Source organism: Catenuloplanes sp. NPDC051500 (genome assembly GCF_044454585.1).
In the GTDB taxonomy this organism is placed as follows: domain Bacteria; phylum Actinomycetota; class Actinomycetes; order Mycobacteriales; family Micromonosporaceae; genus Catenuloplanes.
Genome location: NZ_JBITDX010000005.1, coordinates 57,672 through 115,342, shown reverse-complemented (window position 1 = coordinate 115,342; position 57,671 = coordinate 57,672). Strand labels below are relative to the sequence as shown.

Annotated in this window: 48 protein-coding genes and 2 riboswitches (2 of these 50 cut by a window edge); of the genes, 16 read left to right on the top strand and 32 right to left on the bottom strand. The window is 71.4% G+C overall.

What is annotated here, in order from left to right; all coding sequences use genetic code 11:
• Positions 1–41: the 3' end of an RNA polymerase sigma factor SigJ gene (sigJ, locus tag ACIA8K_RS12180; protein ID WP_396057840.1), read on the top strand. It extends 853 nt beyond the left edge of the window; only the last 41 of its 894 coding nucleotides appear in the window; its start codon lies off the left edge, out of view; its stop codon occupies positions 39–41.
• A gap of 21 nt (positions 42–62) precedes the next feature.
• On the opposite strand, the gene ACIA8K_RS12175 is transcribed toward sigJ, so the two are convergent.
• The 5 genes from ACIA8K_RS12175 to ACIA8K_RS12155 all read right to left on the bottom strand — a co-directional run bounded on the left by ACIA8K_RS12175 (position 63) and on the right by ACIA8K_RS12155 (position 4,653).
• On the bottom strand, positions 63–1,142 hold the full coding sequence (locus ACIA8K_RS12175; RefSeq protein WP_396058515.1) for an ABC transporter permease: 1,080 nt from the start codon (positions 1,140–1,142) through the stop codon (positions 63–65).
• Between the two features lie 85 nt (positions 1,143–1,227).
• Positions 1,228–2,121, bottom strand: coding sequence for an ABC transporter ATP-binding protein (locus ACIA8K_RS12170; RefSeq protein WP_396057838.1), 894 nt, complete (start codon positions 2,119–2,121; stop codon positions 1,228–1,230).
• A gap of 60 nt (positions 2,122–2,181) precedes the next feature.
• The gene (locus tag ACIA8K_RS12165) at positions 2,182–2,847 is read right to left on the bottom strand and encodes a response regulator (protein ID WP_396057836.1); all 666 of its coding nucleotides are present in this window, start codon (positions 2,845–2,847) and stop codon (positions 2,182–2,184) included.
• Positions 2,844–4,046: a sensor histidine kinase gene (locus ACIA8K_RS12160; protein ID WP_396058513.1), complete on the bottom strand. Its 1,203-nt coding sequence runs from the start codon at positions 4,044–4,046 to the stop codon at positions 2,844–2,846. The genes ACIA8K_RS12165 and ACIA8K_RS12160 overlap by 4 nt, the downstream gene beginning before the upstream one ends.
• 106 nt (positions 4,047–4,152) lie before the next feature.
• A complete protein-coding gene (locus ACIA8K_RS12155) occupies positions 4,153–4,653 on the bottom strand; it encodes a DUF402 domain-containing protein (RefSeq protein WP_396057834.1) in 501 nt (166 codons plus the stop codon).
• A 169-nt stretch (positions 4,654–4,822) separates the two neighbouring features.
• Between ACIA8K_RS12155 and ACIA8K_RS12150 the strand changes: the two genes are divergently transcribed.
• Positions 4,823–6,928 (top strand): ATP-dependent DNA helicase, encoded by a 2,106-nt coding sequence (locus ACIA8K_RS12150; RefSeq protein ID WP_396058511.1) that lies wholly within the window; start codon positions 4,823–4,825, stop codon positions 6,926–6,928.
• Between the two features lie 906 nt (positions 6,929–7,834).
• On the opposite strand, the gene ACIA8K_RS12145 is transcribed toward ACIA8K_RS12150, so the two are convergent.
• Entirely contained in the window at positions 7,835–9,070 is a 1,236-nt protein-coding gene (locus tag ACIA8K_RS12145; protein WP_396057832.1) for an AI-2E family transporter, read from the bottom strand.
• A gap of 74 nt (positions 9,071–9,144) precedes the next feature.
• Between ACIA8K_RS12145 and ACIA8K_RS12140 the strand changes: the two genes are divergently transcribed.
• Positions 9,145–9,471, top strand: a complete 327-nt coding sequence (locus tag ACIA8K_RS12140) for a GroES family chaperonin (RefSeq protein WP_396057830.1) — start codon at positions 9,145–9,147, stop codon at positions 9,469–9,471.
• On the opposite strand, the gene ACIA8K_RS12135 is transcribed toward ACIA8K_RS12140, so the two are convergent.
• Positions 9,462–10,814 (bottom strand): PrsW family intramembrane metalloprotease, encoded by a 1,353-nt coding sequence (locus ACIA8K_RS12135; RefSeq protein WP_396057828.1) that lies wholly within the window; start codon positions 10,812–10,814, stop codon positions 9,462–9,464. The two genes, ACIA8K_RS12140 and ACIA8K_RS12135, sit on opposite strands and share 10 nt — an antisense overlap.
• Before the next feature lie 63 nt (positions 10,815–10,877).
• Positions 10,878–10,994, top strand: a riboswitch (SAM riboswitch).
• 49 nt (positions 10,995–11,043) lie between these two features.
• On the opposite strand from ACIA8K_RS12135, the gene ACIA8K_RS12130 reads away from it, so the two are divergent.
• On the top strand, positions 11,044–12,288 hold the full coding sequence (locus ACIA8K_RS12130) for an aminotransferase class V-fold PLP-dependent enzyme (RefSeq protein WP_396057826.1): 1,245 nt from the start codon (positions 11,044–11,046) through the stop codon (positions 12,286–12,288).
• Positions 12,289–12,640: 352 nt separating this feature from the next.
• Here ACIA8K_RS12130 and ACIA8K_RS12125 read toward each other — a convergent pair whose 3' ends face one another.
• Entirely contained in the window at positions 12,641–13,786 is a 1,146-nt protein-coding gene (locus ACIA8K_RS12125; protein WP_396057824.1) for an aromatic acid exporter family protein, read from the bottom strand.
• Between the two features lie 50 nt (positions 13,787–13,836).
• Between ACIA8K_RS12125 and ACIA8K_RS12120 the strand changes: the two genes are divergently transcribed.
• Positions 13,837–14,463, top strand: a complete 627-nt coding sequence (locus ACIA8K_RS12120) for a metal-dependent phosphohydrolase (RefSeq protein WP_396057822.1) — start codon at positions 13,837–13,839, stop codon at positions 14,461–14,463.
• A gap of 51 nt (positions 14,464–14,514) precedes the next feature.
• Here the strand turns inward: ACIA8K_RS12120 and ACIA8K_RS12115 are convergent, their stop codons facing one another.
• A complete protein-coding gene (locus ACIA8K_RS12115) occupies positions 14,515–14,865 on the bottom strand; it encodes a DUF4031 domain-containing protein (RefSeq protein WP_396057820.1) in 351 nt (116 codons plus the stop codon).
• A gap of 24 nt (positions 14,866–14,889) precedes the next feature.
• Here ACIA8K_RS12115 and ACIA8K_RS12110 point away from each other — a divergent pair, with 24 nt between their 5' ends.
• Positions 14,890–16,305, top strand: a complete 1,416-nt coding sequence (locus ACIA8K_RS12110) for an FAD-binding oxidoreductase (RefSeq protein ID WP_396057817.1) — start codon at positions 14,890–14,892, stop codon at positions 16,303–16,305.
• Between the two features lie 254 nt (positions 16,306–16,559).
• On the opposite strand, the gene ACIA8K_RS12105 is transcribed toward ACIA8K_RS12110, so the two are convergent.
• Both ACIA8K_RS12105 and ACIA8K_RS12100 read right to left on the bottom strand, forming a co-directional pair.
• Positions 16,560–16,991, bottom strand: coding sequence for a hypothetical protein (locus tag ACIA8K_RS12105; protein ID WP_396057815.1), 432 nt, complete (start codon positions 16,989–16,991; stop codon positions 16,560–16,562).
• A gap of 98 nt (positions 16,992–17,089) precedes the next feature.
• The gene (locus ACIA8K_RS12100) at positions 17,090–18,898 is read right to left on the bottom strand and encodes a glycerol-3-phosphate dehydrogenase/oxidase (protein ID WP_396058509.1); all 1,809 of its coding nucleotides are present in this window, start codon (positions 18,896–18,898) and stop codon (positions 17,090–17,092) included.
• Positions 18,899–18,965: 67 nt separating this feature from the next.
• Here ACIA8K_RS12100 and ACIA8K_RS12095 point away from each other — a divergent pair, with 67 nt between their 5' ends.
• The 3 genes from ACIA8K_RS12095 (at position 18,966) to ACIA8K_RS12085 (ending at position 23,151) form a co-directional block, all read left to right on the top strand.
• Positions 18,966–21,461, top strand: coding sequence for a S8 family serine peptidase (locus tag ACIA8K_RS12095; RefSeq protein WP_396057813.1), 2,496 nt, complete (start codon positions 18,966–18,968; stop codon positions 21,459–21,461).
• A gap of 19 nt (positions 21,462–21,480) precedes the next feature.
• Entirely contained in the window at positions 21,481–22,419 is a 939-nt protein-coding gene (locus tag ACIA8K_RS12090; protein WP_396057811.1) for a GNAT family N-acetyltransferase, read from the top strand.
• 63 nt (positions 22,420–22,482) lie between these two features.
• Positions 22,483–23,151: a hypothetical protein gene (locus tag ACIA8K_RS12085; protein WP_396057808.1), complete on the top strand. Its 669-nt coding sequence runs from the start codon at positions 22,483–22,485 to the stop codon at positions 23,149–23,151.
• On the opposite strand, the gene ACIA8K_RS12080 is transcribed toward ACIA8K_RS12085, so the two are convergent.
• Positions 23,141–23,815: a pentapeptide repeat-containing protein gene (locus tag ACIA8K_RS12080; RefSeq protein WP_396057806.1), complete on the bottom strand. Its 675-nt coding sequence runs from the start codon at positions 23,813–23,815 to the stop codon at positions 23,141–23,143. The two genes, ACIA8K_RS12085 and ACIA8K_RS12080, sit on opposite strands and share 11 nt — an antisense overlap.
• A 254-nt stretch (positions 23,816–24,069) precedes the next feature.
• On the opposite strand from ACIA8K_RS12080, the gene ACIA8K_RS12075 reads away from it, so the two are divergent.
• Positions 24,070–26,178 (top strand): IPT/TIG domain-containing protein, encoded by a 2,109-nt coding sequence (locus ACIA8K_RS12075; protein ID WP_396057804.1) that lies wholly within the window; start codon positions 24,070–24,072, stop codon positions 26,176–26,178.
• Positions 26,179–26,251: 73 nt separating this feature from the next.
• On the opposite strand, the gene ACIA8K_RS12070 is transcribed toward ACIA8K_RS12075, so the two are convergent.
• The 4 genes from ACIA8K_RS12070 to ACIA8K_RS12055 all read right to left on the bottom strand — a co-directional run bounded on the left by ACIA8K_RS12070 (position 26,252) and on the right by ACIA8K_RS12055 (position 30,461).
• Positions 26,252–27,019 (bottom strand): hypothetical protein, encoded by a 768-nt coding sequence (locus ACIA8K_RS12070; RefSeq protein ID WP_396057802.1) that lies wholly within the window; start codon positions 27,017–27,019, stop codon positions 26,252–26,254.
• A 188-nt stretch (positions 27,020–27,207) separates the two neighbouring features.
• On the bottom strand, positions 27,208–28,830 hold the full coding sequence (gene groL / locus ACIA8K_RS12065) for a chaperonin GroEL (protein ID WP_396057800.1): 1,623 nt from the start codon (positions 28,828–28,830) through the stop codon (positions 27,208–27,210).
• Between the two features lie 291 nt (positions 28,831–29,121).
• Positions 29,122–30,042: a hypothetical protein gene (locus ACIA8K_RS12060; RefSeq protein ID WP_396057797.1), complete on the bottom strand. Its 921-nt coding sequence runs from the start codon at positions 30,040–30,042 to the stop codon at positions 29,122–29,124.
• Positions 30,043–30,257: 215 nt separating this feature from the next.
• Entirely contained in the window at positions 30,258–30,461 is a 204-nt protein-coding gene (locus ACIA8K_RS12055; RefSeq protein WP_033342363.1) for a cold-shock protein, read from the bottom strand.
• A gap of 285 nt (positions 30,462–30,746) precedes the next feature.
• Between ACIA8K_RS12055 and ACIA8K_RS12050 the strand changes: the two genes are divergently transcribed.
• Positions 30,747–31,280 (top strand): GNAT family N-acetyltransferase, encoded by a 534-nt coding sequence (locus ACIA8K_RS12050; protein WP_396057794.1) that lies wholly within the window; start codon positions 30,747–30,749, stop codon positions 31,278–31,280.
• A gap of 75 nt (positions 31,281–31,355) precedes the next feature.
• Positions 31,356–31,832: a hypothetical protein gene (locus ACIA8K_RS12045; protein WP_396057792.1), complete on the top strand. Its 477-nt coding sequence runs from the start codon at positions 31,356–31,358 to the stop codon at positions 31,830–31,832.
• Here the strand turns inward: ACIA8K_RS12045 and ACIA8K_RS12040 are convergent.
• From ACIA8K_RS12040 to ACIA8K_RS12000, 9 genes are all read right to left on the bottom strand, one after another.
• On the bottom strand, positions 31,790–32,581 hold the full coding sequence (locus ACIA8K_RS12040) for a hypothetical protein (protein WP_396057790.1): 792 nt from the start codon (positions 32,579–32,581) through the stop codon (positions 31,790–31,792). The two genes, ACIA8K_RS12045 and ACIA8K_RS12040, sit on opposite strands and share 43 nt — an antisense overlap.
• Positions 32,582–33,815: 1,234 nt before the next feature.
• On the bottom strand, positions 33,816–35,060 hold the full coding sequence (locus tag ACIA8K_RS12035) for a GNAT family N-acetyltransferase (protein WP_396057788.1): 1,245 nt from the start codon (positions 35,058–35,060) through the stop codon (positions 33,816–33,818).
• Positions 35,061–35,402: 342 nt separating this feature from the next.
• Positions 35,403–36,662, bottom strand: coding sequence for a threonine synthase (thrC, locus tag ACIA8K_RS12030; RefSeq protein WP_396057786.1), 1,260 nt, complete (start codon positions 36,660–36,662; stop codon positions 35,403–35,405).
• A gap of 11 nt (positions 36,663–36,673) precedes the next feature.
• Positions 36,674–36,813: riboswitch (SAM riboswitch) on the bottom strand.
• A gap of 88 nt (positions 36,814–36,901) precedes the next feature.
• Positions 36,902–37,453, bottom strand: a complete 552-nt coding sequence (locus ACIA8K_RS12025; RefSeq protein ID WP_396058507.1) for a GTP-binding protein — start codon at positions 37,451–37,453, stop codon at positions 36,902–36,904.
• Positions 37,454–37,484: 31 nt separating this feature from the next.
• A complete protein-coding gene (locus ACIA8K_RS12020) occupies positions 37,485–37,934 on the bottom strand; it encodes a DUF742 domain-containing protein (RefSeq protein WP_396057784.1) in 450 nt (149 codons plus the stop codon).
• On the bottom strand, positions 37,931–38,362 hold the full coding sequence (locus ACIA8K_RS12015) for a roadblock/LC7 domain-containing protein (protein WP_396057782.1): 432 nt from the start codon (positions 38,360–38,362) through the stop codon (positions 37,931–37,933). Before ACIA8K_RS12015 ends, ACIA8K_RS12020 begins: the two co-directional genes overlap by 4 nt.
• Positions 38,359–40,617, bottom strand: coding sequence for a nitrate- and nitrite sensing domain-containing protein (locus tag ACIA8K_RS12010; protein WP_396057780.1), 2,259 nt, complete (start codon positions 40,615–40,617; stop codon positions 38,359–38,361). Before ACIA8K_RS12010 ends, ACIA8K_RS12015 begins: the two co-directional genes overlap by 4 nt.
• Before the next feature lie 111 nt (positions 40,618–40,728).
• Positions 40,729–41,586 (bottom strand): ABC transporter permease, encoded by an 858-nt coding sequence (locus ACIA8K_RS12005; RefSeq protein ID WP_396057778.1) that lies wholly within the window; start codon positions 41,584–41,586, stop codon positions 40,729–40,731.
• Positions 41,583–44,384: an alpha/beta fold hydrolase gene (locus ACIA8K_RS12000; RefSeq protein ID WP_396057776.1), complete on the bottom strand. Its 2,802-nt coding sequence runs from the start codon at positions 44,382–44,384 to the stop codon at positions 41,583–41,585. The genes ACIA8K_RS12005 and ACIA8K_RS12000 overlap by 4 nt, the downstream gene beginning before the upstream one ends.
• A gap of 187 nt (positions 44,385–44,571) precedes the next feature.
• On the opposite strand from ACIA8K_RS12000, the gene ACIA8K_RS11995 reads away from it, so the two are divergent.
• Positions 44,572–46,971: an AAA family ATPase gene (locus ACIA8K_RS11995; RefSeq protein WP_396058505.1), complete on the top strand. Its 2,400-nt coding sequence runs from the start codon at positions 44,572–44,574 to the stop codon at positions 46,969–46,971.
• A 163-nt stretch (positions 46,972–47,134) separates the two neighbouring features.
• Here ACIA8K_RS11995 and ACIA8K_RS11990 read toward each other — a convergent pair whose 3' ends face one another.
• From ACIA8K_RS11990 to ACIA8K_RS11975, 4 genes are all read right to left on the bottom strand, one after another.
• The gene (locus ACIA8K_RS11990) at positions 47,135–47,842 is read right to left on the bottom strand and encodes a LysE family translocator (protein ID WP_396057774.1); all 708 of its coding nucleotides are present in this window, start codon (positions 47,840–47,842) and stop codon (positions 47,135–47,137) included.
• Between the two features lie 128 nt (positions 47,843–47,970).
• Entirely contained in the window at positions 47,971–49,080 is a 1,110-nt protein-coding gene (gene nagA, locus ACIA8K_RS11985; protein WP_396057772.1) for an N-acetylglucosamine-6-phosphate deacetylase, read from the bottom strand.
• Positions 49,077–49,991, bottom strand: a complete 915-nt coding sequence (locus ACIA8K_RS11980; RefSeq protein WP_396058503.1) for an ROK family protein — start codon at positions 49,989–49,991, stop codon at positions 49,077–49,079. Before ACIA8K_RS11980 ends, nagA begins: the two co-directional genes overlap by 4 nt.
• A gap of 236 nt (positions 49,992–50,227) precedes the next feature.
• Positions 50,228–51,151 carry an SIS domain-containing protein gene (locus tag ACIA8K_RS11975; RefSeq protein ID WP_396057770.1) on the bottom strand — a complete coding sequence of 308 codons (924 nt, stop codon included), beginning with the start codon at positions 51,149–51,151 and terminating at the stop codon, positions 50,228–50,230.
• 211 nt (positions 51,152–51,362) lie between these two features.
• On the opposite strand from ACIA8K_RS11975, the gene ACIA8K_RS11970 reads away from it, so the two are divergent.
• Positions 51,363–52,148: a DeoR/GlpR family DNA-binding transcription regulator gene (locus ACIA8K_RS11970; RefSeq protein ID WP_396057768.1), complete on the top strand. Its 786-nt coding sequence runs from the start codon at positions 51,363–51,365 to the stop codon at positions 52,146–52,148.
• 40 nt (positions 52,149–52,188) lie between these two features.
• A complete protein-coding gene (locus tag ACIA8K_RS11965) occupies positions 52,189–52,470 on the top strand; it encodes a DUF3263 domain-containing protein (protein WP_396057766.1) in 282 nt (93 codons plus the stop codon).
• Here the strand turns inward: ACIA8K_RS11965 and ACIA8K_RS11960 are convergent.
• Both ACIA8K_RS11960 and ACIA8K_RS11955 read right to left on the bottom strand, forming a co-directional pair.
• Positions 52,408–53,142: a phosphatase PAP2 family protein gene (locus ACIA8K_RS11960; protein ID WP_396057764.1), complete on the bottom strand. Its 735-nt coding sequence runs from the start codon at positions 53,140–53,142 to the stop codon at positions 52,408–52,410. The two genes, ACIA8K_RS11965 and ACIA8K_RS11960, sit on opposite strands and share 63 nt — an antisense overlap.
• Positions 53,143–53,161: 19 nt before the next feature.
• Complete coding sequence (locus ACIA8K_RS11955) at positions 53,162–54,601, bottom strand: trypsin-like serine peptidase (RefSeq protein WP_396057762.1); 1,440 nt, start codon at positions 54,599–54,601, stop codon at positions 53,162–53,164.
• Positions 54,602–54,757: 156 nt separating this feature from the next.
• Here ACIA8K_RS11955 and ACIA8K_RS11950 point away from each other — a divergent pair, with 156 nt between their 5' ends.
• Positions 54,758–55,975 carry a DUF4032 domain-containing protein gene (locus ACIA8K_RS11950; RefSeq protein ID WP_396057760.1) on the top strand — a complete coding sequence of 406 codons (1,218 nt, stop codon included), beginning with the start codon at positions 54,758–54,760 and terminating at the stop codon, positions 55,973–55,975.
• A gap of 11 nt (positions 55,976–55,986) precedes the next feature.
• Here the strand turns inward: ACIA8K_RS11950 and ACIA8K_RS11945 are convergent, their stop codons facing one another.
• Positions 55,987–57,671, bottom strand: the 3' portion of a protein-coding gene (locus ACIA8K_RS11945; protein WP_396057758.1) for a potassium channel family protein. Its footprint extends 97 nt past the window's final position; only the last 1,685 of its 1,782 coding nucleotides appear in the window; the start codon falls outside the window, past its right edge; its stop codon occupies positions 55,987–55,989.

Sequence of the window (57,671 nt, the reverse complement as noted above, 5' to 3'; positions counted from 1 at the left end):
TGTTCAGCCAGCTCAACCCGGAGAAGCTGGCCCGCCTCTGACGAACAGAGGCGGGCCTGCCCTCAGACCGGCAGCTTCTCGCTTGAGCGCCACGCGGCGCCGAGCGAGGTCTTGCCGTTCGTCCGCAGCAGCGAACCCTCGTAGAGCCGCGCGGCGACGACGAGCATCGCGGCCGCGGCCAGCACCAGCACGGCAAGCGAGACGAACGGCTCCCACCCGGCGGCGTCCCCGGTGAATAACCGCACCGGCATCGCGATCGGCGCGGAGAACGGGACGTACGACATGATCGTCATCGCCAGCGGGTTGTCGCTCAGGAAGATCGTGCCGAAGAACGGCAGCATGATGACCACCTGCACCGGCGAGGAGGCGCTGTTGATGTCCTCCTGGCGGCTGACCAGCGCGCCGGTCACCGCCCACATCGCGGCCAGCAGCACGAACCCGACCACGAAGAACGGCAGGAACCAGGCGATCGCGGGGGCCAGCAGGTTCAGCAGGCTCACGCCGTTCTCGCCCTCGCTTCCGGAGAACCGCATGCCCGCGATGGCCACCAGCGCGAGCAGCCCGATCTGGCCGAACGCGAGCAGCGCCCCGGCAAGCACCTTGCCGGCAAGCAGCACCCGTGGCGGCACGCTCGACACCAGGATCTCCACGATCCGGGTCTGCTTCTCCTCGGTGACGCTCTGCGCGATCTGCAGGCCGAACATCAACGACGTGAAGAAGAAGACCATCGCGAAGAGGTACGGCACCAGGAACGCCAGTCCCGGGTTGACCTTGCCCGGGTCGAGCAGGCGGACCTCAGGCGCGTCGCTGAGCGCGGACACCACGTCGCTCGGCTCGTCGTCGAGCGCCAGGACCACGCCGCCGACCACTGCCGAGTCGACGTCACCGTCGCGGACCAGGCGCTCCGCCTCGGCCGCGTCGGCGACCTCACGCACCTCCAGGCCGGCGGCGGTGAGCTGCTCGGTGGGTGTGCCGGCGACGACCGCCACGCTTGCCGACCCGCCGCCGATCAGCGACGGCACGACCGTGCCGAGGATCGCGAAGACGAGCAGGAAACCCGTACTGATGAGGAACGTCTTGTCCCTGATCTTGACCTTGAGTTCGCGGCCGGTGACGAGCTTGGTCGCCTCCCAGTTGGACAGCTGACGGGCACTCATGCCGGGCTCCCTGCGATGTCGCGGTTTCGTCGTGGTCGGCGCTGAGCCGATGATTCGCTCGCACGCTCACTCATTGCGTCACCTCTCGGAAGATCTCGGCAAGCGTCGGCACGACCGGGCGGAAGGTACGGACCGGGCCGCGGGCGAGCGCGTCGCGCAACAGCTCCTGGTCGTCGGCGTCGGGGGCCAGCTCGACGACCGCGCGGCGGCCGTCCAGGTCGGTGAGCGTGGTGCCGGGACGGTCGCGCAGCCAGCCCAGGTCGGAGTCGACGGCCAGCTCGAACCGGCGGCGGGCGTACTGGCCACGCAGCGCCTCACGCTCGCCTGTCGCCCGGATCACGCCGTCCGCGATGATCACCACGTCGTCGCAGAGACGCTCGACCACGTCCAGCTGGTGGCTTGAGAAGAGCACCGACACGCCGGACCGGGCCCGCTCGCGCAGCACCGTGACCACGTTGTCCACCGCCATCGGGTCCAGGCCGGAGAACGGCTCGTCCAGGACCAGCACCTCCGGGTCGTGCACAAGCGCGGCGGCCACCTGGGCGCGCTGCTGGTTGCCGAGCGACAGCGTCTCCAGCTTGTCGTCCGCGCGTTCGCCAAGGCCGACCCGCTCGAGCATGTCGTCCGCGCCGCGCTTCGCCTCCGCCGCGCTCAGCCCGTGCAGCCGGCCCAGGTAGACGACCTGCTCGCGGGCGGACATCTTCGGGTAGAGGCCGCGCTCCTCCGGCATGTAGCCAAACGCCTGGCGGTCCGCCCGGGTCAGCGGGCGGCCGTCCCAGGTCACCTCGCCGGCGTCCGCGGCGAGCACGCCGAGGATGATCCGCATCGTGGTGGTCTTACCGGCGCCGTTGGCCCCGACGAAACCGGTCATCCGTCCCGCGGTCACGTCGAACGAGACGTCCTTCAGCACCTGCCGACCGGCGAACCCCCGGTCGACGGCGCTCACGCTGAGCACCTTCGTCATGCTCACCACGCTATTCGCCGAAGATCCGCTCCGCGTCCGGCGCGCGGCGGACCGTACGGGTCACCCGCGGGACGGACCCACCACGCCGTGCTCGTAGGCGAAGACCACTGCCTGCACCCGGTCGCGCAGCCCGAGCTTGGCAAGCACCCGGCTCACGTGCGTCTTCACGGTGGCCTCGCCGAGGAACAGCTGCTCCGCTATCTCCGCGTTCGTAGCGCCGCCGGCCAGCAGCACAAGCACCTCGTTCTCCCGCGGCGTCAGCTCCCCCAGGTCCGCCTTCTTCGGCGGCGCGACCTCCCCCGGCCTGGCGAACGTGGAGATCACCTTGCGGGTGAGCTGCGGGTCGAGCAGCGCGTCGCCACGGGACAGCACGTGCACGGCGTCGATCAGCGCCTCCGGCGTGCCGGTCTTCAGCAGGAACCCGCTGGCGCCCGCACGCAACGCCTCGAACAGGTAGTCGTCCCGGTCGAACGTGGTCAGGATCAGCACCGCCGGGCCGTCCTTCCCGGACGCGGCCACGATCCGCCGCGTCGCCTCCAACCCGTCCACACCCGGCATCTCGACGTCCATCAGGATCACGTCCGGGCGGAGCTGCGCGGCCCGGTCGACAGCGGTCAGACCGTCCGCGGCCTCGCCGACCACCTCGATGTCGTCCTCCGTCTCCAGGATGACCCGGAAACCGCTGCGGACCAGGTGCTGGTCGTCGGCCAGTAGAACGCGGATCATGCCGCGACCTCCTTGCTCAGGGGGAAACGTGCCCGGACGCGGAAGCCGCCTGCCTCGCGCGGGCCGGTCTCCAGCACGCCCTCGTGCGCGGCCAGCCGCTCCCGCATGCCGATCAGGCCCATGCCGCGTGTGTTAGGCGTGCTCGCGGTCCGGCCCTCGTCCGTCACGTCGATCTCCAACTCCCGGCTCAGATAGCGGATCCGCACGTCCACCGCGACCGGGCCGGCGTGCTTGAGCGTGTTGGTAAGCGCCTCCTGCACGATCCGGTACGCCGCGACCGAGACCGACTCCGGCACGTCCACCGGGTCGCCGTACACGCCGTGCTCGATCCGCAGACCGGCCTGGCGCGAACTCTCCAGCAGCGCCGGCAGGTCGCCAATGCCGTGCACCGGCCGCGTGGTCGCCTCCGCGTCAGTGGCCCGCAACACGCCGAGCATGCGGCGCAGCTCGTCGACGGCGGTCCGGGCCTCCTGCTCCACCGCGGACAGCGCGGTGCGCGCCTTGCCCACGTCCTTCTCAAGCACCCGGCGCGCGGCCGCGGCCTGCACGCCCATCACCGCCACGTGGTGAGCGACCACGTCGTGCAGCTCGCGGGCGATCCTGACGCGCTCGCTCAGCACCGCGCGTTCCGCCTCCTTCTCCTGCGAGCGGCGCAGCTCCTCCGCGCGCATCACCAGCAGGTGCCGGTCATGCGCGGCGATCCAGGCCTGGTCACCGAGGTAGTAGGCGAATCCGAAGTAGAGCGCGTTGAGGAGCAGCTGGCTGAGGATCGCGGCGATCAGCGGCGGCATCGGGCCGGCCGCGGTGGAGAACGCGTCCGGCGGCAGTTTCGGAATCTCGATCGCCAGCGAGATGCCGAGCCAGGCGAACATCGAGGCGATGACCACGATCCGGAGGATCCTCGACAGACGCCGGTCCCGCGCCCACGCGCCGGACGTGTAGATCGCGCCGAACAGCGCGATCTGCGAGAACTGGGCCTCCTGCGCGTGCCGGTACTGACTGAGGATGAACGCGGTCGCGACGGCAAGCATCACCGTCTGCGGGAAGCGGCGACGCCACATCAGCGGCAGCGTGCCGGCCACCGCCCAGGCGACCTGCTCAAGCGCGGACGGTGGATCGTCGAACATCCGGTACCCGCTGCTCGTGGACAGCACGAAGCTGAACGAGCAGCCCACCACCGCGGCCAGTCCGAAGAGCATGTCGTTACGTCGCTGATCGGCGGTCGGCCCCGGCCGCCGCCACCCGTCGTCGTCCCCCGCCGTCGTCACGCGCCCAGTCTGGCGGACTTTCCCGGCAGGGCCAAGATCAGGTAACCAGCGCCAGCCACTTCCGGTACGCGGCGGCGAACGGCTCGGTGCCGTCCCCGAGCGCGCCCATCAGCCAGTCCGCGGCCAGATGCGACTCCCGGACCAGGTCCTCCGGGTACCCGAAGCGCTCCCGGTGCTCCTCGAACTCGTCCTCGTCGCGCAGCTCCACCAGGCCTGTCGCACGCCGGCGCACCACGTCCAGGTCGAGGTCTATGAGGTGGACGGTGTCGCCCTCCCACCGGGCCTGCGTGGTGATGTCGCAGTAGACCTCACTCGTACGCGGCGGCGGGTTGAACATGCCGGTCCAGTACGCGCTGTGCGGGACGAGCAGCACGAACGGGATCCGCTCCACCGACGCCCGGCCGTGGTAGATGCTCGGCGTGCCGGCCGTCACACCCAGCCAGACCCCGAGGTCGTCCTCGGTGAGCCGACGCGCGGGGTAGTCCCGGTGTGCGGTGCCGTCATACTTCTGATAGACCACCCGGACCACGTCTGACATGAGCGCACCTTAACCGATTCGATGCACCGGTCCGCGCGATCATGGCAGCGGCTGTCAGGACGTTGCGGAAAGTTGCGCAAATTGACGGCAAGTCGTATCCGAGGCGCGTTTTACGGACACCGGCATCGGGGAACCGTCGGTGGGTCCCGGTACCGTTCCCCGGGTGACGATCGCTTCCTCCGAGACCGCCAAGACACCGTCCCCGCGTCAGCGCAAGAGTCGCGAACGCGCCGGTGAACTGCTGGCCGCCGCCGTCGGCGCGGTCCCCGGCGGCTCCACACGCCCGGGTCAGCAGCAGATGGTCGAGGCGATCGCCGACGCCATCGCCGACAAGGAGCACCTGCTGGTCCAGGCCGGCACCGGCACCGGCAAGTCGCTCGGCTACCTCACACCCGCGCTGATGGTCGACGGCCCGGTCGTCGTGTCCACCGCCACGCTCGCGCTCCAGTCGCAGCTCGTCGACCACGACCTGCCCCGGCTCGCCAAGGCCGTCAAGCCGGTCCTCGGCCGGGAGCCGTCGTTCGCCGTGCTCAAGGGCCGCCACCACTACCTCTGCCTGGCCCGCCTGGAAAACTCGCAGGAGGACGAGCCGGAGGAGGAGGGCCTGTTCGAGGTCGACTCCCCCGCCAGGCCGGCGGGCGGGTCATCCGGTTGGCTCGGCGAGTCCGGCAAGCTCGGCAAGCAGGTCGAGCGGGTCCACGAGTGGGCGATGGAGACCGAGACCGGTGACCGTGACGAGCTCGACCCCGGCGTCGACGACCGGGTCTGGCGGCAGGTGTCCATGCCGGCCCGCGAGTGCGTCGGCGCCGCCCGCTGCCCCTACGGGGACGAGTGCTTCGCCGAGGCGTCCCGCGCCCGCGCCCGCGAGGCCGACCTGGTCGTCACGAACCACAGCCTGCTCGCGGTCGACATGCTCGCGGACCGGCACATCGTGCCCCCGCACAAGCTGCTGATCATCGACGAGGCGCACGAGCTGGCCGACCGCGTCTCCTCCGCGTCCCAGGCCGAGCTGACTCCGGAGGCGATCACCGGCGCGGCCCGCCGTGCCCGCCCGGTCATCCCGGTCGACGTGCTGCAGTCGTTCCTGGAGGCCGGCGACGCACTCACCCTCGGCCTCGCCGAGGCGCCCAGCGGCCTGATCACCGGCGAGCTGCCGCAGGCACTCGCGGAGGCGTGCACGCTGCTCGGCGCCGCCACCCGCCGCGCGCTCGACTCGCTCGGCGACGTCAAGTCCGACGACCCCGACCCGGTCCGCAAGCAGCAGGCGAAGGCCGTGCTCGACGAGATCGGCAACACCGCGCAGCGCCTGCTCGAAGGCAGCGACCACGACGTCGCCTGGGTCGAGAAGCACGAGACCGGCACCCGGCGCGCGCTCGTCGTCGCACCGCTCTCCGTCGCCGGCCTGCTCTCCGAGACGCTCTACGCGGAGCGCACGGTCGTCGCCACCAGCGCCACGCTCGCGCTCGGCGGCCGGTTCGACCTGGTCGCCCGCTCGCTCGGCCTGCCGCTCGGCCCGGTCAAGCCCACCCCGATCGCGGCCGCCGCCGCAGAGGCCGCCCGCCCGGCGAACGCCGCACCCAAGCCGCCCGCCCCGGTCGAGGGCCCCGGCTGGCGCTCACTCGACGTCGGCTCCCCGTTCGACTACACCAAGCAGGGCATCCTCTACGTCGCCGCGCACCTGCCGCGCCCCGCCGCCTCCGGCCTCCCGGAAGCCGCCGGCGAGGAACTACTCAAGCTGATCACCGCGATCGGCGGCCGTACCCTCGGCCTCTTCTCGTCCCGCAAGGCCGCCCAGCAGGCCGCCGAACTGGTCCGCGCCAAGACCTCGATCCCGGTCCTGCTCCAGGGCGAGGAGGCGCTCCCGGTCCTGGTCCGCCGCTTCCGCGCCGAACGCGACAGCTGCCTCTTCGGCGTCATGTCCCTCTGGCAGGGCGTCGACGTCCCCGGCGACGCGTGCCAACTGGTGATCATCGACCGGCTCCCGTTCCCTCGCCCCGACGAGCCCCTCTCCGCCGCCCGTTCCGCAGCCGTCGACTCCACCGGCGGCTCCGGCTTCTCCTCGGTAAGCGTCCCCATCGCCGCCATCCGCCTCGCCCAGGGCGCCGGCCGCCTGATCCGCGCCTCCGGCGACAAGGGCATGGTCGCCGTCCTCGACTCCCGCCTCGAAACCGCCCGCGGCTACGGCGCCTTCCTCCGCAAGACGCTCCCCCCGTTCTGGTACACCACCAAACCCGACATCGCACTCGCCGCCCTCCAGCGCCTGGCGAAGTCCTAGATCACATTCACAAAGCCGCTTTTCCCACTCCGCGGGTGGTCCGGCCCGCACGCTCCCGCGGGCTCCCGCCCCGCGGTAGCCGGGCCACCCCCACGCCGACTCCCGCACCTGGCACGTCCCCGACGCGCCGCAGTCCCGTCGTGCCACACCAGCCCGCCGCCACCTGGCTTCCGCACCAGGGACGTCACCCGGCCTCCGCACCGGCACCTCACACGGCTCGGCGCCAGGGACGTCGCCGGGCCTCCGCGCCGGCACCTCACGGCTTGCGCACCACGGACGTCACCCGGCCTCCGTGCCGGGCACGTCACCCGGCTTGTGCCAGAGACGTCACACGGCCTCCGCGCCCGCACCTCACACGGCTTGCGCGCCAGGAACGTCACCCCGGCCTCCGCGCCGGGCACGTCACCCGGCTTGCGCCAGAGACGTCACACGACCTCTGCGCCCGCTTTCCGCACCATGCCCCCGTCCGCCGCACCGCGACTCCGCCCACGCCGCGCCAGCACGCGCAACGACGGCGGGCACCCCCGCCCCGGACGAACAATCGGTGAGTGCCGCAAAAGATAGGTCAACTTCGCTATTTGACCTATCTTTTGCGGCACTCAATGATCGTTCAGCGATGAGAGCGGCGCGCGGGCGGTGGGATCCGCCGAAGAAGAACGGCCGCCGATCCGCCGGGACGGACCAGCCGCGGTTTCACGGCGACCGGGGACGGAACGGGCTCCGAGCGGCAGAATTGTCCGCTTCGTCGGCACCACGCCCAGAGTGGAACCGGAAGCCCGGCTTGGTGCCGCGACCACCGCGAAAGCAGAAGACTCTCTTGGTGCCGCGACCACCGCCGAAGCAGAAAGACCCGCTTGATGCCGCGACCACCGCCAAAGCGGAAAGGCCCGCTCGCATCGTTGCCGGTCAGGGAGTCTCGGAGCGCACTACGACCGCCTCAGGCGGAGGCTCGGGACGATGGTGATCCGCGGTGAGGCGCCGGACGGCCGTGTTGAGGACGGCGATGAGCGGGACCGCCACCAGCGCACCGGTGATGCCGGCCAGCACCACTCCGCCGGCGATACCGATGATCACCGCAAGCGGATGGATCGCCACCGCCCTGCCCATGATCAGCGGCTGGAGGATATGTCCCTCGACCTGCTGCACCGCGATCACCACGCCCAGGATGATCAGGGCGGTCACCCAGCCGCTGTCGACAAGCGCGACCAGGATCGCGACCGCGCCGGACACCGTCGCGCCGACGATCGGGATGAACGCACCGAGGAAGACCAGCGCGGCAAGCGGAAACGGGAACGGCACGTGGAAGATGACGAGGAACAGGCCGATCCCGACCGCGTCGATGAACGCGACGAGCACTGTCGCACGGACATAGGCGACGAGCGTCTGCCAGGAGGCCTCGCCGGCGTCGGCCATCCGCCAGCGCGCGTTGACCGGGAACAGCCGTACCGTGAAACGCCAGATGTTGCGGCCGTCGCGGAGGAAGAAGAATGTGGAGAAGAGCACCAGCAGCGCGCCGGTGAACAGCTCGAACACGGTGGCGGCGGTGGAGACCGCGCCTGTGGTGAGCGCCTGGGTGTTCTGGTCGAGCCACTGCTGACCGGTGATCAGCGCGGTGTTGAACTGCTCGTCGTCCAGGTGCAGCGGGCCTTCGCGCAACCAGGTCTGGATCTGGCGGATGCCGACGGTGGCGTTCTGGCTGAGTTCGGGCAGGCCGTCGACGAACTGGGTGACGACCATGGTGAGCGTGCCGACGACCGCGCCCAGGCCGGCGACAAGCACCAGGCCCGTGGCGAGCGAGCGCGGGAACCGGAACCGGAGCAGCCAGCCCACCGCGGGTGTGAGCAGCGCGGAGAGCAGCAGCGCGATGGAGAGCGGGATGACCACGATCCGGATCGTGCCGAAGAAGCGGAGCAGCACGTAGCCGATCACGCCGACCACGATCAGGCGCCAGGACCAGGCGGCGGCGAGGCGCAGCACGTGCGGGACCTCGGCGTCGTCGCGGCTCATCGTGGACGAGTGCGACTCCGGCGAAGGTTCCTCGACCGGCGGTTCGACAACGACGGGCTCGGGCGGCTCCTGGGTCGACGACTCGTACGCGCGTCGGAGGTTGCGCCGAATTCTGCTCAGTCGTCCCACAGCCACCTCCTGACCGTATCCCTTGATCACTGTCGCACCCGCGCGCCAGGCCCGGACGGTCACCGGTAGCGTCTGGAGGCGTGAACGACGACGCCAAGCTGCCGATCCGGCTGCTGCACGACCGCGTCCTGGTCCGCATGGACGGCGCCGAGGGCGAGCGCCGCTCCTCCGCCGGGATCGTGATCCCGGCCACCGCCTCGATGGGCCGCCGTCTCTCCTGGGCGACAGCGGTCGGCGTCGGGCCGAACGTGCGGTCCGTCTCCACCGGCGACCGGGTGCTCTTCGACCCGGAGGACCGGTCCGAGGTCGAGTTGCACGGCAGGGAGTTCGTGCTGCTCCGCGAGCGCGACGTGCACGCCGTGGCCGCGGAGCGCGTCGAGTCGGACGGGACCGGCCTCTACCTGTAATAGCTGGTGATCGGGATCGGCACCACAGGCGTGGCGGGCGCCTCGATCGGCCGGCTGACCCCGTCGGGGAACGTGATGTGGTACCGCTCGCCGTCCCAGCGGGCCTGCGGCGTCTGCGGGTCACGGCCGACGAAGACGGACCGCTCGGCGGAGATCTGTGCGAGCAGCGCCGCCTCCTCGACCTGAGCCGACCCGATCTTGGCGTAGAGCCCTCGGTCGATGCCGTCGCGCAGCAGCGCCAGCTTGGTCGCGGAGAACTGGAAGCCCTTCATCGCCTTCAGACCGGGGTCGCCGGCGACGCGCTTGGCCCAGCGGCGGGCCGAGTGCCGGCGGCCAAGGCTGCTCAGCGTGGCGACCTCGGGCGGGGAGAGCCAGCCGGCCCGCACGTACGCCGGGAGCGTGCGCTCGGTGAGCCGCCCCTCCCAGCCGCGCAACCAGATCGCGAAGCCGACCGTGCCGAAGAAGACCGGGATCATCAGGCCCAGGTAGCCGTAGAGCAGCACGATCGGCTCGCCGGTCGCCACCACGAGCGAGGGCAGCAGGTTCCACGTGCCGTGCAGCATCATCGCGACAAGCAGGCCGGAGATCGGCGCGAGGTAGCGGACCGGGCGATCAGCGGCGCGGGCCGCGACACCGAGGCCGACGCCGGCCATCGAGGTGAAGAGCGGGTGCGCGAAGCCGGTGAACAGGATGCGCACGATGAAGATCAGGAAGAGCTGCTGGGCGCCGCTTGCCGGGCCGTACTGCTCGTTGCTTGCCGCGTACCCGTGCCCGCCCAGGTAGAGGATGTTCTCCACCATGGCGAAGCCGATCGCGGAGAGCCCACAGTAGACGATGCCGTCGGTGATGCCGGACCACTCGCGACGCCGCCGCCAGAGCAGCAGCACCGGGCCGAGCGTCTTCATCGTCTCCTCGATGAACGGCGCCACAAGCGTCGCGACAAGCGAGTCGGACAGGCCCCAGCCCTCGAAGAAATACGACGCGTAGGTGTTGACCACAAGGGCGGTGCCGGTCGCCACGAACGCGCCCCAGGCGAAGCAGAACGCGAGGTAGCCGACCGGCTCGGGCTCGTACCGGTCGAGCCACATGAAGCAGCCGATCAGCACCGGCACCGGCAGCAGCGCCGCGACGCTGCCGAGCAGCAGCCCGTCGATGCCGATGTTGAAACCGAGGAAGACGGTCACCGCGATGGCACACCCGGCGATGAACACGATCATCCCGGCCAGCCCGACGATCCGCCAGATCCGCTTTCGCCTGCTGGGATCGGGCAATGCCGGCGCCGGCACCGCATCATCCGGTGGAGGCGACGACGGCTGCGGCGGCTCCGGTGAAATCTCCGACATGGGATCAGCGTATCCAGAACGGGCTTGCCAGGATCACCGAGTGCATGGCTATGATTGCCACCAGGTCACGAGTGCCAGCAGATAGCCCCGGCTTGCTGGCCGGCAACCCTCGTCAGTTCGCGGTGGGGTGCCCCGGGTGATGACCGGGCCTGTGCGAAGTCGCACGGGCAAGCGCGGACCCCGTTCCCGACATGTGCTCGGGGTCCCTTGAGACCCCGGAGGTCGTCGCATGTCCACGATCACGCTGCCATTCCTCGCCGACGTCGACGCCGTCGAGACCGCGCCGACCGTGCTCGGCGTGCCCGGTCAGATCAACCTCGACTACGCCGCGACCGCGCCCTGTGCGACCGCGGCCGCTGAGGCGGTCAACGCGATCCTGCCCTGGTACGCCAGCGTGCACCGCGGCGCCGGCGCGCTCTCCCAGCGCTGCACGCTCGCCTACGAGCGGGCCCGGCAGACCGTCGGCGACTTCCTCGGCGCCCGCGCGGAGGACCACGTGATCTTCACGCGAAACACCACCGACGCGCTCAACCTGCTGGCCGCCGTGCTGCCGGCCGGCACGACAGTGGTCACGTTCGGCGGCGAGCACCACGCGAACCTGCTGCCCTGGCCCGGCAACCCGCTGCGCCTGCCGGTCCCGGCCTCCCCCGCCGAGGCGGTCCGCACGCTCAGTGCCGCGCTGGCCGAGCTGCGCCGTGGCACGAACGCGCCGGAGCACATCCTGGTGGCCGTGACCGGCGCCAGCAACGTCACAGGCGAGGTCTGGCCGATCGCGGAGCTGGCCCGGATCGCGCACCTGCACGGCGCCCGGATCGCGCTTGACGCTGCGCAGCTGGCCCCGCACCTGCCGGTGGACATCACCGCGCTGGACGTGGACTACGTGGCGATCTCCGGGCACAAGCTCTACGCCCCGTTCGGCGCGGGTGTGCTGGCCGGGCGCGGCGACTGGCTTGACGCGGCCGACCCGTACCTGCGCGGCGGCGGCGCCACGGCCCGGGTCGGCGCCGGCACCCACGACGTGATCTGGAACACCGGCCCCGCGCGCCACGAGGCCGGCACGCCGAACCTGCTCGGTGCCGTCGCGCTTGCCGCGGTCTGTGCCGCGCTGCAGGTCGCCGACCGGGACGCGCTGCGGGCCGCCGAGGAGCGGCTGGTCACCCGGCTGCGGGACGGCCTGGCGTCGATCCCGGGCGTGGTGGAGCTGCGCACGTTCGACCGGGATGCGGAGCGGGTCGGCATCGTCTCGTTCGCGGTGGCCGGGCGGGACTCGTCCGCGGTCGCCACGGAGCTCGGCCGCGAGCACAACATCGGCGTCCGGGACGGCCTGTTCTGCGCGCACCCCCTGGCCAAGCGCCTGCTGACCGAGGCGTCCGCGCGCTCCGGCCTGTCGCTGCCGCCGACCGCGCTGCGGGTCAGCGTCGGCCTTGGCAGCACCGAGGCCGATGTGGACGCGCTGATCAACGCCCTGCGCTGAGCCCGCTGGGCAGATCGACACCTCCGGGCAGATCAAGATCAAATTCTTGATCTGCCCGGTTGATCGCACATCACCACCCGAGGCCTCCCGGCGACACCGGTCGGCCGCGGGCGGCCTCCCTGCCAGGTCCGTGGCCGCAAGATCAAATTCCGGGCGGCGGGGTAGCACCTGACACTTCTCGCCCGCCTTTGCTCTGCTTACATGGATGAATCGCCCAAATCGCTCTGCCGAGCGGTCGCTCACAACCCGATCGCTCGGCCACTCGCAACTCGACCGCTCGCCGCTCGGCCACTCAGCCGCTCGATCGCACCGGCGCAGAGCCGTACCCGCCTATGAGCGGGCGTCGCAGGGCTCAGGGCTCGATCGAGGGTGCGTGGCGCCCGAACGCGCGGCGGACCTGCCGGATCGCCTCCTCGTGCGCCACCCCCGAGGCCCGGACCAGGTCCGTCGCGGTGGAGCGGACCTGTGCCACCACCACGGAGCCGGAGAAGCCGACGCCGTCCGCGTAGGCCCGGCCCGCCTGGGATGCCGCGCTCAGCGCCCGGCCCCGCGCGGCCTCCGGTTCGACGCCCAGTTCCAGTTCGGTGCGGAGCAGTTCGACCGACTCGCCGAGCGCGCCGACCGCGTCCACGAGCGTGGGCGGCACCGGCTCGCCGTCGTTGAGCATGGTGATCACGCGCCGGACCAGCACCCGGCTGTTGCGCAGCGCGTGCGCCACGTACTGCGCGCTGTCCAGGTATTGGGCGAGTGGCGCGCGGGCCCGCCAGCGGACCGGCGCGAGCGTGGCGTTCTCCCGGCCGGCCTTGATCGCCTCGTCCATCGTGGTCAGGTCGGCCTCGGCCGCGCGCAGCCGGTCCAGCACCTCGACGGCCCGGCTCGCCTCGCCCTCGCGCAGCGCGGCGGACGCGTCCCGCAGGCCGTACGCGAGCAGGTCAAGCGCCGGGTTGGCCGCGCGGGTGACCACTGTGAGCGGGTTGATCGGCAGCAGCAGCGCCATCACTGTCAGGCCGACCGCGCCGCCGATCAGCGCATCCCAGAACCTGCCCAGGTAGATGCCGTCGGTCGGCGGCGTGAGCGTGGCGACAAGCACTGCGGACGAGCTGGCCTGCACGACAAGCGACGAGCCGCCACCGAGGAAGATCGCGGAGACCACGGCCAGCCCGACGGACAGGCCGATCTGCCACGGCCCGGTGCCGATCAGCAGGATCAGCAGGTCGCCGACCGCGATGCCCAGCGCCACGCCGATGACCAGTTCGAACGCGCGCCGCAACCGCTGCCCCACCGAGACGGCGAGCGTGATCACGGCCGCGATCGGCGCGAAGAACGGTGTCTCGTGGCTGAGCAGGTCGTTCGCGATCAGCCAGGCGATGCCTGCGGCCACGCCGGTCTGCAACGCGAGGCCGCTGTTGCCGCGCACCCGGGTCAGGCGCTCGCGGAAGGTGCCGCCGGACCGCCGGCCCAGATCGGCCACCCGCTCGCCGAACGGCACGCTGCCCATGTGACCGACACTACCGGTGATCATCGCCGGTCGGCTGCCAGGATGGGACGGTGAACGATCTGATTGCGGGCTGGCGCGGCGCGCTGGCCGGTGCGGGCGGGACGGATCCGGGCGGGACCGCGGGCGCGGCGCTGCTTGCACGCTGGCGCGAGCCCCACCGGGCGTACCACGGCGAAGCGCATGTGATCTCGATGCTCTCCACCGTGGACGCGCACGCGGCGCTTGCGGAGGACGCGGACCTGGTCCGGCTCGCCGTCTGGTTCCACGACGCGATCTACGACCCGGCCTCGTCCGGAAACGAGGAGGCCAGCGCGCTGCTCGCCGAGTCGGAGCTGGCCGCGCTCGGCGTCGCCGCCGGGAAGCGGGCGGAGGTGGCGCGGCTGGTGCGGCTCACGGCCGGGCACGCGGTCGCGGACGGCGACCTCAACGGCGCGCTGCTCTGCGACGCCGACTTGGAGGTGCTGTCCCGGCCTGCGGCCGAATACCAGACCTACACCGAGGGGGTACGCCGTGAGTACGCGCACGTACCCGACGAGTTCTTCCGCCTCGGCCGGGCCGCGGTGCTGCGGAACCTGCTCGACCTGCCCGCACTGTTCCGCAACCCGGAGCTGGCCGCGCGCTGGGAGTCCCCGGCCCGCGCCAACCTCACCCGTGAGCTGGCGGCGCTTACCGCCTGACGATGCGCCTCACCCGCGGGACGGCCGCTCGACCGTGTGCCGGCTGGCACGTCACTCCCGGGACGGCCGTTGCCCCGCCCGCGTGACAGTGTGTTTCGGCTTGCGGAGGCCGGAGGCGCGCAGCAGCGTCACGATCTCCCGGCTGGAGACGAGCCGCGCGCCGAGCCGGATCGCGGCCTGGAGGCGTTCCTCCGGCACGTCGTAGTGATCGCGGTCGAACGCGCGCCGCGGCGAGCCGAGCCGCTCGGCGAACGCATGCAGCTCGGCCAGGGACTGGTCGCTGACCAGGTGGGACCAGAGTCGGCCGTGGGCAGGCCAGGCGGGCGGGTCCACAAAGATCACCATTGCACGGTACTCCGGCGGCGCGGCGTCCGTATCCGCGTGCGGCCGGGCGTTCCACATCGACGCACGCTTTAAGCTTCGAGGATGGCGGACCTGCTCGCGCGGCTGGCGGACGTACTTCCTCCCGACGCGGTGATCACCGATCCCGACCTGCTGACCGGGCACCGGCACGACGAGGCGGATCTCTGCGACTCCGGCATGCCGGCCGTGGTGGTGCGGCCGCGTACCACCGGACAGGTCTCGGGTGTGCTTCGGGTCGCGTCCGCGCTGGGCGTGCCGGTGGTGCCGCAGGGCGCGCGGACCGGTCTGGCCGGTGCCGCGAACGCGGTGGACGGCGCGATCGTGCTGTCGATGACCGCGATGGACGAGATCCTGGAGATCGACCCGGTCAACCGCACTGCCGTGGTACGGCCCGGCGTGATCAACGCGACGCTCGCTGCGGCTGTGGCGGAGGCCGGGCTGCGCTACCCGCCGGATCCCGGCTCATGGCAGAGCAGCACGATCGGCGGCAACGTGGCCACGAACGCGGGCGGCATGTGCTGCGTGAAGTACGGCGTGACCACCGAGTACGTGCTCGGCCTGGAGGTGGTGCTGGCCTCCGGCGAGGTGCTGCGGACCGGGCGCCGCACCGCGAAGGGCGTCGCCGGGTACGACCTGACCAGCCTCTTCGTCGGCTCGGAGGGCACGCTCGGGGTGATCACCGAGGTGACGCTCGCGCTGCGCCCGCCCGCGGAGGAAGCGCTGACGCTTGTGGCGGTGTTCGGCTCGACCGCGGCGGCCGGCCGGGCCGTGGCCTCGATCGCCGAGCGGGGACTGTCGCCGAGCCTGCTGGAACTGCTTGACCAGACCCACCTGCGGGCGATCGAGGCGTACCGGCCGATGGGCCTGCGCACGGACGCGCGGGCGCTGCTGCTGGCCGCCGCGGACACCGGCCCGCGGGCAGCGGCGGACCTGGCCCGGATCGAGGAGGCCTGTCTGGCGGCCGGTGCGGAGGAGGTGTTCGCCGCCACCGATGCGGACGAGGCGGCGGCCCTGCTGGAGGCGCGGCGGCTGGCGCACGCGGCGATGGAGAAGTTCGCGGCCGACACGTACCCCCGGGGGATCGGGGCTCTGGTCATCGACGACGTGGCGGTGCCGCGTGCCCGGCTGGCGGAGCTGCTCGACGGCGTCGAACGGATCGCGGCGCGGCACGGCATCCCGGTCGGCACGGTAGGGCACGCCGGCGACGGCAACATGCATCCGAACATCGTGGTGGACCGCACCGACCCGGCCGGCGTGGAGCGCGGCCGGGCCGTCTTCAACGAGATCATGGAGCTGGGCCTGTCGCTGGGCGGCACCTGCACCGGCGAACACGGCGTCGGCCTACTGAAACGCGAGTGGCTGGCTCGCGAGGCCGGCCCGGTCGGCATGCGGGTCCAACAGTCGATCAAGACCGCGCTCGACCCGGCCGGCATCCTCAACCCCGGCAAGGTCCTCGCTCAGCCCCCCAAAACCCCCTGATCCGTCCTCACGAACAGACGCAAAAATCTCATTCACACCGCGCTACCCCACACCAAACGCGGGCACCTTTGCTCTGCTTACCTAGGCCGCGCGGGCAGGAGATATCGGGAAATTTCCGTTTGTATCGTGAACCACGCGCAGTGACCCACCACGCCGTCAGCAACATCCAGGATCACGCGAGAGGCCGACGGCAAACTCCGACCGCCGTCGAAGACCGCACAGCCTCAAAACCCGCACAGAACCTTAAGGATCATTCAGTGGTACGAAAAGTAGGTCAACTTCGCCGATGACCATGCTTTTCGTACCACTGAATGATCCTTAAGGTCGGCCGGGCCGCGGGCGACGTCCGAAACCTGCGAGCCACGGTCGCTCAACTCCGGAATGTCGGAAATGCGCCCCCGCGCGGAGGCGGGGCCGACGCGGAAGGCAAGGCCGACGCGAAAGGCAAGGCCGACGCGAAAGGCAAGGCCGACGCGAAAGGCAAGGCCGACGCGAAAGGCAAGGCCGACGCGGAAGGCGACGCCAGCGCGGAAGGCAAGGCCGACGCGGAAGGCAAGGCCGACGCGGAAGGCGACGCCAGCGCGGAAGGCAACAGCCGCGCGGTACGCAACGGCCGCGCGGAAGGCAACAGCCGCGCGGAAGGCAACAGCCGCGCAAGACGCATCGGCGCGCCGGGCGAGGCGCACGCGCGCCCGCTCGCCCCGCTGCGGTCTCGACCCGCAGCGGGAGCAGGCGGCCGCCTCACCCGCAGAGCGGGAAAGCGGGATCGTCGACGCGAGAGGGGTCAGATCTTCGGCAGGTCTTCCGCGACCTCGTTGCGGTCGGCGGCGAACCCGCGCACGTCTGCCGCGCCGAGGCGGGCCGCGTCCGCGGTGAGGTCGTCCGGCATCATCTGGGACTGGCGTTCGGCGGCGACGCGGGCCAGGTAGTGCTCGACCTCGCGGGCGCGCACCTCCTCGTCCCAGCCGAGGACGTTGCCCATGATCTCGGCGGCCTGTTCCGCGCTCTCGGTGCCGCGGTCCGCGGTCTCGAACGAGATCCGGGTACGCCGGGTGAGCACGTCGTCCAGGTGGAGCGCGCCCTCCGCGTGTGCGGCGTAGGCGACCTCGACCGCGAGGTACTCCGGCGCGCCGGCCAGCGGCGCGGCCAGCAGCGGGTCCGCGTCGATCATGGCGATCAGGTGCATGGCGAGCGTGCCGTAGCGCTCCAGCAGGTGCTCGACCACGCCGACCTGCATCCCGTGCCGGCGGGCCAGGTCGGCCCGGTCGCGCCAGGCAGCGGTGTAGCCGTCCGCGCCGAGCAGCGGCAGTTGCGAGGTCCGGGACGGGCGCACGGTGGCGCCGAGCCGGCGCGCGGCCTTGTCGACCACGTCCTCGGCCATCACCCGGTAGGTCGTGTACTTGCCGCCGGCCACAAGCAGCAGGCCGAGCATCGGCTCGACCACGGCGTGCTCGCGGGAGAGGCGGGACGTCGAGTCCGCCTCACCGGCCAGCAGCGGGCGCAGCCCGGCGTAGACGCCCTGGATGTCGTCGGTGCTCAGCGGACGGTCAAGCACCTTGTTGACCTGGTCGAGCAGGTACTGGATGTCGCTTGCGGACGCTGCCGGGTGCGACCGGTCCAGCTCCCAGTCCGTGTCGGTGGTCCCGATGATCCAGTGACCGCCCCACGGGATCACGAAGAGCACTGACTTGGCGGTACGCAGGATGAGCGCGGCCTCGCCGGTGATCGCGGAGCGCGGCACCACCAGGTGCACGCCCTTGGAGGCGCGCACCCGAAGCCCGGGCCGGACGCCGACCTCGCGCAGCATGCGGGTGATGTCGTCGCTCCACACGCCGGTGGCCGCGATGACCGTGCGCGCCTTGACCTCGAACTCCGCATCAGGTGAGCCGGCCGGTGCCTCCATGTCCCGGATGCGGACGCCGGTGACCTCGCGGGCCTGGCGGATCAGGCCGGTGACCCGCGCGCTTGTCACCACTGCCGTGCCGAGGCTGGCCGCGGTCCGGGCCACGTTGACCACCAGGCGCGCGTCGTCGACCTGGCCGTCGTAGTAGCGGATGGCGCCGGTAAGCACGTCCGGACGGAGGCTCGGGAAGATCTCGCGGGCGCCGGTGCGGGTCAGGTGCCGGTGCAGCGGCATGCCACGGCCGCCGCCGAAGACGCCGGCGAACACGTCGTAGGCCGCGACGCCGAGCCCGTAGTAGGCGCGGCGGAACGCCCGCCCCGGCCACTCGCGCGGGCCTTCCCTGCCCTCAAGCGGCACCAGGATCGGCAGCGGGCGGACCAGGTGCGGCGCGATGCGGGTGGCGAGCAGGCCACGCTCGGTGAGCGCCTCGTGCACCAGGTGAAGTTCGAGCTGCTCCAGGTAGCGCAGGCCACCGTGGATCAGTTTGGAGGACCGGCTGGAGGTGCCGGCGGCCAGGTCGCGCGCCTCGATCAGGGCTACCTTGAGCCCTCGGGAGGCGGCGTCCAGCGCGGCACCGGCGCCGGTGGCACCGGCGCCGATCACGAGCACGTCGAAGCGCTCGCTGCGCAGGCGGCGGAGGTCGGCCGCGCGGCGCAGCGGGGAGAGCTGGCCGGCGGTGTATCGAGACACGGCAGGGTCACGCACGTGTCCCACCGTAACCCCACTCCTGTGACGCTGTAGCCGTACTGTGCGGATCATGACTGTGCCCGGACCCCCTCCGCCGCACCCCGTGCCGTCCTGGGGACCGCAGCTGCCGTACGGGGGACCACCGGCGCCGCCCTGGGGTCCGCAGCCGCCTCCACCGTGGGATCCGGGCCCGCCGAGAAGCAGTCCCTGGCCGGTCGTCGGCGCGGTCTTCGCGGGGCTGTGGATGGTCGCGGTCACCGTGGTCGCACAGTGGATCGGCTGGTTCGTCGAGCAGCTCGGGCTGGCCACGACCGGTGATGCGACGCCCGGCGTGGCCGCGATCTGCGGCGTGGTGGCGGCCGTGCTGGCCGGCATCCCGAGCCTGCTGCTGGCGATCCTGCCGAAGTCGGCGGGCGTGCGGGCGGCCGGGCGCGCGTGGCTGCTTGGCGCGGCCGGGCTCGGCGTGTTCAGTCTGCTGCGGCTGGTGCCCGTGCTTGAGCACGAGATCTACCTGCTGGCGCTCGCGATGGTGGCGTCGCTCGGCACGCTGCTGCTCCGGCTCTTCGGCCGTACCCATATAAACGAAATTTCCGAAGAGTCGTCTTTGGCGATTGATGCGGGTACGGACAGCCGCCGGCCTGCTTTGCTGCTCGCGTTCGGCGCGGGTCTGGCGACCCTCACGCCGTGGTTGTGGGCGGGCGCGCTCGGCGGTTTGACCGAGACGGTGCTCGCCGCCGCCGCTGCCGCCGCGCTCGGCTGGTTCGCCGCGTCCGTCCTCGACGAGCCGTTCTGGCGGGCCTACGGCGGGCATGGCGGTCCCCGGATGGTGCTTGTCGGTGGCCTGGTCGCCGGCGTCGCGCTGGCCGGGATCGCCGGCGGCGCCGGGCAGACCGGAACCGATCTGGCGATGCTGATGATCCCGGTCGCCGCGTTCGCCGCTGCCGCGCTGCAGCCGTTCGCGCGCGCCGGCCTCCCGCCCGCCCGGCCCGGCCGGCGTCGCCTCTCCGGTCCGGTGGCGCTGATCGTGACCGCGGCCGCGTTCGGCCCACTGGCCTTCGTGGACCCGGAAGAGATCACGCTGCTGCTCACCGGCCGGGACGTGCCGTACTGGACCGGCGTGGCCGCGCTCTGCATGTGGGTGGCGGCGCTTGTCGCGGGCGTCGCGTACGGGCTGATCCTGGCCGGTGGCGTGCGCCGGGCCCGGACGCCTGTCGCGGCCGTGGTCGCGCTGCTGCTGCTGGCCGCCGCCGGCGTGGTCTACGCGCTGCCCGGCACGCCCGGCCTGTACGGCGACCGGCTCTTCGTGATCATGGCGGACCAGCCCGATCTGTCCGGCATCGACACCACCCGGGCCGGGCAGGCCGGCCGGGACGCGCGCGCCACAGAGGTCTACCGGGCCCTGGTCGCGCACGCGGAGAGCAGTCAGCGGGACCTGCGCGAGTCGCTTGACCGGCTGCACCTGACCTACACGCCGTACTACCTGGTCAACGCGGTCGAGGTGGACGGCGGCTCCGGGGTGCGGGCCTGGCTGGAGTCCCGGGACGACGTGGCCGAGGTGCGGCCCAGCCCGGTGCTGCGCCCACTCCCGGAGCCGGTCGAGACAAGCACCGGCTCGGCCGCGGCGCCTACCGGGCCGACCTGGGCGATCCGGGCGATGAAGGCGGACCTGGTCTGGGAGCAGGAGAACGTACGGGGCGCGGGCATCGTGGTCGGCACGTCCGACTCCGGCGTGGACGGCCAGCACCCGGCGCTGCGGTCCACGTTCCGCGGCGGGGACGACTCCTGGCTCGACCCGTGGAACCACACTGCGGTGCCGACCGACCACGGCGGGCACGGCACGCACACGATCGGCTCCGCGGTCGGCGCGAACGGCATCGGCGTCGCGCCGGAGGCCACCTGGGTCGGCTGTGTGAACCTCGACCGCAACCTCGGCAGCCCGACCCGGTACCTCGACTGCCTGCAGTTCATGCTTGCGCCGTTCCCGGCCGGCGGAGACCCGTTCACGGACGGGCGGCCGCAGCGCGCGCCGCACGTGCTGACCAACTCGTGGGGTTGCCCGGACATCGAGGGCTGCGACACGGGCACGCTCAAGCAGGCCACCGCCGCGTTCTCCACGGCCGGGATCATGTTCGTCGCCGCGGCCGGCAACAGCGGGCCGGCCTGCGACTCGGTCGACGACCCGCCGGCGCCGTACGCGGACGTGCTGACCGTCGGCGCGGTCAACGACGCCGGCGAGATCAGCAGCTTCTCCAGCCGCGGCCCGGCCGAGGGCGGCGCGGCCAAGCCGGACGTGATGGCGCCCGGCGAGGAGGTGCTCTCCGCGATGCCTGGTGGCACCTACGCGGCGAACAGCGGTACCTCGATGGCGACGCCGCACGTGGCCGGCGAGGTGGCGCTGCTCTGGTCCGCGCAGCCCGCGCTGATCGGCGACCTGGCCGCGACGCGCGCGCTGATCACCGGGAACACGTCACCGGTGCCGTCGACAGGCGCCTGCGGGCCGCCGGGCAACGAGGTCGGGAGCGGCCTGGTCGACGCGCTGGCGGCCGTGCGGGCAGCGCGCGGGTGACCGGATAGTGTCCTTGATCGTGGATGCCGAGTTCGCCATCAGGGAACTGACCGAGGACGACGTGCCGGCGGTGGTGACGCTCTGCGCCGGCGCGCTCGACCTGCCGGAGGACGCGGCGGAGGCGGCCGAGATCGTGCTCCGCCTGCGCGAGCGCCCGGCCCCGGAATCGCCGGCCCAGCACCGTACCCTCGGCTATGTCGCCGTTGATCTTGGTGGTGTCGTGCTCGGCACGGTGCTCTGCTCGATCGCGCAACGGGATGCGAGCGTGGGCCACATCGACCTGATCGCGGTACGGCCGGACGCGCGGCGGCGCGGCATCGGGCGGGCGCTGATCGTGCGCGCGGAGGCCGGGCTGGCCGGGCTCGGCGCCACCGAGGTGCTGATCGCGGGCAACTCGCCGTACTACGCGTGGCCCGGCATCGATGTGCGGTACACGCCGGCGGTCTGCACCGCGATGGCGCTCGGCTACGAGCAGGACCGGACCGCCTGGAACATGACCGCGCACCTCACGCCCGGCTCCAAGGCGGTGCGCGAGACCGCCACTGCGGAGCGGCGACTGCAGGAGAACGGCATCACGGTACGGCCGGCGATGCGCGACGACATCCCGCGGCTGATCGACTTCGCGGAGCGGAACTTCGGCGGTGACTGGCCGGGCGAGATCACCGACTCGATCGGCCGGGACCGGGCCGGCTGCCACCTCGCGGTGCGCGGCGACGAGATCCTCGGCTTCGCCGCCTACGGCTCGTCGCGGCCCAGCTGGTTCGGGCCGATGGGCACGGCGGCGACCGCGGAGGGGCTCGGGATCGGCGGCGTGCTGCTCCGGCGCTGCCTCGCGGACCAGCGCGCGCACGGCCACGACCGGGTGGAGATCGGCTGGGTCGGGCCGCTGCCGTTCTACTCCGGCGCGGCCGGCGCGCGGATCGAGCGGGTGTTCTTCCTGTACCGCAAACAGCTCTGACCGTTTCGGGCTAATCTGGCCGTACCCCCGGCTTGTTCTGACACGACTGGGGGTTGCGCGTCGATGCGAGTGATCATCGCGGCGTCCGACGGGAACGACCCGAAGTGGGCCAACCACCTCGGCGTGCCCAAACAGCTCGCGCCGCTGGATGGCGCGCCGATGCTCGTGCACACGATCGAGCTGGCGCGCACGATCAGCGACGACGTCCACGTCACACTTCCGGACGATCCACGGTACGACGTGCTCTCCGCGTTGCCCGGCATCACCCGGCACGTGCGCAGCGGCGACTATCCAAGCGAGTACGCCTCGACGCGCGACCTGTGGTCCACGAGCGGTCGCACCGTGCTGCTGCTCGGCGACGTCTACTTCACGCCGTCGGCGATGTCGGAGGTGGAATCCGAGACCGCGCGCGCGATCCGGATCTTCGGCCGGGAGGGGTCGTCGCTGCACACCGGCAACGACTGGGGCGCGGTCTTCGCCACCTCGTTCTGGCCCGAGCACCACGCCGAGCTGGACCGGCATCTGACCGAGGTGCACTACGAACACGCGGTCGGCCACTGCCTGCGCCACCCGGGCTGGATGCTGCTCTGCGCGGTCCAGGACACGCCGTGGGAGGTCCACGAGGTGCGGGCGCCGTGGTTCGTGCAGATCGACGACCTGACGGACACCATCGGCCAGCCCATGGAGTACGCCCGGCACCCCGCGTTCTCCGGCCGGGTGACTACCAGCTGACCGCCTCCGCCTCCACTGTCAGGTTCAGGTCCCGGACCGCCAGCGCGGTGATGTCCGCAAGCTGGTCCCGCCCGATCCTGGCCCCGTAGAGGCTTGGCACGCCGTTTATCCCGGTCAGGTCGTTGCCGCGCAGGTCCGCACCCTCCAGGTCGCAGTCGGCAAGCTCCAGATCCTTCATCCGGCAGTCACTGAACGCGGCCTTGGTCAGCCGGCAGCGGGTCAGCGACGCCTTGTCGAGCGTGCAGCCGACCCAGGAGACCGGGCCCGTCGCCTGGACCTCCTCCCAGACCGCGAAGTCAAGCCGGCAGTCCTCGAAGGTGACGTCCGTAAGCGTGCCGTCGAAGAGTTGCGCGCCGGTCAGCCGGCAGCCGATCAGCTCGCAACGGTCCATGGTCAGTCCGCGCAGGTACGCGCTGGACAGGTCGACGCGCTCGAGCACGCACTCGGTGAGGCGGACGTTGCGCCAGTCGGCCTCGAGCAGCTCGACGTCGGTGAGGTAGCACCGGGTCAGGCGGATGCCGGCCAGCTCCAGGCCAGCCCAGTCGACGTTCGACACGAACGCGTCGGAGAGATCCTCCAGCGGCGGCTCGGTCACCGGATCAAGATCGCGCGGGTCGATGCCGTACGGCACGACCCGCGGTTCGTCCTCGCCGCCGCTCTTCACCCGACCGAGATTAGCGCTGCCGGGCCGCACGGTGCGCCCTGCGGCGCTCACCCCTACCCCTTTGCACCGATATATGGGCACAAAGTTGCTGACTTCAGACCATGGACAGTCGCTGTCGGTTATCTTCTGATCACCCAAAGTACACGGCAGCGCTGCACTACAGCGCTATTTCGGACGGCCCGACACAGGACAAGCGCGGGCCAGGACCACTGCCGAACTTATGCGGTTCGTAATGTCCGTAGGAGGACCCACGCATGCGCAAGTCCCAGCCAACACTCGGCCGCCGGCTCCTCCGAGCCTGCGTCGCAACAGGAGCGGTAGCCGCCGTCCTGTTCGCCGCCGCACCACCCGCGTTCGCCGCGAACGTGAACGTCACCATCGCGCCCACCACCGGCCCGATCGTCGGCGGCCCCGCCATCACAGTCACCGGCACCGGCCTCGCCACCGACTTCGCCCTGGCGTCCCAGATCGAGGTGCGGTTCACCACCGTGGCCGCCTGCCCGGCCACCCTCGGCGCCACGTCGGCCACGAACATCAAGGCACCGACAGTCGTCCGGGTCTCGGCAAACGAGCTGACCGTCACCCCGCCGGACCCGCTGGGCACCGTGCCCGCCACGTACCGGGTCTGCATCTACGGCGCCTCCAGCGGCACCCCGACCACCACGTCTCCCATCATCGGTAACGCGTCCACCGCGTCCGGGTCCTACCGCACCTACGTCGCGGCGACCCTCAGCCCGCTCACCGGCCCGGCCGGCGGCGGCAACTCGATCACGCTCAACGCGACCGGCCTGGTCGGCACCGGCACCACGGTCGGAGCGATCCTCGCCACCGCCGCGTGCCCGCAGACCTACACGACGAGCGGCAACATCGTTCCCACAAGCACGACCAAGAACTCGGCCGATCAGGTCACAGTCGTCGTGCCGGCCACCGCTGTGGCGCCCTCCGTCTACAACGTGTGCCTCTACAACGGCACCACGGTCGGGACCAGCCTCCTGATCGGCACCGGCGGCGCGTCCCAGTACTCGCCCAAGTACCCGCAGGTCACGCTGAGCGCCACCTCCGGCAAGAACGCGGGCGGTAACACGATCACCGGTACGTCGACAGGCCTCTACGCCACCGGCACGCCGTCGTTCGTCTTCTCGGCCTCGCTGACCTGCCCCTCGACCTACGGCACCCCGGACGGTGACCTGGTCGCGACCACGACCACCACCGACGACGTGGCCACGCTCTCGGTTCCGACCGGGGTGCTGGCGCCGAACGTCTACAACCTCTGCGTCTACGACGGCACCAACGTCGGAAGCCTCCTGGTCGGCACCAGCAGCGACACCTACACGCCGACGGTGCCGGCCGTTTCGCTGAGCCCCGACTCCGGGTCCACGGCGACGTCCACCACGATCACGGCCAGCTCCACGAGCAACTTCCTGCTGGGCGTGACCACGCCGGGCGCCACGCTGTCGAAGACCGCGTGCCCCGCGAAGTACACCACCACCGGCAGCAACTTCGCCGCGGTCAGCCCGGACCCGGTCCGGATCTCGAACACCAAGCTGGCCCTCACGGTGCCGACCACCGTGGTGCACGACACCAGCGCGAACACGACTCCGTACAACGTGTGTGTCTACACCGGCAAGACCGGTAGCAGCACGCTCGTCGGCACCTCGGTCTACCGGGTCGGCGCGGTGCTGACCGTCAGCACCATCTCGCCGGCCAGCGGCCCGGCGCAGGGTGGTAGCGAGATCACGGTCACCGGCGCGGGCTTCACGGCCGGTCTTACCGCGACAATCGGCGGCAGCCCGATCACCAACATCTCGGTGACCGACAGCACCACCTTCACCGGCCTCACCTCGCCGCACGCGGCGGGCACCAGCCTCGCGCTGGTCGTCAAGACCGGCGCCGGGTCGAAGACGAAGTCGGCGGCGTTCAGCTACACGTTCGGCATCACAGTCACGCCGAACACCGCGCCCTCGAACACGTCCGTGACGCTCGACGTCCTGGGCGCCGGCTTCGAGGACCTCGCGCCGTTCACCTCGGTGAACTCCAACAGCGCGAACTCGCACGTCTACCTGGTCCGCGGCGGCTCCGGCACCGCGACGGCCTACGACCCGACCACCAACGGCGGTGTGAAGACGAACCCGCAGATCCAGGAGTGCACGAACGTTCTGGTGATCAGCAACCTGGAGCTGCTCTGCACGCTGAACCTGGCGGACAGTCTCACCAACGCGGCCACGCCGGCCGCCACCGGTACGCCGGTGCCGGAGGGCACCTACACGGTGACGGTGGTGAACACCGGTGCGATCACACCTGTCGCCGGCATCACCAAGTCGCTGATCACCAGCGGCTCCACCTTCACGGTGTCGCCGTACTGATCGGCCTGAGGGTCTGACGATCCACAAAGCCGCCCGGGGCTTCACGCCCCGGGCGGCTTCTTCTTGTCCCCGCTCAGCCCAGCTCGTTCCAGCGGGCCTCCACCGCGGCCACGCTCTCCTTCCGCACCGGCTTCCCGTCCATGTCCACCGCGACGGTGTAGACGCTCCGGGTGGCGCTGATCCGCCAGCAGAGAAGCAGCGTGGGCCGTTCGCGGGCCGGCAGGTCGGGGCTGAGCCGGATCCTGTTCGTGCACTCGACGTCGCCGACCCGCTCGCGGTCCTCGGTGATCCAGGACAGTTCCCGGTAACCGGTGAGGTCGGCGCGGGCGGCGGCCACCTTCAGGCGCTTGCGCTTGTCGTCGGAGAACGTCTCGTCCACGTCGACGTCCGAGTCCTTGACCGTGCTGTTCTGCGGCACCGCGCGAAGCGTCCTGGCCGGCCGGGGCGGTCCGGCGGCCTGGGCGGAGGCCTTGGCACCGCCGGTGGGCTCCGCTGACGTCGCCGCCGGAGCCGCACCGGACGGCGACACCACAGCGGACGACACGGCAGCGGACGACGCCGCCGCGGACGACGCCGGGGCCACGGAGGACGAGGGGGCGGCGGAGGCAGGGGAGCTCGGCGGCGGCAGCGCGACCACGTCCGGGGCCGTCTCCGCGGTGGGCTTGTGCGTCTGTGAGGCGACGATGGCCACCCCTACCCCCAGGACCGCGAGCACGCCGACCGCACCGATCGCGATCTGCTGCTTCGGGCGGCGGGCGCGGCGGGCCGCCGCGGAGGCGTAGGCCCGGCCGGTGTCCTGCTCCAGGGCGTCGTCTGTCGGTTCCGTGTCGTCGGTGCGCATGGCGGTCCTCTACGGGTCGGCTCGTGATTCGGGCCGGCCCGCAGAGGTCGCGGAATCCGGCCCCGAGCACCCAGACTGTCACGCGAAACGGACATTTTCCGCAAGATAGACGTTTGTGGACGACGGGACACAGCCAAGCGGGCGGGCCGCTGTCGCGACCCGCCCGCTTCGGTGAAACAGGGTTGAACTTAGAAGTCCATGCCTCCGCCGTCGGGGGCGCCGGCCGGGGCCGGGTTCTTCTCCGGCTTGTCCGCCACCACGGCCTCCGTGGTGAGGAACAGGGCCGCGATCGAGGCCGCGTTCTGCAGCGCCGAGCGGGTGACCTTCGCCGGGTCGATGATGCCGGCCTTGAGCAGGTCGACGTACTCACCGGTGGCGGCATTGAGACCGAAGCCGGCCTCCAGGTTGCGCACCTTCTCCACCACGACGCCGCCCTCGAGGCCGGCGTTCACGGCGATCTGGCGCAGCGGGGCGTCGAGCGCGACCTTCACGATGTTCGCACCGGTGGCCTCGTCGCCGACGAGGTCCAGCTTGTCGAACGCGGTCTTGCCTGCCTGCACCAGGGCGACGCCACCGCCGGGCACGATGCCCTCCTCGACGGCCGCCTTCGCGTTGCGAACGGCGTCCTCGATGCGGTGCTTGCGCTCCTTGAGCTCGACCTCGGTGGCCGCGCCGACCTTGATGACCGCAACGCCGCCGGCCAGCTTGGCCAGGCGCTCCTGCAGCTTCTCACGGTCGTAGTCGGAGTCCGACTTCTCGATCTCGGCGCGGATCTGGGCGACCCGGCCGTTGATCTGGTCGGCGTCGCCGGCACCGTCGACGATTGTGGTCTCGTCCTTGGTGACCTGGACCTTGCGGGCGCGGCCGAGCTGGTCGAGCGTGACGCCCTCCAGCTTGAGGCCGAGCTCCTCGCTGATGCCCTGACCGCCGGTCAGGATCGCGATGTCGGTCAGCATGGCCTTGCGGCGGTCACCGAAGCCCGGCGCCTTGACGGCGACAGACTTGAAGGTGCCGCGCACCTTGTTGACGATCAGGGTGGCCAGGGCCTCGCCCTCCACGTCCTCGGCGATGATCAGCAGCGGCTTGCCCGACTGCATGACCTTCTCCAGGATCGGGAGAACGTCCTTGACCGACGAGATCTTGCTGTTCGCGATGAGGATGTACGGGTCGTCGAGGACGGCCTCCATACGCTCCGCGTCGGTCCAGAAGTAGGGCGAGATGTAGCCCTTGTCGAAGCGCATGCCCTCGGTGAGCTCGAGCTCGAGGCCGAAGGTGTTGCTCTCCTCGACGGTGATGACGCCTTCCTTGCCGACCTTGTCCATCGCCTCGGCGATGATCTCGCCGACGGTGCTGTCACCAGCGGAGATGGAGGCGGTGGAGGCGATCTGCTCCTTGGTCTCGACGTCCTTCGCCAGCTGGCTCAGGGCCTCGGAGACACTCGCCACGGCAGCCTCGATGCCCCGCTTGAGACCAAGCGGGTTGGCGCCGGCGGCGACGTTGCGGAGGCCCTCACGGACCAGCGCCTGGGCCAGGACGGTCGCGGTCGTCGTGCCGTCACCGGCAACGTCGTCCGTCTTCTTCGCGACCTCCTTGACCAGCTCAGCGCCGATCTTCTCGTAGGGGTCCTCGAGCTCGATCTCCTTGGCGATGCTCACACCATCGTTGGTGATGGTGGGGGCACCCCACTTCTTCTCGAGCACGACGTTGCGGCCCTTCGGGCCCAGCGTCACCTTTACGGCGTCGGCGAGGGTGTTCATGCCCCGCTCGAGTCCGCGGCGCGCCTCCTCGTCGAAAGCGATAATCTTGGCCATACGGCGTTGTCCTCCTGGACGCTCACGGCACCCGGACGATTCCCACCGGCATGCCGCCTGCTGACGCACCTTCGGACGACGTCGATGACGTCGTCCGTCGGCCGGGCCGGATAAGCCCGCGACGACCGGCCCCGCCCTTGTTGGCCACCCTCCGGCGACCCCCTCGGACGTGACCCCACCGTCCCGACCTGTTGGCACTCGCCATCAGCGAGTGCCAGAACCTTTTTTAGCACTCTACCCATGCGAGTGCAAGCACGGGTCATGCTCCGGCAAGCGTGGGGAGAACCTCGTTCAACCCAGTTCCGCCGCGAGTTGTGCAGTGCTCAGCGGCGCCGCCTGGGCCCGCTGCTCCGCGTAGATGAGCAGGGTGCCGATGATCTGGAACGCGGAGAGCGGCAGCAGGACCACAAGCTCGACCGGGACGATCGCCAGCGAGTAGACGACCAGGTAGACCGGGTCCGGTGCGCTCATCAGCGCGGCGAACGGGATCTGCACCACCACGCCGACCATGCTGCCGACGGCCTGCGCCACGCCCCAGATGATCACGGCACGGACGCCGATCACCAGCAGGTTGCGGTGTAGCGCCCGGAACGAGGCGCCGATGCCCTGCCGCTCGAAGAGCACGATCGGGGTGAGCATCATCAGCCCGAGGAGCACGTAGAGGCCGGGCAGGAAGCAGGCGAGCAGGCCGAGGAGGTAGAGCAGCCCGCCGAGGAGCGTCCAGCCCCAGAGCGCGAGGCTGCGCCGGACGCCGTACCCGAGCGCCTCGCCGAGCCGGACCCGCTGCCCGGTCGCCGCCTCCCGGACGATCGCCCAGGTGGCCGCGGCCCAGGTGACGGACTGGAACCAGGCGGCGACCACACCGATGACAAGCCCGGCGGCCACGGCGACGATTCCGATAGAGATCAGCCGGGCGGGGTCGGGCTCCGCGGACGGATCGGACGGGTCGAAGCCGAGCGTCCGGGTCACCACATCGGGATCGGCGATGACGACCGCGGCCACAATCCCGCCGATCACCAGGAGAAGCACCAGGGCGGGCAGGATCTGCGCGACAAAGATGATCGAAATGACGCTTCGCCAGCTACGTTTGAACGTCGCACTGATCCGCGAGACCCAGCCGGCGACTCCGCCGTCCGGCGGGGTGACGAGCGGGTCGTTGGGATCGAACTGAGGTTGGTAGTAATAAGGCTGCTCGATAGGCGGGTAACCCACCGGTGGCGCTCCTCGGAAAAAGCTGCCTGATGCAGCTAGCGGCTCATGGTTCGCATTAGCAAAGCCGTAATAAGACGTTGAAGTACATCAACATGTAGAGGTCACCACGACAGGGGTCCACACGTGAGTAGGGCGCCGCCTCACCGACGTGAGGAGCGACGCCCCGAATGGGAGATGGATGGGGGTCGGCCCGGCCCTGGACCGCCGCCGGTGAATCAGGCGATGACCCGCACCTTCTCCGCCTGCGGACCCTTCTGACCCTGCGCGATCTCGAACTCCACGCGCTGCCCGTCGTCCAACGCCTTGTAGCCGTCCATCTCGATCGCGGAGAAGTGGACGAAGACGTCCTGCCCCCCGTCAACCGCGATGAAACCGTAGCCCTTTTCGCTGTTGAACCACTTGACGGTGCCCTGTGCCACGGTGCACTTCCTCACTTCTATGGTGCTGGTTGCGCCAACCCCCCGGCTTAAGCAACTGCTCATCCGGGGCCGCCGATCCGGGCCCCTCTTGGTCCTCGAAACACTGCGGCCGAACCGCACGCTACACGAGCAACACCGAGCGTGCACTACCCTAAAACGGACACCATGGACCGTGGTCGGCTACTGATGGTGATCGCTGCCCAGCCCACACAGGAACGAACCCGGACGGGCCGTTCTCGTCGATACAGGTTGCCCGATCACCCGCTTCCGGGTAGGCAGAGCAACATGACCAGCACCATTGCCCCGGTACGCCACCCCACGCCCCACACCATCACGCGCGTGCGAGTCCCGGACGCCGCGCGAATGCGGGCACTCCGACTGGAAATGCTTGCCGATTCTCCGCTCGCATTCCTGGAAACGGTGGCAGAGGCCGCGGCACGACCGCACGAGGATTTCCGCGCGCAGATCGCGTACAACATCCGGTCCGGATCGACAGTGCAGTTCGCGGCAGTCGAGGATGGACGGTTCGTCGGTCACGCGGGGGGCGCCGTGTTCGCCGCGGACCGCCGGGTGACCCTGATCTTCGCGGTCTACGTGACACCCCGCCTACGGGGAACGGGCCTGGTGGGGGCGTTGGTCGAGGCGGTGGCGCAATGGTCGCGGGAGGAGCGCCGGCCGGACCTGATGCTTGAGGTGGTGAACGGCAACGACCGCGCGGTCCGCGCCTACGAAAGACTAGGTTTCCAGGACACCGGCGTACGAGTGCCGCACCCCACCATTGAGGGTCTCACCGAACTGCGAATGCGTCGTGCCGCATGAAGGAATAGGCACGAAAGAGGTAAAACTCCGCAGAGATACGTATCCATTACTGTAAGTAAGCGTCACACTTGTCTGATGCGGGCGAGACACCTGACGCGCACCGGCTTGACGGCGATCAACGGCACCACCGCGGTAGGGCTGGCGATCGCCGTGCTCGCCCGCGCACGCATCCGCCGCGGGCCGGGCGGCGTACTGATCGCGGGCGACTGCCGGCGTCCGGCGCTGGGCCGCACCTTCACGATCGGCAGCGTGATCCTGACCCGGCGCCCGCCGGAGTGGCTGCTGCACCCGGACCGGGCCGCACTGCTGGAACACGAGACACGGCACGTCGCGCAGTACGCCGGGCTCGGCCCGCTGTTCTTTCCCGCGTACTGGCTGGCCTGCGGCTGGTCATACGCGCTGACCAGGACCTACGGCTCACGCAACTTCTTCGAGCGGCGGGCCGGCCTCACCGCCGGCCGCTACCTGGAGGCGCCGCTGCGCCCCTGGGCCGCCCGGATGACCCGCGGTCAGCAGGCAGAGAGGCGCACCCCGGGCGGCACCGAGACGTAGGCGTGCGACACGTAGGTCCCCGGCGCCACCCGATCCCACAGATTCGTGGTCCGCACCGCGCCGGCCACCGTCTGCCCGCGCTTCTGACACTGGATCGGCAGCTCGGCCGCATTGCCCGCCAACCCGATCTCGGCCGCCGCACTTGTCGCGCCCGCGCGCAGCCGCACCGGGCCGTCGCCGGTGAGCACCGAGCCCCGCGTGACGCCGCCGGTCCACAGGAAGTCCACGCTGACCCAGGAGTTGCCGGTCAGCCGCAACCCGTCCCAGAACGTGCCGTCCGCCAGGTCGATGCCGGCCGGATTGAGCACATCACGGTCGAACTCATCCCGCCCGCCGTTGTACTCCGCCTCGTAGGCCGCCTGCGCCGCAGGCTTCCCACGCTGCAAACCCTGCCAGGTCTGACGCGGCGTGTTCCAGTAATCGTCGGTGGTGTTCCACGGCCCCACGTCCCAGACCGGCGCATACGCGCAGCGACCGTTGTCCGCGCAGACTCGTACCGTGCGATCCCCGGTCCCGGCCGTGGCCAGCCCGAGCCGCGACGGCAGCGCCACGAAGTGGTCCCGCTCCACGATGACGTGCCCGTTCGCGGTCACGCCGCCGACCAGCCCTTCCCGGGTGGCGAACACCCGGTAGGAGACAGGCTTCTTCTTCGCGAGCGCCACCTCGGACAGCGGCACGGCGTGCGCCGCGGAAGGGCAGAAGACCATCGACAGCACAAGAACCAGCACAGCGCCCAGACCGCCCCGCACGACGACACCCCCCGTTTCCGGCAATAGGGGGCTCATCGGCGACCCGGCACCCGACCTGAGGATCAAGACCGGAAATCCCCGACCTGCAACATCTTCCCGCTCCCGCGCGGGTCCGGCCCGCATGCTCCCGACTCTGTTGCCCATTCGCGTGCGGCGGTCTGGGGCCCGGCGATCGAAGGCTGGCATCGAGGCCGGGGGTGTGGCGGTTTGTTCCGGCTGGCCGGCGGTCTCGCGGCACGCGGGGGCAGCACGGCCATCGTCTAAGCGGCGGCCGGTCAGGGCGGCTGCGGTCAGGGCGGCCGGTCTGGGCGGCTGCGGCCTGGGCGGCTGCGGCCTGGGCGGCTGCGGCCTGGGCGGCTGCGGCCTGGGCGGTCGCAAGGGCCTGCACCGAGGGAGCGATGTGGCCGGGAAGGCCGGTTGATCTTGGCCTGGGTGGTTGCAAGGACCGGCACCGAAGCCAAGAGCTCGCCGAAGAGTAAGCCGATCTTGGCTCTCGCGTGCCGCCGCGCCAGGGCAACGGCAACTCGGACGCTCCACGCCGAGATGAGTTCGTTGCGCGGGATCTCGCGTCCATCTGGCGGGATGCAAGATCCTTGCGGCTCTGGTGGCCCTTATCGCGCTCAAATAAGGGCCACCAGAGCCGCAAGGATCTTGACGTAGGCCTTACTAACCCTTCGGCGTCAAGATGAACGCACAGGCAGGCACTCATATAACGAAATATCGGGCGCGTAGCGCTCGGACCTGGGCACTGACCGCGGGGCCTCCACCTGACGCGGGCCGCGAGTGCAGGCTGTGTCCTGACATATACGGATCCGGTGTCGGTTTGCGTTCATGCCCGACCCTGAGACCTGCCGAAGTGCCACGACTGACCCGCACGCCTGCGAAACCCGCGGCCTCGGTGCCGGCCCTTGTGCCCGCCCAAGCCGCAGCTGCCTTGTTCGCGGCTGCCTCGTTCGCGGCTGCCTCGTTCGCGGCTGCCTCGACCCACAGCCGCCTCGGACCGCCGCCGTCGAGACGACGGCCGTGCTGGTCGCCCTCCGCATCCGCAACGACCGACCGAAACCACTCACCACGCCCCAGCCCATTCGATCGTCGGTCCCCAGACGACCGGACGCGAATGGGCAACAGCGTCGCTCCCGCGGGCAAACCTCCGCGGCGGGCTCCGCTGGCGCTCCGCACGTCGCTCCGGAGCCGGTTTCGCCGTGGCCGGGGAAACCAAGGCGTGACCGATCGGTCAGAGGCGGGTCTGCCAGTCGACTGTGGTGCCGGAGGGGCGGAAGCCGAGGGACTCGTTGATCGCGTTCATGTGGGTGTTGGCGGCCGAGTTCCAGGTGTGCAGCCAGCGCAGCTCCGGGGCGGCGGCACGCAGCTGACGGTGATTGTGGAGCTTGACGGCGAGACCGAGCCGGCGGCCACGGTGCGCCGGGTCGACAAGCGTGATCTGCTGCCAGCCCCAGGAGCGCGGCTCGTCCAGCTGCTCGACCATGGTCCAGGCGACGAGATGGCCGGTGGCGTCGTCCCGCATGGCGGCGTGGAAGAGCGTGGAGTGCTTGTCGCGGTACGCCTGCTCGTAGTTGCGGATCACGGCGGGGTCGGGCTTCTCCCCCTCGTATTTGATATCGCCGGTCGGCGCGTCGGTAAGCAGCCGCCCGTTCAGATAGGCGATGTCCCGCACGTCCTCGTCCGGAACCTCGCCGGACCAGACCACCGGGGTATACCCGCCGGTATACGGCGCCACCAGGGCCGAGAGCCGGCCCACAGGCACCTCGTCCAGGTCCAGCAGCCGGCCGAACGCGGTCGAGGCCCGCCGGTAGCCGAGCGCGGCCGCGAACGCGGAGCCCGCCGCCGCATGGAGCGGGCCTTCCGTCGCGGCGCGAGAAAGGCCGGGCGCGGCGTGGGACAAATCCGGCGCGGCGTGGGACGGGTCCGACGCGGCCTGGGACGGGTCCGACGCGGCCTGGAACGGATCCGACGCGGCCTGGAACGGATCCGACGCGGCCTGGAACGGATCCGACGCGGCGTGGGACGGGTCCGACGCGGCCTGGAACGGATCCGACACGGCGTGGGACTGGCCCGGCGCGGCGTGGGACAGGCCGGGTGGCAGACCCTCCGAGGTGGAGGCCAGCACGGTTGTCCGGCCCTCTGTGCGGGCGAGCGAGATCAGGCGGTCGTGCAGCGCGCGCCCGGTGCCCCGGCGGCGGAACTCCGGAAGCACGATCAGCTCGATCATCGCGGTGTCTCTGTTCACCGCGTCCGGCAGGATGAGCACGCCGACGCCGGCGGGAACGCCGTCGACCCGGGCCAGGAAGCTGAGCCGCCGCTCGTTCAGCTGCGGGTTGCGGAAACGGGCGCGGTAGCGGCGTGTGCTTAGCACCGGCAGGCCGGGATTGTCAGCCGGGGCGGCGCCGCGCATGATGCCGGCCACCACCTCCAGCTCTGCGTCGTTCGCGACGTCGAACGGGGTGATGGCGATCGTCATGCCGAGCACACTGCACGGGCCGGCACGCTCACGCGAGCGAATAACGTGTGGTCGGGGAGACGCGCGCACCAGCACCTCGATGAACGATCAGCGCTGGGGTCGTCGAGTCGGCAGAAGAGATTGTTACCAAACTCAGGATCCGCAACTCTTACGGCGTCACGTCTCCCCGCACGGAGCATTTTGCGGTGTAACGCGGATCACGTCAAGACATTCGCTACCCGCCGCTCAATGCTCCACCCCGGAGGGTGATCATTTGCGCCACGGATTGCCGCGATCCACCACATATGGCCTAGGCGCCCAGGGCGTGTTTGACGGATCGCGACGGGATCCGTCAAATACGCCCTAGCCGAGCAGGCCCGCCTCGCGGGCGGAACGAAGCGACGGCTTCACTGTATGCGTCGGCCCGACGAGGCCGGCGACGGCATCGATGGTCTTCAGGCCCTCGCCGGTGTTGTAGATGACCGTCTCCTTGGACGGGTCGAGCTTGCCCGACTTGATCAGCTTGACCAGCACCGCAGCTGTCACGCCGCCCGCGGTCTCGGCGAAGACGCCAGTGGTGCGCGCCAGCAGCCGGATCGCGTCGCGGATCTCGTCGTCGTCCGCGTAGTCCATCCATCCGCCGGTACGCCGCACCGCCTCCAGCGCGTAGAGGCCCGCGGCCGGGTCGCCGATGTTGAGTGACTTCGCGATGCCGGTCGGGCGCACCGGGCGGATCTCGTCCGTCTCCTCGTGCAGTGCCACAGCGATCGGGTTGCAGCCCGCGGACTGCGCACCGAAGACGGTCCAGCCGTTCGCCGGTGCCTCGACCAGGCCGATCTCGACAAGCTCGGAGAACGCCTTGTCCACCTTGGTGAGCAGCTCGCCGCTGGCCATCGGGATCACCACCTGCTCCGGGATGCGCCAGCCGAGCTGCTCCGCCACCTCGTAGCCGAGCGTCTTCGAGCCCTCGGCGTAGTACGGCCGGACGTTGACGTTCACGAACGCGGTGTCCTCGAACTCGTCCGTCTCGACCAGCTCGCTGCACAACCGGTTCACGTCGTCGTAGGAGCCCTCGATCGCCACCAGTTCGCCGCCGTACACCGCGGTGGTGATGATCTTGCCTGGTTCCAGGTCGGACGGGATGAACACGATCGACGGCACGCCGGCCCGGGCCGAGTGCGCCGCGACGGAGTTGGCCAGGTTGCCGGTGGAGGCGCAGGCGAAACGGGTGAAGCCGAGGCCTTTGGCGGCGGAGAGCGCCACCGAGACGACCCGGTCCTTGAACGAGTGCGTCGGGTTCGCGGAGTCGTCCTTGACCCAGAGCGCGCCGGTCATGCCCAGCTCCGCGGCGAGCGCGGGCGCGGACACCAGCGGCGTCATGCCAGGGTCGAGCGTGATGCGGTCGGCCGGGTTCTGGCCCGCGGGGAGCAGTCCGGCGTACCGCCAGATGTTGTTCGGCCCGGCCTCGATCTGCTCGCGGGTGACGCTCTTCAGCAGGTCCTGGTCGTAGGCGACCTCGAGCGGGCCGAAACACTCGTAACAGGCGTGCTGCGCGGCGAGCGGGAACTCCGCGCCGCAACCACGGCAGACAAGGGCTCGAGCAGGGCTGACGGCAGACGTCATGAGGATTTTTCCTCTCATCTTTCCCATCGCCACACCGTGTGACGGGGACGGAATTGGCACCTGCCCTCCACCGGCTCGTCATCGAGCGCGGTACGGAAGGTGGTTGCCGGGGCGTCATCGGGCCGTATCCCTCAGCCCCTCTGGATGAGGTATTCAGTTGTGTCGTGCGCGTCCGAGTTTACGACCGGGTTTCGCGATCACCACCAGCCGATCCCGAGGTGTGAGCTAATCGTCGCGGTTCACTCACGCGGCGCGCTCGCGGCGAGCGCGCGCATCCGGCGCTGCAGCACCTGCTCCATCAGCTGCACAAGCGCGTTCTTCACCGAGTCACGGGTCCGGGCGTCACACTCCGCGATCGGCACCTCCGGCCCGACGCCGAGCGCGTCCCGCACCTCGGGGAGCGCGAACCGGGGCGCGCCGTCGAACGGGTTCACCGCGAGCAGGAACGGGACTCCGAGTTCCTCGAAGTAGTCGATCGCCGGATAGCTGTCCTGGATCCGGCGCGTGTCGACGAGCACCACCGCGCCGAGTGCGCCGTCGACCAGGTCGTCCCAGAGGAACGAGAAGCGGTCCTGGCCGGGCGTGCCGAACAGGTAGAGCATCAGTGACGCGTCCAGATGGATCCGGCCGAAGTCGAGCGCGACAGTGGTGGTCGTCTTCCCGTCCAGGCCGCGGGTGTCGTCCACGCCGATCGAGACCGTGGTCATGTCCGCCTCGGTGAGCAGCGGCTCGATCTCGGAGATGGCACTCACGAAGGTGGTCTTCCCCACCCCGAAGCCGCCGCTTATCACGATCTTCACGACCACCGGTGCGGTCGGCACCTCAGAGAGCCCGGACACGGTCGACGATCCTTTCGATAAGCGCGATGGGCAGCTCGGACGGGTCGTCCACCGGCTGCGCCACGGTCAGGTAGTCGTCCGCCGCGAGGTCCGCGATAAGCACCCGCGTCACCCCGATCGGCAGGCACAGGCGGGCGGCCACGTCCGCGAGCGAGCGCGGTTCCTGGCAGAGCCGGACGATGCGCTGCAGTTCGAAGCGCAGCGGCGCGGAGAGCGCGGCGGGTGCGGCCCGGACCAGCGTCTCCAGGCGCAGCCCGTCCCGCAACGGCCGGGTCCGGCCACCGGTGAGCAGGAACGGGCGGACCACACCGTCGTCGGCCGGTTCCTCGGGCGTCGCCGCGGCCCGGTCCCGGCGGCTCGGCGACTCCACCGCCGGCGGTTGCCACGGTGGCACCATCCGCGGGTCCGGCGGCCGGAACTCCGAGGTGCTCACCGCGGCAGGCCCCGGCGGGACTCGGCGATCAGCGCGGGGGTGAGCAGGTCGCCGACGCGTTCGCCGAGCATCGCGATCTCGTAGCCGATCAGCGCCACGTCGCAGTCGCCGTCCGCGAGCACGCCGAGACAGGTGCCGCCGCCGAGCGTGGAGACGACAAGGAAGCCGGACGTCATCTCGATCATGATGAGTTTGAGCCCGGTGAAGTCGTACCGGCGGGCGGCGCTGCGGGCCAGGCTGGTCAGCCCGGAGACGATCGCGGCCAGGTGGTCCGCGTCGGCGCGGTCCAGACCGGCCGAGGTGGCGATCAGGATGCCGTCCGAGGAGACGGCGACGGCCTCGCGCACGCCGGCCGTACCCCTGACGAAGTTGGTGATCAGCCAGTTGAAGCGCTGCGCGGTGGTGCCCGGCCCGGCTTCGGTGCTCATTGAATTTCCCCGTTCTGGTCGGGACGGTTCTGGTCGGGACCGGTGTCGTTGCCCGCGGCGCGGCCCTGCTGCATGCCGCGGCGGAGCGCCGTCATGGTGGCGCCGATGTCGCTCGGCGCCGGGCGTTCGGCCGCGAGGCGGGCGGCCGTTCCGTTCGTCGCGCCGCGCGGCCCCTGCCGGGGAACAGAAACCCCACGACGATGCCGGGGTACGCGCTTGACCAGCCCGTTCGGCGTGATCTCGGCATCCGGGGCCGGCAGAGCCGGGGGCGGCGCCGGTGCCGGGGCGACGGCCACCGGCTCGGGCTTCGCCGGCTCCTTGACCAGCAGCGCGGCCGGAACCTTCACGCGCGCGGTCGTGCCGGTCACCGGTGACTGGCAGATCTCCACCTCGACGCCGAGCTTCGCGGCGAGGTGGCCGACTACGTAGTGACCGAGGAACCGGGTCGGCGCGACGGTGAACGACTCCACGCCGGCCAGCCGCGCGTTCGCCCGTGCCAGTTCCTCCGCGCTCATGCCGACGCCCTGGTCCACGATCGCGATCAGGTACGCCTCGTCACCCACCCATCGCCCGTGCACCTCCACGTCGAAGTCCGGCGGCGAGAAGGTGAGCCCGTTCTCGACCAGCTCCGCGACCATGTGGGCCAGGTCGGCCACGTACGCGCCGGGGACGAACGCGTCGTCGATCCGGCGCAGCGACACCCGGCGGTACTCCTCCACCTCCGCGAGCGCGGAGCGCAGCACGTCCGACATCGGCAGCGGGCTGGACCAGGTCCGCGGCGTCGCCTCGCCGACCAGCACCAGCAGGCTCTCCGCGTTGCGGCGCATGCGGGTGGCCAGGTGGTCCAGCTCGAAGAGGTTGGCCAGGCCGGCCGGGTCGGTCTCCTCGCGTTCGAGCCGGGTGATGAAGCCGAGCTGGCGGCTGAGCAGGTTCTGGTTGCGGCGGCCCAGGTTCGCCATCGAGTCGGTGGTGTTCCGGCGCAGCACGGCCTGCTCGGCGGCGAGGCCGTAGGCGGACGACTGCAACCGGTTCAGCGCGTCCGCCACCGACGTGATCTCGGTGCCGGCCTGCTCGGGCACGACCACCGGCGGCGGGGGCCCGGACCCACCGCCCTCGTGAAGCGACGCGACCGCGGCCGGCAACCGCCGGGACGCGGCCGCATCGGCCTCGCTTACCAGCCGGGCCAGCGGGCGGGTGATGCCCGTCGACGCGGACCGGCCGAGCAGCAGCCCGCCGGCCAGCGCCACCAGGATCACGATCCCGAGCCCGGCCAGGTCGAACGTGGCCTCCGCCCGCAGATCGCCGGTCCGGGCACGGACGTCCTCGGCGACCACCGCGCGCACCGCGGTCAGCTCCCCCGCGAACGCGGTGCTCGCCCGCAGCCACTCGGCCGGGTCCCGGCGCGGGCCGTTCTCCGGCGCGGCGAGCGCGGCCTGCTCGGCGGCGGTGACCACGGCCGCGTCCGGGCCGGTGGTGGCGTTCTTCAGCCGGTCAAGCGCGCGGGCCGAGGCGTACCGGGAGGTCTCGGCGAGTGCGACGCGCTTCGCCGCGAGCAGCGTCGACAGCTCGGTCCGCTGGCCCTCCTCGAACCGGCCGCTGGCCTGGGCCGCGCCGATCAGCCCGCGCGTCTCGGAGACGGCCTCGGTCGCGTCGGAGAGCGCCTGCAGCGCGGAGAGGCCGCGGCGCAGCTCCGGGTCCGGGTCCGGGAACGGCGAGTCAAGCCCGACGTCGACGCGGTTCAGGGCCGTGATCCGGTCCGTGTACGACTGCACCGCCGACTGCTGCCCCACCCGCCCGGTGTCCGCGTCGGCCCGGAGCCGCCCCAGCTCCTCAAGCTGCTGCACGACCGCGTAGACCGCCTTCGGTCCCGGCCCTTCCGCGTCCCGGAGCCCGGCGAGCGCGGTCCGGCTCGCGTCCACCCGCACGCGCTGCGTGGCCAGGTCCCCGCGCAGCCGGGCCTCGCCGGCCATCACCACGGCGGTCAGGTCGCGCTCGTGCTGCAGCTCGCGGACCAGGTCCTGCGCGGACATGCTCAACTCGACAGTGGCGGTGGCCCGGTCCGCGGCGCCGTACTCGTCGATCTCCTTGAGCACCAGGTCGCCGAGGAGCAGCAGGATGACGACGAGCGGCAGCGCCAGCAGGCGGGCCACCCGGCCGCGAATGGTGGCCTGCCGCCGTCGGCGAAACGCGGGATCGGTGCCGGGTGGCCCGATCGCCGCGGTCTTCCACTCCGGAACTATGAGTGTGGAACGCATGTGGCCTCTTCCCGAAACCCGAGCCGGTGACCGTCTGGCAGCAGACGGTGAACCACTGGACCGGGTCTCCGTCGCACGGCATGTGCGAAGGCCCCACGAACGGGTGACCGGTTAGGAGGTCACGTCCTTGCGGGTGAAGCGCCGGAACGCGAACGACCAGAAGAGCGTGGCGTAGCAGACCGCGGAGATTGTGCCCTTCACCATGTCGTCCGTCTGGATCGGCGTGGAGAGCAGCCCCAGCCAGGCGTCGGAGAAGTGCGTGGGCAGCAGGTTCCGCAGGTCGCCGAGGGCGGTGATCTGGTCCAGGATGTTGGAGAGGATCACCAGCAGCACCGCGCCGCCGACCGCACCGAGCGGCGCGTCGGTGAGCACCGACAGCAGGAACGCGAGGCCGGCGATCACCAGCAGGCTGACCGCGAGGTAGCCGACCACGCCGAGCAGCCGCAGCACCCCCTCGCCCGGTGGGATCTGCGCCGCGACAGTGCTGCGCAGCGGCGACCAGCCGTACCGGGCCGTGCCGAGCGCCATCGCGGTGACGGCAAGCGTGAGCAGCGCCAGCCCGGAGTAGGCGAGCGCTACCGCAAGCTTCACCGCAAGCAGGCGGGACCGCGGCACCGGCACGGCAAGCAGATAGCGAAGACTCCCCCAGCTCGCCTCGCTGGCCACTGTGTCGCCGTGGAACAGCGCCACCACCACGCCGAGCATGAAACCGGCGGAGACCAGCAGCGTGAAGAGCGTGAAGTTGAGCCCGCCGGAGGTCGCCAGGTCGATCAGGCTGCCGAACTCGCCGCCGCCGTTCCCGTCGTCGTCACCGGTGTCGAACTGGAACGCGATCAGGATGATCACCGGCAGCAGGACCATGAAACCGAGCGCCATCCGGGTACGCACCCGCGTGGCCTGACGCCGGAACTCGGCGCCGAACGACAGCGTCCGCCCCGGCCGGTAACCCACCGCGCCGCTGCCGGTCATCGGTCCCCACTCCCCCGCGAGTTGTCCCCGACCAGCGCGAGGAACGCGTCCTCGAGCCGGCGCCTCGGCATCACCCGGTCCACACCGACCCCCGCTCTCACAAGCGCCGCCACCAGGTCCCGGCGGGGCGTGCCGTTCAGGTCCACGATCAGGCCGCCGTTCTCCGCCTCCTGCAGGAAACGCACGCCGTCCAGTCCGTCCATCGCGGCCCGCGCCGCGACCGGGTCGTCCACGTCCAGCTGCACTGTCGGCGAGTCGCCGACGATGTCCCCGACCGGGCCGGACGCCACGATCGTGCCCTTGTTCACCACCACCGCGTGCGTACAGGTCTGCTCCACCTCGGCCAGCAGGTGGCTTGAGACGAGCACGGCCCGGCCGTCGGTGGCGTACCGCTGCAGCACCCGGCGCATCTCCGCGATCTGCGGCGGGTCCAGGCCGTCCGTCGGCTCGTCGAGCACCAGCAGCTCCGGCAGGCCGAGCATGGCCTGCGCGATCGCCAGCCGCTGCCGCATGCCGTGGCTGTACTTGCGGGTCCGCCGGTGCACCGAGTCACCGAGCCCGGCGATCCGCAGCGCCTCCTCGAACCGGGCGTCCGCCCACGGCCTGCCGGTCGCCCTCCAGTACGCGCGCAGGTTCTCCTCGCCGGTCAGATGCGGCAGGAAGCCCGGCCCCTCGACCAGCGCACCGACCCTGGACAGCACCGGGGAGCCGGGCGTCAGGCGATGCCCGAAGATCCGGATCTCGCCGCGCGTCGGCTGGGTGAGGCCCATCAGCACCCGCAACGTGGTGGTCTTCCCGGCGCCGTTCGGGCCGAGCAGGCCGACCACCTGGCCGCGCCGCACCGTGAAGTCCACCCTGGACACGGCGACGAAGCCGTCCGCGTACTCCTTGCGCAGCCCCTGCACGACAAGCGGCGTGTCCGCATGCTCGGCCGCGACCGAGCGGTCCACCCGCCGGTTCCGGGCCCGCGCGAGCAGCAGCACCGCGGTCAGCCCGATCGCGATCGCGGCAAGCAGCCCGGCGAGCACCAGGCGCCAGACCGCGTCCGGGCTCGCCATCTGCGCGCCGCCCAGGATCGGCAGCGTCACGGCCGGCTCGATTCCGACCGTGTAGACCGCGGGTTGGGCCGGGCTCGCGAACGCCTGGTCGGATGTGGCGACCACGATCCGGATCCGGTGTCCCTCGTCGATGCGCCGGACGATCGCGGGCAATGTCACCGCGACCGGCCGGGCGGCGTCGATCGTGGCCGGCAGCCCGGTCAGCCGGACCGGCGCGACCAGGCCCTCGGAGAGGGTGGCGCCGCCGTCCGGGTCCACGTCGTAGAGCTTCACGAACAGCACGGCCTCGCCGGTCGGCGACGCGGCGCGAAGCGTGACCCGCGGTGATCCGCCAACGTTGAGCGCGGCCGGCAGCGGCTCCGACTCGAACGCGGCATGCTGCCCCGGCAGGTCAGCGACGACGGAACCGAGGACCGAGGAGAGCGCGCCCGCACCGGGCAGCGAGGAGAGCGCGGCCGGATTGCCGCCCGGCGGGTTCGCGATCGGCCGGGCACCACCGTCCACAGTGACCGCCGTTGTTGACTGACCGGTCAGGCCCGGGTAGTCCGTGATCGTGTAGGCGTTGGTGACCAGCCCGCGGTCGATCGCGTCGAAGCCGGCCACCCGCGAGTAGGTGAACGAGTCCGCAGGCGCCGGGCCGTCACCGGCCACGTAGTGGTCCAGCCAGCCGCGGGTCAGCTCGTCCACCCGGTCCTGATCGGTCTGCGGGCCCTCGCCGCCGTCGTGGCCGCCGGCGTACCAGGCGACCCGGACCGGCGTGCCGTTCGCGGCGATCCCGCGCGCGTTCGCATCCGCCTCGGCCAGCGGGAACAGCGTGTCCGCCAGGCCCTGGACCAGCAGCGTGGGGGCCTTGATCCGGTCGAGCACGTTCGCCGGGCTGGACCGGTCGAGCACCGCGACCGCCTCCGGGGTGGCCCGGCCGGTGGTCGCGATCGACATGAACGCGGCACACACGTCCGCGGCGAAACGACCACAGGCCGGATCGAACTCCGCGGGTACGCCTGCGGGGGCACCACCTGTCGCACCACCCGTGGCACCGCCCGGCGCGCCGCCTGTCGCACCGGAGGAGAAGAACGTTCCGGCCCAGGCCTTCTTGAACACGCCGTCCACCACCGGGCCGCCCGCCGCGTCCGGCAGGAACGCGCGGCCCAGGTCGTTCCACGTGATCATCGGCACGATCGCGTCCACCCGCGAGTCCTGCGCCGCGAGCAGCAGCGACAGCGCGCCGCCGTAGGAGCCGCCGACCGCGCCCACCCGCGGGTCGCCGGGCGCGTCCTGCCGCACCTCCGGCCGCTGGGCCAGCCAGTCCAGCAGCCGCTGCGCGTCCTTGACCTCGTAGTCCGCGCTGTCCAGGTGGATCTGCCCGCCGCTGCGCCCGAAGCCGCGCGCGGTCCAGGTGAGCACCGCGTAGCCCTCCGCCGCAAGCCGTTCCGCCTGCGCGTGCACGCTGTGCATGTCGCCGCCGAAGCCGTGCGCCAGCAGCAGCGCGGGCACCCTGGCCTCGGCGGAGGCGCCGTCCGGCATGAAGTAACGGGTGTCGAGCGTGACCGGCTCGTCGCCGGTCGGCCCGGACCGTACCGTGATGATCTCGTCCTGGAATGTGAAGCCCGGGTCCTCCGGCCACACCGCCCAGCCGGTCAGGCCCGCGACAAGCGCCACCACGGCCGAGCCGGCGAGCCAGCGGCGAGGCGTCATTCGCGGGAGCGCGCGGCGGAGCCGGCTGGGCAGGGCACGGGGCATGGCGCGAGCCTACGGCGGAACCCCTGTGCCGAACCTGAGAAGCGTGATCACGGAAGCCCGGGACGCGCGGTCGCGAACGGCGGTGCGGCGGCCGGCAAGCCCGATCGGGAATGCCGGTGGCGGGTTTGAGAAGCGTGATCAGGCTAGTGTCGCTGGGGTGGGCGATGCTGAACTGACGCTGACCGCGATGCTGCGACCCGCCGCGCTCGACGCGCGGCGCGGGATCGTGCGGCTGCACCCCGAGGTGATGGCCGCGCTCGGCCTGCACCAGGGCGACCCCGTCCGGCTCACCGGGCAGCGCACCAGCGCGGGAATCGTGGCGCTCGCGAACACGACCTCCAGCCGCGCGATCCTCTACGCCGACGACCTGGTCCTCGGCAACCTGGGGCTACGCGAGGGCGGGCAGCTCACTGTCGCGCCGATCCCGACCACCGGCGCGCGCCGGGTGGTGCTCTCCGGGCCACCTGAGATCGTGGTCGCGGTCTCCGCGGACATGCTGCGGCTCGCGCTGCTCGGCAAGGTGGTCACGGCCGGCGACGACGTGTCGCTGCTGCCGCAGGACGTGCTGCCGGACGCGACCACGCACAGCCTGGTCCAGACCGCGCGCCGCAGCCTGGCCAACACGGTCGGCTTCGGCTGGACCACCACGCTGCTGCGGGTGGACTCGGTCTCCGACGCGGACGGCGCACTTGTCACCATGGACACGGTCGTCACCTGGGCGTCCGGCCACACCACGCACGGCCAGACCTTCCACGCGGAGGCCGCGACACCCTTCACACCCCCTTCGCCGGTACGGCGTGCGCCCGGTTCCCCCGGGTCCGGCTCGGGCGGCGGTGCCTTCCGGCCCGGCGGCCGTCCCTCCGGCACCGCGGGCGGCGCTGCGGATGGTGTCGCGGCAGGCGGAGTCGCAGCAGGCGGTGCCACCTTCGGTGGTCAAGCCGCTTCGGCCCAGGACGCGGTCGTCGAGGGTGAGATCGTCGACTCCGGCCCGGACGCCGCGCGGGACACCGAGCCCGCGCCGCCGATCGAGGACCTGCCCGGCCTTCGCGCCCAGGCCCACGAGCTGCGCGAACTCCTCGATCTCGGCTTCCACCACCGCGAGGTGCTGGGCCGGCTCGGCGCTGCCGCCGCACTCGGCGTGCTGATCACCGGCCCGGCCGGTTCCGGCAAGGGTGTGCTGGTCCGGTCCGTCGCGGCCGCGGTCGGCGCGCAGGTGGTCGCGCTCTGGGCGCCGGAACTGGTCTCGCTCACCAACGAGGCCGCGGCCCGTCGCCTGCGCGCCGCCGCCGACGCGGTAACCGGTGCGGACCGGCCCGGCGTGCTGCTTGTCGCGGACGTGGAGGCGCTCGTCCCGCGCGACGAGACCGGCCCGCTGGCCACCGTGTTCCGCCAGGTCATCGCCGGCCTGATCAAGACGGGTGCGGCAGTGGTCTGCACAAGCAGCCGGCCGGAGGAGCTGGACACCGGGCTGCGCGCGCCGGACCTGCTCTCCGTGCAGATCACCGTGTCGCTTCCGGACGCGGCACTGCGCCGCGAGCAGCTGGACGTGCTTACCCGGGGGATGCCGCTGGCCGAGGACGTGCGGCTGGACGACGTCGCCGGGCGTACCCCCGGCTTCGTCGCCGCCGACCTGGCCGCGCTGACCCGGGAGGCCGCGGTGCGTGCGGCGCTGCGGCAGAAGGGCGACCTGCCGGAGACGCCGACGATCGCGATGACCGACTTCTCGGCCGCGCTCGAGGTGGTCCGCCCGACCTCGATGGCCGAGTCCACGCTTGAGCTGGCCCGGGTCACGCTTGATGACGTCGGCGACATGGCCGAGGTGAAGGAGCTGCTCACCGAGTCGGTGCTGTGGCCGCTCACCTACCCGGACACGTTCGCCCGGCTCGGCGTGCAGGCGCCGCGCGGCGTGCTGCTCTACGGCCCGCCCGGCTGCGGGAAGACGTACCTGGTGAAGGCCGTCGCCGGTTCCGGACAGGCCAATGTGCTCTCGGTCAAGGGCGCGGAGCTGCTCAGCAAGTGGGTCGGCGAGAGCGAGCGCGCGGTCCGTGAGCTGTTCCGCCGGGCCCGCGAGGCCGCGCCCACGCTTGTGTTCCTGGACGAGGTGGACGCGCTGGCCCCGGTGCGCGGACAGTCGAGCGACGGCGGCACCACCGACCGCGTGGTCGCCGCGCTGCTCACCGAGCTGGACGGCGTGGAGTCGCTGCGCAACGTGGTGGTGATCGGCGCGACGAACCGTCCCGATCTGGTCGATCCCGCGCTGCTGCGGCCCGGCCGGCTGGAGCGCATCGTCTACGTGCCACCGCCGGACGGCGAGGCCCGGACCGCGATCCTGCGCGCCGCCTCGAAGCCGGTGCCGCTCGCGGACGACGTGGATCTGGCCGAGCTCGGTCTCGAGCTGGAGAACTTCTCCGCCGCGGACTGTGCCGCGCTGATCCGCGAGGCCGCGCTTGCCGCGATGCGCGAGTCGCTTGACGCCACCTCGGTCACGGCCGCGCACGTCGCCACGGCCCGGAAGCGGGTCCGCCCGTCGCTGGATCCCGCACAGGTCGCCCACCTGGCCGCCTACGCGGAGGCCCGTACCCGCTGATGCTCCTCAGCTCTTGATCGTTCCCATCCACCTTTGCTCTGCTTACCTAACTGTCGCCGAGCGATTCGCGGCATATGCCGGACGGTCGAATTAGCGCGGTTTGTGCATGTAAGCAGAGCAAAGGCGGCGGGGCGCGGGCCGGTCGGGTCGCCCGATCGAAAGATCAGTGTTCGATGGCGAGGCGGACGCCCAGCGCGAGCAGCGCGGAGCCGGTGAGCGTGTCCAGGCCGCGGCGGACCGCACGGCGGTCGAGGAGACGCCGGATCGCGCCGACGACAAGCGTGACAGTGGTGAACCAGCCGGCCGTGACCGCGAACGAGACGGCCCCCAGCACGAGCGTGTCGCCTGCTGTCGGGTTGTCCGGCAGGAACTGCGGCAGGAGCGCCAGGAAGAAGACCGCGACCTTGGGATTGACCAGGTTTGTGAACAGGCCGGCGCGGAACGCGGCCCAGTGCCGGCGGTCCCAGGCCGTGAACGGTGACCAGCGGAAACGCCGGCGCCTGTGGCGTGGCACGTCGAAGGCGGCCGCGAGCGCGGCCAGGTCCGCGTGGGCGGCGGGCGTCAGGTCGCGGCGGGCGGCGATGGCGGTCCAGAGCGTACGGAGTCCGACGAAGACCAGGTAGGCGGCACCGGCCAGCTTCATCGCGAGGTACGCCATCGGCGAGGTGGCGACAAGCGCGGCGACGCCGACGGCGGCGAGCAGCACCCACCCCAGGATGCCGGTGGCGATGCCGACCGCGGTGGCGAAGCCGGCCCGGCGGCCGGAGGCGACGGCGTGGCGCAGGACGATCGCGAAGTCCGGTCCGGGGGACATCGTGCCGAGCGCCATGACTCCCGCGAACGCGGCGAGGTGCGTGACGGTCAGATGCATGACCCGAGACGCTAGTCCCCCATAGTGCGATTTATACCCAAAAATCTTTGCCTATTTCACTATGCGGGAAGCGCATGTGCGCGCTCACACACGCGGACCGTACTCCGCCCTGACCTCCGAGAAAAGGATTACTGACGGGCTCCCGCGCGGATCACGCCGGTGACCTGCAGATCCTCGGAGAGCAGCACGAGGTCCGCGCGCAGGCCGGGCGTGATCGCGCCGAGCGTGCCGGAGAAGCCCGCCGCGCGCGCGGGTGTCCACGATGCGGCACGTGACGCGTCCACGATGGAGAGGCCGGCACCGACCGCCTGCCGCAGCGCCGCGTCCATGGTCAGCGTGCTGCCGGCGATCGAGCCGTTCGTCGTCAGCCGCGCGACCCGGTCGGCCACCACGACGGAGAGGCCGCCCAGCTCGTAGGCGCCGTCCGGCATCCCGGCCGCGGCCATCGCGTCGGTGACAAGCGCGTACCCGCCGCGCGCCGCGCCGGCCACGAACGCAAGCGTCCCGTCGTGCAGGTGCACGCCGTCCGCGACCACCTCACAGATCACGCCGGGCGCGTCGAGCAGCGCCACCGCCGGGCCGGGCTCGCGATGGTGGATCGGCCGCATGCCGTTGAACAGGTGGGTGGCGACCGTGGCGCCGGCCTCGACCGCGGCTCGGGTCACGTCGTAGGGCGCGTCCGTGTGCCCGACCGCCGCGGCGACGCCGTGCGAGGCCAGCAGCTTGATCGCGTCGAGCGCGCCGGGCAGCTCGGGTGCGATAGTCATCATCCGGACCGCGCCGTCGCCGAGCGCGATCAGCGCCGCCAGCTCGTCGGGGTCCGGGTCCCGCAGGAAGTCAGGGTTCTGCGCGCCGCACCGGGCGCCGGAGAGGTACGGCCCCTCGAAGTGCACGCCGCCCAGCACACCCTCGCGGACCAGCGGCACGAACGCCGCGGTCGCGTCGCGCATCAGCGCGAACGGCGAGCTGACCAGGCTGGCCAGCACTGTGGTGGAGCCGTGCCGCAGGTGGAACGCGGCCGCGGCGCGCGCGGCGTCCGGGTCACCGGTGGTGAACGTGTGCCCGCCGCCGCCGTGGTTGTGGATGTCCACGAAGCCCGGCAGCACCCAGGCGGCCCGCTCGGCGCCCACGCCCGGCCCGTCGCCGACCCCGGTGATCAGCGAACCGTCGATCGCGACGTGGCCGTCCTCGACGATCCCGTCCGGCGTCACGATCCGGCCGGCGATGTGCATGGTCACCCGTTGTCCCCGATGCTGAAGTCCGTGGTCGATGAGAGGCCGAGCAGCGCCGCGCCGCGCAGTCCGGCCGTGTCGCCGAGGCTGGCCTTGACCAGCCTGGGCATGCGGTGGAACGTGACGCGCGCGGCCAGCGCCTCGCGCAGCGGCCCGAGCAGCGTCTCGCCGGCCTCGCCCAGCCCGCCGCCGATCACGAAGACCTCCGTGTCAAGCAGCGCCTGTGCGGTGAGCAGCCCGTCCGCAAGCGCGTCGACTGTCTCCCGCCAGATCTCGGCGGCCGCGTCCTCGCCCACGGTCACGCGCGCGACCACGTCCGCGGCGCTGGTCTCCACACCTGTCAGCGCGAGGTAGCGGCGGGCCACCGACGCGGCGCTGGCGATCGTCTCCAGGCAGCCGCGCTGGCCGCACGCGCAGGCGGGACCGCCGGGCCGGACCACTATGTGCCCCAGCTCGCCTGCCGCGCCGTGTGCGCCGCTGTTCGTGTGCCCGCCGCGCACGTGCGCGGCCGCGATGCCGGTACCGATGCCCACGAAGATCACGTCGTCCGCGCCGTGGCCGGCGCCGAGACGGGCCTCCGCGAGACCTGCCGCGCGCATGTCATGACCGAGCGCGGCCGGGATGCCGAGTCGTGCCGAGACAAGATCACGCAGGGGTACGTCCCGGAAGCCCAGGTTCGCGGCGAAGACCGCAACGCCGCGAACCTCGTCGACCACGCCCGGGATGGCCACGCCAGCCGCGACCGGCGTCTGCCCGGCCGCGCGCGCCTTCCCGGCCAGCTCCTCCGCGATGTCGCAGATCGCGGCCGTGACCGCGACGGGCCCCCGGGACGCGAGCGTGTCGTGCCGCTCGGTGTGCAGCACCTCGCCGTCCACCGCGACCACGCCGCACTTCATCCCGGTACCGCCGATGTCCATGGCGACGACGACCGGCCTGGTCCCGTCGCCCTGCCCGGCCACAAGCGCCGGTCCGGCCTCAGATGCCTGCCCGCTCGCGACGGCCCGTCCGGTCACGGCGGTCTGCCTGGTCACGGCCGTCGGACTGGTCACAGCCGTCTGCCCGGTCGCGGAGATCTGCCCGGTCGCGGAGGTCTGCCCGGCCACGGAGATCTGCCCGGTCGCGGAGATCTGTCTGGGCACGGCGGTCTGTCCGGTCACGCCAGGACGACCGAGCGGGTCAGGTTGCGGGGTGCGTCCGGGTCGAGGCCGCGGTGTGCGGCGAGCGCGACCGCGAAGCGCTGCGCCATGATCAGGTCGGCCATCGGGTCGAGTGGCACGCGGCCGCCGTTCCAGCTGCCGAGCGCGGTGTGCCCGCAGTGCGCGCGGCTGTGCACGAACGTGGCGCCGGCCGCCGCGACGGTCTCGTCCAGCCCGGCCGGTATCTCGCCGAACGCCCACACCACCCGGCGCGGCGCGGCGATCGCGATCGGGCCGTGCCGGTAGTCCATCGCCTGGTACGCCTCGGCCCAGAACGTCGCGGCCTCCCGGCACTTGAGCGCGGCCTCCTCGGCAAGCCCCACGGTCCAGCCCTGCCCGAGGAAGGTGATCTGCTCGATCGGCGCCGGGTCGACCGGCAGCGGCATACGCACCGCGACCTCGGCGTCCGTGATCGCGTCCTCCAGGTTCTCGCCGAGGTGGGCGCGGAGAAGCGCGAGCGTGCTTGTGGCGAACCGGGTCTGCACGACCGAGCGCTCGTCCGCGAACGGCATCGCGACCACGTCCGTGGCGAGGTGCGCGGCCGGGGTGTCCGCGTTGCCCACGATCACCGTGGTGGGCGTGCTCAGCGCCGCGAGCAGGTCGGTGACCTCGGTCGTGGTACCGGACCGGGTGATCGCGACGACCCGGTCGTACCGCCGGGTGGCCGGGAACTCGGAGGCCTGGAACGCGTCCGTCTCGCCCAGGCCGGCCCGCTCACGCAACGCCGCGTACGCCATGGCCATGAACCAGGAGGTGCCGCAGCCGGTGACCGCGACTCGTTCGCCCGGCCGCCCGAGCACGGCGGCGTGCTCCGGGGCGAGGGCGGCGGCGGTACGCCAGCAGTCGGGCTGACTGGCGAGCTCTTCGTCGACGTAGGCCATTTCGACCACCCCTCAGAGGAACCGGGACTGGCACGCGCCGTGCTGCGCAGAACGGCTCGTTTCAATGCTGTTTCGCGCGCCATTGTGCGCAGATCTGCAGTCGTGCGGCAAGCATGAGCAACTTCGCGCAGCCCGGCGGTTTGCTAACCGGCCCTTTCGCGCATTACTGTGCACGAAATCACTAAGCGTGCGCATGCAGGGGAGGCCGACGGTGGATCGGTACGTGCGCTGGAACGCCCTGCTCGAACTCCTCACGGACAGTGGCCGGGTAAGCGTCGAGGACGCCGCCGCGCAGCTCAACGTGTCCCAGGCGACCATCCGGCGTGACTTCGACCAGCTCGCCCAGCAGCAGATGATCATCCGTACCCGGGGTGGCGCGGTCGCGAACGGCGTCTCCTACGACCTCCCGCTGCGGTACAAGACCGCGAAGCACTCGGCCGAGAAGCAGCGGATCGGCGCGGCAGCGGCCTCGCTTGTCGCGCCCGGCCAGGTCGTCGGCCTGAACGGCGGCACCACCACCACCGAGGTGGCCCGTGCGCTGGCGGTCCGGCCGGACCTGAACACCAACGCGGACGGCACTCAGCTCACAGTGGTCACCAACGCGCTGAACATCGCGAACGAGCTGCTGGTCCGCTCGCAGATGAAGATCGTGGTGGCCGGCGGCGTGGTCCGCCCGCAGTCGTTCGAGCTGGTCGGCCCGCTCGGCGGCGCGCTGCTGCACGAGGTCACGCTTGACGTGGTGCTGCTCGGCGTGAACGCGATCGACGTGCGGCTCGGTGCGGCGGCCCACCACGAGGGCGAGGCGGCGATGAACTCGCTGATGGTCGGCCGGGCCAAGCGCGTCGTGATCATCGCGGACTCGTCCAAGCTGGGCGGTCACGCGTTCGCCCGGATCTGCGCCATCGACCGGGTGGAAACGCTGATCACCGACTCCGGCGCACCCGCCTCGGTGGTCGCGGAGTTCGAGGAGGCCGGCGTGCGGGTGATCACCGCCTGATCCGGTGCGGCCTGCGTCGATGCTGGTTATGGTGAGGACCATGGAGTCCGAGGACATCGACGACGATTTTTCCCCGCCGGCGCCCCGAGCCGCGCCCGACGAGCCGGCGCTTGCCGAGCGCGAACTGGCCATCCTCGAGTTCGAGAAAAAGTGGTGGCGGCACGCGGGCGCGAAGGAGCAGGCGATCCGCGACGAGTTCGGCCTCTCCTCGACGCGCTACTACCAGTTGCTCAACGGCCTGCTGGACAACCCGCTGGCGCTAGCCCACGACCCGATGCTGATCGGCCGGCTGCGGCGTCTGCGCGCCTCCCGTACCCGCTGAGGCCTGTGGGTTGAAAGGCACCCACGACGGCAGCGGCAGCGTGCGCCACGGGATGCGCGCCGTCACCCGGCCCAGCACGATGCCGAGCAGCAGACCGGCGATCGAGTCGGTCAGCCAGTGGTAGTTGAGGTAGACAGTCGTCCAGAACACGATGATCGGCGGCGCGATGCGCAGCGGCCTCCGCAGGCGACCGGCCCGCTCGCCGATCAGCCAGCTCAGCAGCAGGTAGAGCGTGAAGTACCAGACGACCGTGTTGACCATGTGGCCCGACGGGTACGACCAGTTGTAGCCGTGCGCAGCCGCCTCGTTGAACAGCTCGGCCTTGTTCGGCAGCGCCGACCGGGGAGCGTCCCGGCTGCTCAGCTCCTTGATCGGGGTGACCACCACGAGGATGAACAGCTGTGTGAACACCACCAGGATCAGCGGCCGCACGTCACGCCACTTGTAGAGCAGCCACAGCGCCGCCACCAGGCAGAGCACCATGATCGGCGTGCCCTGGCCCAGATAGTTGAGCACGTAGGACGGGTAGTGCAGCACGGCCGGCTGGACGTCGAACGCCCAGTCCGACACCGCGAGGTCCACGTCGAGCAGGTGGCCGGCGGCGAGCAGGGCGGTCAGCCCTGCCAGCGCCGCCAGCAGCAGACCATCGAACCACCAGCCGAGTCGTCGCACCCGGCACACGTTACCGGGCTCAGATCAGCGACTTGATCCGCGCGTTGAGCAGGTCCGCACGCACGCCCGAGTTGGGGCAGCCGCCGAAGTGGTGCAGCGCCACCACCTTGTTCGTCTTCCGGGAGAGCACCGGCGAGCCGGACGAGCCGCCCTCGGTGTCGCAGAAGTAGGAGACGTCGCTCGCGGCCGCGTACCCCGTGTAGCCCGGGTTGTCGACCGCGCAGTTGCTGCCGCGCTCGCCCGAGCTCATCGCGATCGCGGTCGGGTCGCCGGCCGGGTGCTGCGGAATGTAGAGCTGGGTGCCCGCGGTCGGCCGTGCCGTGTCGAGCGTCAGGAAGCCGAACTTCTGGACCGAGGCGAAGCTCTCCACCGTGAACAGCGTGAAGTCGAGCGTCTTGTCCGTGGCCAGCACCTTGTCGCCCCAGACCTTCGTCGACTGGTAGACGTCGTACCCGCCGCACTTCGCGCACTGGTAGTTGAACCAGACCTCGGTGTTGTACGCGTCCTTCGAGGTGGCGAAGCAGTGGTTGTTTGTGACAAGCCGGTTCTGCGCGCCGATCCGCCACGCGGTGCACAGCTCGGTGCCGTTGATCAGCAGCCGGGCCACCGCCTTCGACCTGGTGTACGCCATCGGGTCGGTGGACTTGTAACAGGCCGCGTCCGACTTCTCGTCGCCGCCGCAGACGCTCTCCTCGCGCCCCGGCCCGGCCGGTCCGGGCTCCAGCTCACGGGCGCGCTCCAGCTCGTGCGCGGCCTCGACCCGCTCCGGCCGGGTGTACCCGCGGGCCACCCGGTCGATGCCGACGCCGAGCCCGCCGAACGCGGTGTGCAGGCCGAGCGGGTCCGCGCTCGTGGTGTGCAGCTCGACCACCGCCGTGTCGCCGGAGACGGACATCGCCCAGCGTGCGCCGCTCGCCGCCGGCTCGTCCGGGTTGAGCACGGCTCGGGTCAGCCCGGAGACCGCGTCGCGGGTGACGCCCTGGTACCTGTGCGATTCCCGCCCGGCCGGGTCGGAGACCGTGAGGTAGTCGCCGGGCAGCAGCGTCATCCGGCTGAAGTGCACCTTCACGTACTCGGCGCCGGGAAAGCGCAGCGTGGTGCGCCGCGCCGCGTCGTCGACGTAGCCGAGCGCCCGGTCCACAGTCTCGACCGTGCCGATCGGCTGCCCCGCGTCCGCGGTCTCACCGTCCTGCGGCGCTCCGGTCTGCGACGGGCCCGGCCCGGTCACCGGCGGTGGGGTCGGCACGGCCTCCGTCGTGGGCACGGGCCGCGGCGCGGCCGAGGCGGTGGGCGGGTTCACAGAGGCCTCGGGGGTACGGGGTGAGTGCTCCGCCGCCGCGTTCCAGACCGCCACGCCCGGCGCCTCGCGCTGGCCGCCACCGAGGTAGCCGATCGCTCCGACGCCGGCGAGCGCGACCGCCGCACCCGCCCCGACGACCAGACTCAGCCTTCGCCGCATTCCGCTCCTGCTTCCGCTATGTCATCGTCTGCACAGTTCATGCCTGTCTCATGCGCGACACACGAATGGTCAGAACAGACATTTGAGCAGATCTCGTCACTGTGTAACGAGCCACGATGAGCCGCGACGCGCCGCGGAAAACGGCATGCTTAGTACGTGCGCATCACCTCCGCCCTCGTAGACCCGGCGCTGCTCGACCTCCCATGGTCGACACCGCTGGAGCAGTGGCCCGCCGACCACCTGGTCGCGCTGCCACAGGGCATCTCGCGGCACATCGTCCGATTCGTCAAGCTGGCCGGCACTGTCTATGCGGTCAAGGAGACCGGCGAGCGCGTCGCCGAGAAGGAGTACGACCTGCTCCGCGCGCTGGAACGGATCGGCTTCCCCTCCGTGGAGGCCGTCGCCGTGGTCACCGACCGGCACGCGCCGGACGGCGAACCGCTTGACACCGTGCTTGTCACCCGGCACCTGCAGTTCTCGCTGCCGTACCGCGCGCTGTTCTCGCACACGCTTCGCGAGAACACCATGATCCGGCTGCTCGACGCGCAGGCGGCGCTCCTGGTCCGGATGCACCTGACCGGTTTCTTCTGGGGTGACTGCTCGCTGTCGAACACGCTGTTCCGCCGGGACGCGGGCTCGTTCGCCGCCTACCTGGTGGACGCGGAGACCGGCGCGCTGCGGCCCAAGCTCTCCAACGGCCAGCGCGACGAGGACCTCGACCTGGCCCGGACCAACATCTTCGGCGAGGCGCTCGACCTCCAGGCCGCCGGGCTGCTGCACGAGTCGATCGACCCGGAGCAGATGGCCGACGAGGTCCTCGCGCGGTACGAGCGGCTCTGGCACGAGGTCACCTACGAGCAGGAGGTGCAGCAGGACTCCCGGCACCACATGGAGGGCCGGATCCGCCGCCTCAACGAACTCGGCTTCGACGTGGCCGAGGTGTCCATGTCGGTCTCGGACAGCGGCCAGTCGTTCATGGTCCGGCCGAAGGTGGTGGACCCCGGCTACCACGTGCGCCGGCTGTTCCGCCTTACCGGCCTGGACGCGGAGGAGAACCAGGCCCGGCAGCTGCTCAACGACCTGGACACGTACCGGGCGGAGAGCGACCTCACGGACGAGCAGCAGGCCGCGCACCGCTGGCTGACCGAGGTCTTCGAGCCGGTCGTCCGCGCGGTCCCGCCGAACCAGCGTGGCAAGCTGGAGCCGACCGAACTCTTCTCCCAGGTGCTCAACCACAGGTGGCGGCTCTCCGAGGAGGCCGGCCGCGACGTGGGCCTGGCCCCGGCCGTCCAGTCGTTCCTCAACGACGTGCTTGTGCACCGGCCGGACGAGCGGGCCGTGCTCGGCGTCGAGGTGGACGCGCTGCTCTCCTGACCGGCCTGATGTCAGAACGGCTCGGGTGCCGGGGCCGGTGGGTTCGCGTCCGCGATCAGCTCGCGCAGTCCCCGGCGGCGGGCCACCACGACCAGCCGGTCGCCGGGCCCGATCGGATGGTCACGCGGCGGCTGCCAGTCCACCCAGTTCTTCCCGGCGCGGGCCAGCCCGATCACCCTGGCTCCGCCGGGCCGTTCCGCCGCGTCAAGCGTGCGGCCGACCAGCCCGCCGCCCGCGGTGACCGCCACCTCCGCGACCAGCAGCACGTGCCGGGCGACCGGGATGGTGGCCTTCACCTCGCGGTCCATCATCGCCTCCGCGAACGCGGGCGCCGCCAGGTAGGACACGCTGCGCGAGATGGTGATCTGGAACGCGCGCTGGATCCGCCGGGCGAAGTCGCCGTCGAACAGTCGCAGCACCACACGCAGGTCCGGTTTCACCGCGCGCGCGTTCAGCGCGGCCTGCAGGTTCGTCACGTCGTCCGTGGAGACCACGACAAGCGTCTGCGCGCTGCCGATCTGCGCGGCCTGCAACGTCTCCTCGCGCGCGGCATCCCCGGTGATCACCGGCACGTTGAGCCGCCGGGCGAGCGGCACGCCGCGCGCGTTCGGGTCCTTGTCCACCGCGACGACGTCCACGCCCAGGTCGTGCAGCTGCGCCATCACGCGCGCGCCGACCGTACCGAGCCCGACCACCACCACGTGGTCCTTGTGCGGAAGCGCGAGCCGGCCGGCGGCCAGCGCCAGCCGCGCGTTCACCACCGCGCCGACCACCCCGGCCGTGATCAGCGGGATCAGCGCCAGCCCGGCAAGCGTCAGCACCAGGTCGGTGGCCTGCAGGACGCCGTTCTCCCGCAGATCCGGATCCGCGCCGGTGACAGTGGTGAGAAGCGTCTGGTAGATCCCCCGCCACACGCTTACATGCTGGTCACCGGCCCGCATGAACTCCCTGGTCTGCAGCCCGCCGCTGATCATGATTATCCCCAGCACGCTGAGCAGCGCCACGCCGATCTTGCGGTCGACAAGCGCGCGCCCGGCCCGCAGCAGCACCGCCATCGGCCGCCGCCGGCGCCGCCGGGCCCGCAACCGGCGCGCCGCCACCACGGTCCCGGCCGGTTGCCCGGTCGCCTCGGCCAGCACGATCTCCGCGCGTGCCTGATCCTCCGGCAGAATGTCCGGCTCACCGCCCACCGCCGCGTCCGCAAGACCACAGACAACAGTCTCCGGGGGTACGTCGTGCCGCCGCGCCACGAACATGGTCCGGCCGGCCAGCCGGAAGTGGGTGGGGTCGGGCTCGCCGAGCGCGGCCGCGACGAACGCGGGCGCGGCCATCGACGCGTCCGACAGCACCGCGCAGTCCTCGAAGACCTCGCCGACGCTCGCCGCAAGCCGGCCGTTGAAGACGCGCAGCACCAGCCGGATCCCTGGAGCGGCCTCGCGCGCGCAGAGGGCGGCGTGGATGTTCGCGACGTCGTCCGGATGCACGAGCGCGAGCGCGGCCGCGTCGGCCAGGTCGACGCCGGCGAACGCGGTCTCGTCCAGCCGGCCCGCGACAAGCGTGCGTACCCGCCGCATGGTCAGCAGCTCCGGCAACGCCGAGATGTCCGGGACCAGCGCGGTGACGCGCACGTCCGGCCGCGCCGCAAGCAGCTCGTTGATCAGCCGGAGCGCCAGCACATCCCGGCCGCACACCACGT

Excerpts from the sequence above, each read along its gene's own strand:
- ACIA8K_RS12170 (WP_396057838.1), bottom strand. The coding sequence starts at position 2,121 with ATGACGAAGGTGCTCAGCGTGAGCGCCGTCGACCGGGGGTTCGCCGGT.
- ACIA8K_RS12165 (WP_396057836.1), bottom strand. The coding sequence starts at position 2,847 with ATGATCCGCGTTCTACTGGCCGACGACCAGCACCTGGTCCGCAGCGGT.
- ACIA8K_RS12160 (WP_396058513.1), bottom strand. The coding sequence starts at position 4,046 with ATGCTCTTCGGACTGGCCGCGGTGGTGGGCTGCTCGTTCAGCTTCGTG.
- ACIA8K_RS12155 (WP_396057834.1), bottom strand. The coding sequence starts at position 4,653 with ATGTCAGACGTGGTCCGGGTGGTCTATCAGAAGTATGACGGCACCGCA.
- ACIA8K_RS12135 (WP_396057828.1), bottom strand. The coding sequence starts at position 10,814 with ATGTCGGAGATTTCACCGGAGCCGCCGCAGCCGTCGTCGCCTCCACCG.
- ACIA8K_RS12130 (WP_396057826.1), top strand. The coding sequence starts at position 11,044 with ATGTCCACGATCACGCTGCCATTCCTCGCCGACGTCGACGCCGTCGAG.
- ACIA8K_RS12125 (WP_396057824.1), bottom strand. The coding sequence starts at position 13,786 with ATGGGCAGCGTGCCGTTCGGCGAGCGGGTGGCCGATCTGGGCCGGCGG.
- ACIA8K_RS12115 (WP_396057820.1), bottom strand. The coding sequence starts at position 14,865 with ATGTGGAACGCCCGGCCGCACGCGGATACGGACGCCGCGCCGCCGGAG.
- ACIA8K_RS12110 (WP_396057817.1), top strand. The coding sequence starts at position 14,890 with ATGGCGGACCTGCTCGCGCGGCTGGCGGACGTACTTCCTCCCGACGCG.
- ACIA8K_RS12095 (WP_396057813.1), top strand. The coding sequence starts at position 18,966 with ATGACTGTGCCCGGACCCCCTCCGCCGCACCCCGTGCCGTCCTGGGGA.
- ACIA8K_RS12085 (WP_396057808.1), top strand. The coding sequence starts at position 22,483 with ATGCGAGTGATCATCGCGGCGTCCGACGGGAACGACCCGAAGTGGGCC.
- ACIA8K_RS12075 (WP_396057804.1), top strand. The coding sequence starts at position 24,070 with ATGCGCAAGTCCCAGCCAACACTCGGCCGCCGGCTCCTCCGAGCCTGC.
- ACIA8K_RS12070 (WP_396057802.1), bottom strand. The coding sequence starts at position 27,019 with ATGCGCACCGACGACACGGAACCGACAGACGACGCCCTGGAGCAGGAC.
- groL (WP_396057800.1), bottom strand. The coding sequence starts at position 28,830 with ATGGCCAAGATTATCGCTTTCGACGAGGAGGCGCGCCGCGGACTCGAG.
- ACIA8K_RS12050 (WP_396057794.1), top strand. The coding sequence starts at position 30,747 with ATGACCAGCACCATTGCCCCGGTACGCCACCCCACGCCCCACACCATC.
- ACIA8K_RS12045 (WP_396057792.1), top strand. The coding sequence starts at position 31,356 with ATGCGGGCGAGACACCTGACGCGCACCGGCTTGACGGCGATCAACGGC.
- ACIA8K_RS12035 (WP_396057788.1), bottom strand. The coding sequence starts at position 35,060 with ATGACGATCGCCATCACCCCGTTCGACGTCGCGAACGACGCAGAGCTG.
- thrC (WP_396057786.1), bottom strand. The coding sequence starts at position 36,662 with ATGACGTCTGCCGTCAGCCCTGCTCGAGCCCTTGTCTGCCGTGGTTGC.
- ACIA8K_RS12015 (WP_396057782.1), bottom strand. The coding sequence starts at position 38,362 with ATGAGCACCGAAGCCGGGCCGGGCACCACCGCGCAGCGCTTCAACTGG.
- ACIA8K_RS12010 (WP_396057780.1), bottom strand. The coding sequence starts at position 40,617 with ATGCGTTCCACACTCATAGTTCCGGAGTGGAAGACCGCGGCGATCGGG.
- ACIA8K_RS12005 (WP_396057778.1), bottom strand. The coding sequence starts at position 41,586 with ATGACCGGCAGCGGCGCGGTGGGTTACCGGCCGGGGCGGACGCTGTCG.
- ACIA8K_RS12000 (WP_396057776.1), bottom strand. The coding sequence starts at position 44,384 with ATGCCCCGTGCCCTGCCCAGCCGGCTCCGCCGCGCGCTCCCGCGAATG.
- ACIA8K_RS11995 (WP_396058505.1), top strand. The coding sequence starts at position 44,572 with ATGCTGCGACCCGCCGCGCTCGACGCGCGGCGCGGGATCGTGCGGCTG.
- ACIA8K_RS11990 (WP_396057774.1), bottom strand. The coding sequence starts at position 47,842 with ATGCATCTGACCGTCACGCACCTCGCCGCGTTCGCGGGAGTCATGGCG.
- ACIA8K_RS11980 (WP_396058503.1), bottom strand. The coding sequence starts at position 49,991 with ATGGACATCGGCGGTACCGGGATGAAGTGCGGCGTGGTCGCGGTGGAC.
- ACIA8K_RS11975 (WP_396057770.1), bottom strand. The coding sequence starts at position 51,151 with ATGGCCTACGTCGACGAAGAGCTCGCCAGTCAGCCCGACTGCTGGCGT.
- ACIA8K_RS11965 (WP_396057766.1), top strand. The coding sequence starts at position 52,189 with ATGGAGTCCGAGGACATCGACGACGATTTTTCCCCGCCGGCGCCCCGA.
- ACIA8K_RS11955 (WP_396057762.1), bottom strand. The coding sequence starts at position 54,601 with ATGCGGCGAAGGCTGAGTCTGGTCGTCGGGGCGGGTGCGGCGGTCGCG.